The sequence below is a fragment of the Pontibacter toksunensis genome (genome assembly GCF_042686245.1).
Classification (GTDB): domain Bacteria; phylum Bacteroidota; class Bacteroidia; order Cytophagales; family Hymenobacteraceae; genus Pontibacter; species Pontibacter toksunensis.
This window is the reverse complement of the sequence record NZ_JBHUOX010000023.1, coordinates 1-57,671: the sequence shown is the minus strand read 5'-3', so window position 1 is coordinate 57,671 and position 57,671 is coordinate 1. Positions and strand designations below refer to the sequence as shown.

At 45.8% G+C, this 57,671-nt stretch carries 42 protein-coding genes; 28 read left to right on the top strand and 14 right to left on the bottom strand.

Going from position 1 to position 57,671, the window contains the following annotated elements; translation table 11 throughout:
- Positions 1-258 precede the first annotated feature (258 nt).
- The gene (locus ACFS7Z_RS22040; RefSeq protein WP_377489650.1) at positions 259-648 is read right to left on the bottom strand and encodes an STAS domain-containing protein; all 390 of its coding nucleotides are present in this window, start codon (positions 646-648) and stop codon (positions 259-261) included.
- 464 nt (positions 649-1,112) lie between these two features.
- Here ACFS7Z_RS22040 and ACFS7Z_RS22035 point away from each other — a divergent pair, with 464 nt between their 5' ends.
- Positions 1,113-1,940: a helix-turn-helix domain-containing protein gene (locus ACFS7Z_RS22035; RefSeq protein ID WP_377489647.1), complete on the top strand. Its 828-nt coding sequence runs from the start codon at positions 1,113-1,115 to the stop codon at positions 1,938-1,940.
- A 492-nt stretch (positions 1,941-2,432) separates the two neighbouring features.
- A complete protein-coding gene (locus tag ACFS7Z_RS22030) occupies positions 2,433-5,003 on the top strand; it encodes a BamA/TamA family outer membrane protein (RefSeq protein WP_377489644.1) in 2,571 nt (856 codons plus the stop codon).
- A 163-nt stretch (positions 5,004-5,166) separates the two neighbouring features.
- On the opposite strand, the gene ACFS7Z_RS22025 is transcribed toward ACFS7Z_RS22030, so the two are convergent.
- The 3 genes from ACFS7Z_RS22025 to ACFS7Z_RS22015 all read right to left on the bottom strand — a co-directional run bounded on the left by ACFS7Z_RS22025 (position 5,167) and on the right by ACFS7Z_RS22015 (position 11,955).
- On the bottom strand, positions 5,167-5,883 hold the full coding sequence (locus ACFS7Z_RS22025; protein ID WP_377489641.1) for a pseudouridine synthase: 717 nt from the start codon (positions 5,881-5,883) through the stop codon (positions 5,167-5,169).
- 191 nt (positions 5,884-6,074) lie between these two features.
- Complete coding sequence (locus ACFS7Z_RS22020; protein WP_377489638.1) at positions 6,075-7,922, bottom strand: T9SS type A sorting domain-containing protein; 1,848 nt, start codon at positions 7,920-7,922, stop codon at positions 6,075-6,077.
- Positions 7,923-8,196: 274 nt separating this feature from the next.
- Positions 8,197-11,955: an SBBP repeat-containing protein gene (locus tag ACFS7Z_RS22015; RefSeq protein ID WP_377489635.1), complete on the bottom strand. Its 3,759-nt coding sequence runs from the start codon at positions 11,953-11,955 to the stop codon at positions 8,197-8,199.
- A gap of 664 nt (positions 11,956-12,619) precedes the next feature.
- On the opposite strand from ACFS7Z_RS22015, the gene ACFS7Z_RS22010 reads away from it, so the two are divergent.
- Positions 12,620-12,868 (top strand): hypothetical protein, encoded by a 249-nt coding sequence (locus tag ACFS7Z_RS22010; RefSeq protein ID WP_377489632.1) that lies wholly within the window; start codon positions 12,620-12,622, stop codon positions 12,866-12,868.
- A 795-nt stretch (positions 12,869-13,663) separates the two neighbouring features.
- On the opposite strand, the gene ACFS7Z_RS22005 is transcribed toward ACFS7Z_RS22010, so the two are convergent.
- Positions 13,664-14,047, bottom strand: a complete 384-nt coding sequence (locus ACFS7Z_RS22005) for a response regulator (RefSeq protein ID WP_377489629.1) — start codon at positions 14,045-14,047, stop codon at positions 13,664-13,666.
- Between the two features lie 870 nt (positions 14,048-14,917).
- Here ACFS7Z_RS22005 and ACFS7Z_RS22000 point away from each other — a divergent pair.
- Positions 14,918-16,012, top strand: a complete 1,095-nt coding sequence (locus ACFS7Z_RS22000; RefSeq protein WP_377489626.1) for a class I SAM-dependent methyltransferase — start codon at positions 14,918-14,920, stop codon at positions 16,010-16,012.
- 202 nt (positions 16,013-16,214) lie between these two features.
- Here ACFS7Z_RS22000 and ACFS7Z_RS21995 read toward each other — a convergent pair whose 3' ends face one another.
- Both ACFS7Z_RS21995 and ACFS7Z_RS21990 read right to left on the bottom strand, forming a co-directional pair.
- Positions 16,215-19,604 carry a sensor histidine kinase gene (locus tag ACFS7Z_RS21995; RefSeq protein ID WP_377489623.1) on the bottom strand — a complete coding sequence of 1,130 codons (3,390 nt, stop codon included), beginning with the start codon at positions 19,602-19,604 and terminating at the stop codon, positions 16,215-16,217.
- Between the two features lie 825 nt (positions 19,605-20,429).
- A complete protein-coding gene (locus ACFS7Z_RS21990; RefSeq protein WP_377489620.1) occupies positions 20,430-20,807 on the bottom strand; it encodes a hypothetical protein in 378 nt (125 codons plus the stop codon).
- A gap of 119 nt (positions 20,808-20,926) precedes the next feature.
- Here ACFS7Z_RS21990 and ACFS7Z_RS21985 point away from each other — a divergent pair, with 119 nt between their 5' ends.
- The 11 genes from ACFS7Z_RS21985 (at position 20,927) to ACFS7Z_RS21935 (ending at position 28,596) form a co-directional block, all read left to right on the top strand.
- Positions 20,927-22,402: a tyrosine-type recombinase/integrase gene (locus ACFS7Z_RS21985; protein WP_377489617.1), complete on the top strand. Its 1,476-nt coding sequence runs from the start codon at positions 20,927-20,929 to the stop codon at positions 22,400-22,402.
- A gap of 156 nt (positions 22,403-22,558) precedes the next feature.
- A complete protein-coding gene (locus ACFS7Z_RS21980; RefSeq protein ID WP_377489614.1) occupies positions 22,559-22,921 on the top strand; it encodes a hypothetical protein in 363 nt (120 codons plus the stop codon).
- 83 nt (positions 22,922-23,004) lie between these two features.
- Positions 23,005-23,466 carry a tetratricopeptide repeat protein gene (locus tag ACFS7Z_RS21975; protein ID WP_377489611.1) on the top strand — a complete coding sequence of 154 codons (462 nt, stop codon included), beginning with the start codon at positions 23,005-23,007 and terminating at the stop codon, positions 23,464-23,466.
- Positions 23,467-23,520: 54 nt separating this feature from the next.
- Positions 23,521-24,009, top strand: coding sequence for a hypothetical protein (locus ACFS7Z_RS21970; protein WP_377489608.1), 489 nt, complete (start codon positions 23,521-23,523; stop codon positions 24,007-24,009).
- 41 nt (positions 24,010-24,050) lie between these two features.
- Complete coding sequence (locus tag ACFS7Z_RS21965; RefSeq protein WP_377489605.1) at positions 24,051-24,605, top strand: hypothetical protein; 555 nt, start codon at positions 24,051-24,053, stop codon at positions 24,603-24,605.
- Positions 24,606-24,689: 84 nt separating this feature from the next.
- On the top strand, positions 24,690-25,316 hold the full coding sequence (locus ACFS7Z_RS21960; RefSeq protein WP_377489602.1) for a WD40/YVTN/BNR-like repeat-containing protein: 627 nt from the start codon (positions 24,690-24,692) through the stop codon (positions 25,314-25,316).
- A gap of 72 nt (positions 25,317-25,388) precedes the next feature.
- The gene (locus ACFS7Z_RS21955; RefSeq protein WP_377489599.1) at positions 25,389-25,835 is read left to right on the top strand and encodes a WapI family immunity protein; all 447 of its coding nucleotides are present in this window, start codon (positions 25,389-25,391) and stop codon (positions 25,833-25,835) included.
- 79 nt (positions 25,836-25,914) lie between these two features.
- Entirely contained in the window at positions 25,915-26,445 is a 531-nt protein-coding gene (locus tag ACFS7Z_RS21950) for a hypothetical protein (protein WP_377489596.1), read from the top strand.
- A gap of 277 nt (positions 26,446-26,722) precedes the next feature.
- Entirely contained in the window at positions 26,723-27,874 is a 1,152-nt protein-coding gene (locus ACFS7Z_RS21945; protein WP_377489593.1) for a WD40/YVTN/BNR-like repeat-containing protein, read from the top strand.
- Between the two features lie 148 nt (positions 27,875-28,022).
- The gene (locus tag ACFS7Z_RS21940; RefSeq protein ID WP_377489590.1) at positions 28,023-28,334 is read left to right on the top strand and encodes a hypothetical protein; all 312 of its coding nucleotides are present in this window, start codon (positions 28,023-28,025) and stop codon (positions 28,332-28,334) included.
- A 73-nt stretch (positions 28,335-28,407) separates the two neighbouring features.
- Positions 28,408-28,596, top strand: coding sequence for a hypothetical protein (locus ACFS7Z_RS21935; protein ID WP_377489587.1), 189 nt, complete (start codon positions 28,408-28,410; stop codon positions 28,594-28,596).
- 633 nt (positions 28,597-29,229) lie between these two features.
- On the opposite strand, the gene ACFS7Z_RS21930 is transcribed toward ACFS7Z_RS21935, so the two are convergent.
- The 3 genes from ACFS7Z_RS21930 to ACFS7Z_RS21920 all read right to left on the bottom strand — a co-directional run bounded on the left by ACFS7Z_RS21930 (position 29,230) and on the right by ACFS7Z_RS21920 (position 34,954).
- Positions 29,230-29,832 carry a c-type cytochrome gene (locus ACFS7Z_RS21930; RefSeq protein ID WP_377489584.1) on the bottom strand — a complete coding sequence of 201 codons (603 nt, stop codon included), beginning with the start codon at positions 29,830-29,832 and terminating at the stop codon, positions 29,230-29,232.
- Positions 29,833-29,901: 69 nt separating this feature from the next.
- Positions 29,902-30,333, bottom strand: a complete 432-nt coding sequence (locus ACFS7Z_RS21925; RefSeq protein ID WP_377489581.1) for a hypothetical protein — start codon at positions 30,331-30,333, stop codon at positions 29,902-29,904.
- Between the two features lie 433 nt (positions 30,334-30,766).
- On the bottom strand, positions 30,767-34,954 hold the full coding sequence (locus tag ACFS7Z_RS21920) for an ATP-binding protein (protein WP_377489578.1): 4,188 nt from the start codon (positions 34,952-34,954) through the stop codon (positions 30,767-30,769).
- Positions 34,955-35,458: 504 nt separating this feature from the next.
- Between ACFS7Z_RS21920 and ACFS7Z_RS21915 the strand changes: the two genes are divergently transcribed.
- From ACFS7Z_RS21915 to ACFS7Z_RS21900, 4 genes are all read left to right on the top strand, one after another.
- Positions 35,459-35,584, top strand: a complete 126-nt coding sequence (locus ACFS7Z_RS21915; RefSeq protein WP_377489575.1) for a hypothetical protein — start codon at positions 35,459-35,461, stop codon at positions 35,582-35,584.
- 553 nt (positions 35,585-36,137) lie between these two features.
- Complete coding sequence (locus ACFS7Z_RS21910; RefSeq protein ID WP_377489572.1) at positions 36,138-36,299, top strand: hypothetical protein; 162 nt, start codon at positions 36,138-36,140, stop codon at positions 36,297-36,299.
- A 284-nt stretch (positions 36,300-36,583) separates the two neighbouring features.
- The gene (locus ACFS7Z_RS21905; RefSeq protein ID WP_377489569.1) at positions 36,584-37,939 is read left to right on the top strand and encodes a TrkH family potassium uptake protein; all 1,356 of its coding nucleotides are present in this window, start codon (positions 36,584-36,586) and stop codon (positions 37,937-37,939) included.
- A gap of 116 nt (positions 37,940-38,055) precedes the next feature.
- Complete coding sequence (locus ACFS7Z_RS21900) at positions 38,056-38,709, top strand: potassium channel family protein (RefSeq protein ID WP_377489566.1); 654 nt, start codon at positions 38,056-38,058, stop codon at positions 38,707-38,709.
- 114 nt (positions 38,710-38,823) lie between these two features.
- On the opposite strand, the gene ACFS7Z_RS21895 is transcribed toward ACFS7Z_RS21900, so the two are convergent.
- Positions 38,824-39,516, bottom strand: a complete 693-nt coding sequence (locus ACFS7Z_RS21895; RefSeq protein ID WP_377489727.1) for an outer membrane beta-barrel protein — start codon at positions 39,514-39,516, stop codon at positions 38,824-38,826.
- A 97-nt stretch (positions 39,517-39,613) separates the two neighbouring features.
- Positions 39,614-41,149: an IS1182 family transposase gene (locus ACFS7Z_RS21890; RefSeq protein ID WP_377489563.1), complete on the bottom strand. Its 1,536-nt coding sequence runs from the start codon at positions 41,147-41,149 to the stop codon at positions 39,614-39,616.
- 747 nt (positions 41,150-41,896) lie between these two features.
- Here ACFS7Z_RS21890 and ACFS7Z_RS21885 point away from each other — a divergent pair.
- The 7 genes from ACFS7Z_RS21885 to ACFS7Z_RS21855 all read left to right on the top strand — a co-directional run bounded on the left by ACFS7Z_RS21885 (position 41,897) and on the right by ACFS7Z_RS21855 (position 50,307).
- Positions 41,897-42,649 (top strand): hypothetical protein, encoded by a 753-nt coding sequence (locus ACFS7Z_RS21885; protein ID WP_377489560.1) that lies wholly within the window; start codon positions 41,897-41,899, stop codon positions 42,647-42,649.
- Positions 42,650-43,173: 524 nt separating this feature from the next.
- The gene (locus ACFS7Z_RS21880; protein WP_377489557.1) at positions 43,174-44,211 is read left to right on the top strand and encodes a GNAT family N-acetyltransferase; all 1,038 of its coding nucleotides are present in this window, start codon (positions 43,174-43,176) and stop codon (positions 44,209-44,211) included.
- A gap of 17 nt (positions 44,212-44,228) precedes the next feature.
- The gene (locus tag ACFS7Z_RS21875) at positions 44,229-44,969 is read left to right on the top strand and encodes a long-chain fatty aldehyde decarbonylase (RefSeq protein ID WP_377489554.1); all 741 of its coding nucleotides are present in this window, start codon (positions 44,229-44,231) and stop codon (positions 44,967-44,969) included.
- Positions 44,945-46,021: a hypothetical protein gene (locus ACFS7Z_RS21870; RefSeq protein ID WP_377489551.1), complete on the top strand. Its 1,077-nt coding sequence runs from the start codon at positions 44,945-44,947 to the stop codon at positions 46,019-46,021. Before ACFS7Z_RS21875 ends, ACFS7Z_RS21870 begins: the two co-directional genes overlap by 25 nt.
- Before the next feature lie 12 nt (positions 46,022-46,033).
- Positions 46,034-47,143: a DUF3419 family protein gene (locus ACFS7Z_RS21865; RefSeq protein ID WP_377489548.1), complete on the top strand. Its 1,110-nt coding sequence runs from the start codon at positions 46,034-46,036 to the stop codon at positions 47,141-47,143.
- A 10-nt stretch (positions 47,144-47,153) separates the two neighbouring features.
- Entirely contained in the window at positions 47,154-48,080 is a 927-nt protein-coding gene (locus ACFS7Z_RS21860) for a fatty acid desaturase (protein WP_377489545.1), read from the top strand.
- 919 nt (positions 48,081-48,999) lie between these two features.
- Positions 49,000-50,307, top strand: a complete 1,308-nt coding sequence (locus tag ACFS7Z_RS21855) for an L-lactate MFS transporter (protein WP_377489542.1) — start codon at positions 49,000-49,002, stop codon at positions 50,305-50,307.
- A 1,030-nt stretch (positions 50,308-51,337) separates the two neighbouring features.
- Here ACFS7Z_RS21855 and ACFS7Z_RS21850 read toward each other — a convergent pair.
- A complete protein-coding gene (locus ACFS7Z_RS21850) occupies positions 51,338-52,123 on the bottom strand; it encodes a hypothetical protein (protein WP_377489539.1) in 786 nt (261 codons plus the stop codon).
- Positions 52,124-52,711: 588 nt separating this feature from the next.
- The gene (locus ACFS7Z_RS21845; RefSeq protein WP_377489536.1) at positions 52,712-53,419 is read right to left on the bottom strand and encodes a hypothetical protein; all 708 of its coding nucleotides are present in this window, start codon (positions 53,417-53,419) and stop codon (positions 52,712-52,714) included.
- A gap of 776 nt (positions 53,420-54,195) precedes the next feature.
- Between ACFS7Z_RS21845 and ACFS7Z_RS21840 the strand changes: the two genes are divergently transcribed.
- Together ACFS7Z_RS21840 and ACFS7Z_RS21835 are read left to right on the top strand one after the other, a co-directional pair.
- Complete coding sequence (locus tag ACFS7Z_RS21840; protein ID WP_377489533.1) at positions 54,196-56,229, top strand: serine hydrolase; 2,034 nt, start codon at positions 54,196-54,198, stop codon at positions 56,227-56,229.
- A gap of 717 nt (positions 56,230-56,946) precedes the next feature.
- Positions 56,947-57,498: a hypothetical protein gene (locus tag ACFS7Z_RS21835; RefSeq protein WP_377489530.1), complete on the top strand. Its 552-nt coding sequence runs from the start codon at positions 56,947-56,949 to the stop codon at positions 57,496-57,498.
- Positions 57,499-57,671: the final 173 nt, after the last annotated feature.

The window sequence follows — 57,671 nt, the reverse complement described above, 5'->3', positions numbered from 1 at the left end:
ATGCAGGAAGATAGTTCCTGTCCCACAGGCTTTGTTTGAGCGGCTTATTCCGTTTGGCGTAGCGTTCTTCCCCTCTTTACTTGAAGGGAGCAACAAGTGCTGCTTCAGCAGGATAACGTGGCAGAAACAACTGCTTGTGAGTACACACTAGGCAGAACGATGGCTTCAACCTTAGACTTTAGGCAGGAAGAACTCAGGTAGCAGCAAAGCAAGAGAAACCTAGCTCCTATAGGATAGATTTTATGATGGTGATATGGGTTAAAATTTATCTTTTCTTGCTGAAAGGGGTGGAATAAACTCCGGGATGGTTTTTCCCTCACAATAATGAGACGCATCAGCAATGGAGGCTACAATGTGTAAACCAGCATCCGGCCCTGATTCTTTCAATGCCTTTTTTACAGATGGAGCCATCTCATAGAACAACAGGTGGACACCTTCTGACTTTGCCTTGCGTGAGAGGGAGAGCATTGCACGCAGCGCAGCAGTAGATACAGAAACAATATGCTCGCAGTCAACCCAAATACATTTAGTATTTGAAAATGAAGCTGCTTGCAGAACATCTTCTAAAAGTAAACAATCAGAAGCTTCAATCCGCCCTTCCATCAGAACAAGGCTAGATTCCTTTATTTGCTGTATTGCTATCGGCATTTCTACTTTCTCCTCCAGTTTTTAAACTATCTTGCTCCTGCAGCCTGCAATTCTAATTTTTAGAACTTAAATTTCTGTCACTAGCTAGATACAGGCCGAGTTTTTTAGTACATTGTATTAAAAGACTGTCTCTAAATAACTTGTCCCTGAAAATACCTGAAGCTCATCATTAGTTTCAGCCCAGGCGGAAGCCAGTTTATGCACCCTCTGATTCAGCCTTTCTTAGAAACATGCTAAAACTGTTATAGCAGGAGGATTTCAGGTGTTAGTATACCTGAATTATCCGCCTTTCAATTAGTTTATGCTGAAGGTAATTAATAGTATGTGCTGCTGCATTGTAAAAATCGGCCATTTTAATCTGTTTGTTACCAGTAAAACAGTTTGTTTAACACTGCAATGCTCTTCACTAACTGATAGAATAAGCATCACATGCTATAGAGATTAATTTTTAAAATGAATTTGCCATGATTCTACAAGCCTTCCCCGCACCTTCAGACTTATCTCCCTTTGTGAGCGGCTACCTGTATGGCCATAGTAATTTTAAGGATAGCCAACTCTTACCCACTATACCACGCGGGGTACCGGCTTTGATGATAATCATGAATGAAGATAACGAGGAGCATATACAATACTTCCAACTCAAGAAGTCCAGCCCACTCAAGAAGGGCGTGTACCTTTGCGGGCAGGCAACTCAAACGTGGTGGATAAAGTTAAACACCTGCCAGGCCTACATGGTTGTGCTAAAGCCGGCTGCACTACAACAGGTTATGGGTGAGTCGGGCGCTGTGTTCAACGATTCCTTCCTCCGCCTGGATGACTTGCTTCCGGCATGTAAATTTTTGCCTGAGCAGCTCAATGCTGAAAAAAGTCAGATGGGGCAACTGTCTGTGCTGGATAAGTATCTGCGGCGATTATTCCGGGATCAATCCCTTCGACTGAATGAGGTAGATGTGGCGGTGCATAGCATCATCCTGACGCAAGGACAGGTTAAGGTAAGAGAACTGGCAACACAGGAGCGCGTAAGCGTTCGGACACTGAACCGCAAGTTTACTGAGCAGGTAGGCCTGTCGCCGAAGCAGTATGCTCGTATTGTTCGCTTCCGTGCTATTATTAATTATTTAATCTCTTCTCCGGGTGCATCCTGGCTCGACGTCACCTACAAGTTTGGTTTTCATGACCAGGCCCATTTTATTAAAGACTTCCAACTGTTCACGTGCCTTACGCCAAACCAATATTTTGCAATTGATCAGAGCTTCGATGGACAGTTTGTGCAGGCCATATCTAAGCTTTAAATAAAGGAGTAAACTTTTGGCATGTTGGAGTATTTAGCTGCAATTGTGCACTCTATGCATCACTTGGTCAGTCAAGTTGAACACTAATCTAATTCGCATGAAGCTTCTTCCATAAATCCGAGTCTCTTCTTTTCTTTGGCACGAAGTGAAAGTGTTTCCAGTCTTTGGGTGGAGCGCCTACCCCCAAGACGAGGCCTCTCAGCCTGGAGAGCCAAGACTGACACAATGAAACAGTGGGTTTGATGCCATTAGATGAAATCTCATCACGGCAGCTTAGACAGGCTTTTATACTACTCAATACTATGGAACCTGGTTCATGAGGTTTGGTATCATTCCAACTATATTTTTCTTTCACCTGCATGTTCCCTGGCCACGCCTACACCATTCTTCGTTAACTGAGATTCAGTTTTAATGTGCACTTAATATATTTCTTATAAAGTTTTACTTTTTACAGAATTAATGATAATATTATTTGATTAACGAGAGGGTACTATGAAATTCATATTCTTTTGCTTCAGCCTGATTATTTTAAACAGTGCAGGCAGCTATGCGCAGACAGCGCCTGTGCCTGATAGCATTACCCTGGCAATTGCTCCTGATTATGAGAAGGTAAACAAAGCGCATATGCTCCTCCTGGGCAATAACTACCGCAACCTTTGGGCAACTCCTGTCAGCATGAGAGTGTTATGGCTGAGCCAGGAAAAAGGAGGCATGACCATTACACAGAAAGGGGGAGGGCAGCAGACCAAGTCGCTTCGTTTAAAGGATGCTGCAGGCAAGGAGTGGGTACTGAGAACAGTTCAGAAGGACCCTGGTCTGGCTTTGCCTGAGAGCCTGCGGGAAACAGTAGCCAAAGCCATTGTACAGGATCAGATATCTGCTTCTCACCCTTTTGGCGCCTTAGTTGTTCCGCCTTTGGCTGAGGCGCTGGGTGTGCCGCATGCAAACCCGGAGGTGGTGTTCCTGCCAGACGATCCTGCGCTGGGAGAATACCGTAGCGAGTTTGCCAACCAGGTTTATCTTTTTGAAGAGCGTGAACTGCTGGATGTGAAAGATTCAGACAACACGGAGACGGTACTGGAGAAACTGGAGGAAGATAGCGATAACCGTGTGAACCAACGGCTGGTACTGCGGGCACGGTTGCTCGATATGATTCTGGGAGACTGGGACCGCCACGAAGACCAGTGGAGGTGGGTTGAAACTAAAGATAAGATTGGGGATTACTACTTGCCAATTCCCCGCGACCGGGATCAGATTTTTTTCACAAACGAAGGCATCATACCTAAAATCGGATCACGCAAATGGATCATGCCCAAGTTCCAGGGCTTTGATGAAAATATCAGGGATATAAGGGGCTTCAACTTCAACGCCCGCTATTTCGACCGCAGGTTTCTCCTGAATTTAGGAGAAAATGATTGGCGGGAAGAGATAGCATTTGTGCAGCAAACACTCACAGATGATCTTATCCGGCAGGCGGTGCAGCGTATGCCGGATAAGATTTATGCGCTTTCGGGGGAAGATATCTATAGAAAAATTGTCTCGCGTCGGGACAACCTGGAGCAGCAAGCCTTAAAGTACTACCACTTCCTGGCAGAAGAAGTAGACATTCCCGGGACAGATAAGCGGGAACTGTTTGAGGTGCAGTATGAAGAAAACGGACGGGTTAAGGTAAGTCTACACAAACTGAACAAAGAAAGTACCCGGGGCAGGGTACTCTACCAGCGCACATTCAACCCCGAAGTTACAAAAGAGCTCAGGTTGTATGGCAGAGATGACAAAGATGTTTTTTCTGTCATTGGTAGCCATACTTCTCCAATAAAAGTAAGAATGATAGGCGGAGGAGAAGCTGATTTGTTTAGCGTACCTAACGAATTCAATAACAATAAAAAGCTATACATCTATGATCGGGCTGATAAAGACAATTCTTTTCCCAGGAAGTCGCTTGTCAAGCTCAAAACTTCCAGGGACAGCCTTGTGAATGACTATAATCACAAAGCCTTCAAGTATAATGTTCTCATGCCTTTGGTAACGGCAGGATATAATTTAGATGACGGCGTATTACTGGGGGCAGGCTTTCTGTATATTAAACATGGCTTCCGGAAAGAGCCTTTTGCTGCCAGGCACCGACTTCTGGTAGGGCATGCTTTGGCAACTAACGCTTTTTTTGCCCGCTATGAAGGCATCTTCTCAGAGTTTCTGGGCAACGATGATTTAAGTATAAAACTGGATGCACGGGCTCCCAACAACACAAGTAACTTTTTTGGGATAGGGAATGAAACCCAGTTTGTTGATGAAGGTAACCAGCCTATGCGCTATTACCGCACCCGCTACGACTTCATTAATGCGCAGGTTAAACTGCATCGTACTTTAGGAGAAAACTGGAAAGCAAATGCAGGCATTGCAGGGCAGTTTTACAGTAATAACCCTTCAGACAACAGCGGCAGGTTTATTATTTCTTATGATGAACAAAACCCGGGTGAGGAGATATTCTCCACTAAGATATATGCCGGACTTGTTGGCGAACTCGAACTGGATACCCGCGATGACACCTGGTTCACAACTAAAGGTGTATTCTGGAACACGGATGTTACTGTATCACAACAACTGAACGGCCAGGAAGACGCATACAGTCAAATTGCTTCTGATTTCATCTTGTACATTAGCCCTGGAAGCAGCTCGAATTTTACCATTATCAACCGTATTGGGGCTGGAACGACTGTTGGCGCACCAGCTTTTTTTCAGCAGCTGTACCTGGGAGGCAACAGGAACCTGCGCGGATACCGTAATTTCAGATTTGCAGGTGAAAGTATGGCCTATCATAACCTCGATCTCCGCCTGAAGCTTTTTGACTTTAACTCCTATTTGTTTCCTGGTTCAGTTGGGTTAATCGGGTTTAACGATGTGGGCAGGGTATGGGCTGAAGGTGAATCATCAAACGAGTGGCATAATGGGTATGGGGGCGGTTTTTATTTGATACCCGGCAAATCGATTCTGATACAGGGGCTTCTCGGTTTTTCTAAAGAAAGCACATTGCCTTATATTTCAGTGGGTTTCAATTTCTAATGGTTGCTTTGCAATTACGTTCTTCACCCAAAGGATATGAGGCTTTTCCTGCTACGTTTCCGGAACAGCAGCATGTATGCGTACGATTCAATTGGTTTTGGTATAAGGAATGTTTGACGAGGAAGATTACAGTAACGGTTTCAATTAAGAGGCATGTATGAATTCAGCCGGGGCAATCAGAAACTCTTTCAATCAAGTCATTGATTTCTGACGGGCTCAGGTAGCGCCATTCCCCGGGAGAAAGATTTCCGAGTTCGATGTTCACAATTCGGATTCGTACGAGTTTCTTTACCTGATAGCCTAGTTTGTAGCACATTCTCCTGATCTGCCGGTTGAGTCCCTGTGTCAGGATAATGTTAAAGGTTGTGTCATCCACCCACCTGACGGCAGCGGTACGGGTTTTTTGTCCCATAATCATTACACCAGCTGCAAGATTGTCTATTGCCTGCTGTGTTAGGGGGTGATCCACGGTTACCACGTACTCCTTTTCCTGGTGCCTCTCTGCGTGAAGAATTTTGTACAAAGTTTCGCCATCATTTGTGAGCAGCATAAGTCCCTCTGAGGCTTTGTCCAGCCTTCCGACAGGGAACACAGTTTGATTGAAATTCAGCGCTTCCAGAAGGTTACTTTCTATTTCACCATTCATCGTGGATTCTATACCGGGTGGTTTGTGGTAAGCCAGGTATACTTTTTTTTTCGGCTCATTTATAACCAGTTCATCCACCTGAACCTCATCTTCCGGAAGCAGTACCTGGGTTATTGTCCCTTTTTTTCCATTCACCAGCACCCTCCCCGAAAGAATATAATGGATAGCTGTCTTATTTGATAAGTTTAACTTCTGAACAACAAAAAACTTCAGGGAAGAACGGAGGGCTTTCATGTATAGCAGAAAGGCTGAATAAGAAATCAGTTGGTATTGGTTGTAGGCCAAAGCTAATCAATACGTAACGTTAATGAATGCCTCTCTTACTTAAATCGGTTTTGGATCGACCTTGAATGACTACAAAAGAATGCTCATCAACTCAATTGGACTTCCTTCTCTGAAGTTTTTTATTGTCAGTTATATGTCGCTTACTGGTTTTTGATCAGCCGGCCACTCATGCGGCTCTGGTTGTTTTGTATAAAGTATAAGTAAGTCCCCTTTGCCAGTTTCATATCACTTATTCGAACCTTATACTCCTCGCCTGCTTTAACATCACTGTTGAACAGCGTTCCTATTTTTGCGCCGATTATATTGTATAACTCAACAGTGGCTTTGCCGTTTTCTGTAGCCGTAAACCGAATGGTTGTTTGAGCAGAGAACGGGTTAGGGTAGGCACTGACTTCCTTAGAAATATTAGTTACTTCCTCTTCAGTAACTGCTGCCATGGACCCGGACGCAGTCATGCCATCGGGGTGTAGTTTCACTACCCACATATCAGCACGCAATCCCATTCTCGGACTGTAATGAAGTCCGGTGACATCCCCGTCTCTCGACTTGGTAGCCACAGCAAAATAATAACCGCCGTCGCTGGACTGCAGTTTCATATAGGGCAGGAGGGAAGAGAAGTAAATATATCCGCCTAAAGTAGTGGCTCCGCAGCAACCAGCCCAGTACCAGTCTTCGCCACTGCCGCCGTATACTCTGTCCCATTTTTTGTTCCCGTCAGCATCCAGCTTGAGCATCCAGTGACCAATATCGGATGATGTCTTTTTGCTGTTTGCTCCTGCCAGCACATACCCTGCATCAGCCGTTTGCTGCATAGTGTAGGGCTCATTATTGTAGTAGGCTCCCTCACTGCCGATGCCGAATTCTTTTCGCCAGGCCTCTGTGCCGTCAGCGTTGAGTTTCGACACGAGTATACCGCCTGAGGTTATGGTACTGTTGTCCTGGCCCATGCCGCTCACTATATAGCTGCCGTCTCTCGATTGTCTGACACTTTTATAACTTGAGCTCCCATTTTCGAAGTACTTCTTTTGCCAGCTTATAGCCCCTGCTGAAGTAAGTTTTACAATCCATATGCAGGAAGCAGTGGAAAAATCCCTTACATCTCCATCATTTGAATCAGTATTTGTTCCTACTATGCAGCCTCCGTCATTCGTTGGTTTCACCGCTGCAAAGTTCTCTAACCCGGAGCCTCCCAGGGTACGCTTCCATACTACGCCTCCTGAATTGTTCAGTTTCACAATCCATAGGTCCACACTTCCGTGCACTCCTGAAACATCTCCTCCATTCGTACTGGTCCGGCTGCCAACAATAAACCCGCCATCTGGTGTGAGCCCTAGCTCATTGAGTGTTTCTTCGCCACTGCTGCCCAGGGCACGCTGCCATTGTATGGCGCCTGTTTGTGACAGCCTGACAACCCAGGCATCTATGCCTCCATGATGGCCGGACACATCCCCATTTGTAGAGGAGGTGTTGCCCCCTACAATGAACCCCTGGGAAGCATTGTTTATGATTACTTCCTGCAGTGCCACAATCTCATCAGATGACCGGCCGCCCAAGCATTTCTGCCATTGGATAGCCCCTGAACCCGACAGTTTCACAACCCATATATCGCCTCCTCCTTTATATCCTACGACGTCTCCTTTTGATGATGCTGTAGTGCCACCAACGATGTAGCCCCCGTCTGATGTCGGCTGTATCAAAGCTCCCTTTTCCTGACCGGCACCACCAAGTGTCTTTTTCCATTGTATAGCGCCTGTACTATAAAGTTTGGCTATCCACAAGTCACCTCCACCGTGGTTGCCTGATACATCTCCGTCATTGGAGCCCGTTGCCCCTCCAACAATAAATCCCCCGTCTGCTGTTCCGTAAATGCTTTGTGGAACATCCTCAGCAGTGCCTCCAAGGGCCTTTTGCCACTGAATAGCCGGAGCCTGTGCCCAGGATGTAATTAGTAGGCTGCTGGCGATATACAATAAGAGGTAGAGCAGCAAAGCTTTCCGCTTTGAAATCGTAGCTAATTGTAATTTACTTAAAAAGGAAGTTCCCTTCCTGGATAAGTGTGAATGACAGGAACGTATAACGTGAAATACCATAAAAATGAAGAAAGGAAGATGGTTGGTTAATGTGTTACATCAGATGATGCTTTTGGAAGAGCATCGGGAGGGCTATCACAAATTGGTCGTAGCCAGGTTATGCGCAATAGCCACTCAAGCAGGAGAATTGTTACCCGACTATCCAAAACCTGAATAGCCGGGTGGGTATGTTTTACCTTTCCACGACCAGCTTCACAGTCTGCACCTTTTCTCCGGTATTCAAGCGAACCAGGTACATACCCTTAGACAGGCCATCAGCGCTTAACTCATATTCATAATGCTTTCCAGCCTCTGTCAGCCCGGCAGAAATGCGTTGTACCAGCGCCCCTTTCAGGTCATAGAGATCCAGTGCGTAATTGGTGTCGCTGTCGGTAGCGAAGGAAAGCGTGGTGCGGTCATGGAAAACGGTGGGGTAAGCTTGCAGGCCTTTCAGCTCAGGTTCTCCCATTGCGTTTTGCGAGAAGACACTGCTAAGACTTCTTCCTGCAGGCTTATGTATGATAACGTTGCCCTTGTCTATCGCATCACAGGGGCGTGCATTGTTATCCAGACTGGCAGAAGTACAGCTTACCTGGTTGTCGTACACTATACTGCCTTCGGTACCATCCTCATTTATTACCCAGATTTTGAGCCGAAGCCGGTCAGGGCCTGTATTGGTGCCAAGCTGGCCGTCGGTGGCGGCGATGAGGTATCCGAACCGGCGATTGTCTATGCGGACATCCAAACCCCGCTGATAAAGGAGCACTCCTTTGCCTTTAAAGAAGGCGCTGTTTCCGGAGATGACCAGCGATCCATCCTCCACGCTGGTGCTTCTAAAGATGGAGGGGCCAGTCTCAAGAATCACAAGGGCCGAACCGATAACCTGTTTCTCCTTCCTGTATTTTGCCACAAAGCCCCAGTATAATTCCCCACCCCGCTGCATGAGCTCGTAATCTGCGTGGGTGGGGGAATCGCTAGATCCTCCTCCGGATACGAAGCCGGCTTCAGGGTCATAGACGTGAACATAAAGAGCAGAGGTTTGGGAAGGGCAGCCCTCTTTGCCGCCATAGGTAACGCTCAGCTTGTAGGCATTAGGTTCGTCAGGCCAATCAACGGAAATGGAGCCAGTGCCCTGGCCGGTGAAGTCGGTGTAGGCCGAGCCATCAATGTCGGTAATAGTCCAGGTGTAGGAGGTGGCACCGGAGGAGGGAAGGGAGTAGACAGAGTTGCTGGTACCCACGGCTACATTCGTGCTTCCGGTAACGGCTACCTCTGTTATGGCCGGGCACTGGCTGTACTTGACGGTGAGGAAATCGTAGAGGGTCTCGGGGCTATAGCTGTATCCGGTGATGATGAGGTCTCCTTCATTACCCAATGCCATATCCACTGCCACATCCTCGTTGCTGTTTGCGCTGTTGTAGCGCTCTGCCCAAACCTCTTCACCGGTTGCTGCGTCATAACGCACGGTGGCAAAGTCGGCACTCTGGTCCTGGTTGTAGCTTACGCCTGTCACGTAAACACCTCCTGCGCTGTCTACTGCAATAGCAGCGGCAGTGTCGTTCCCGTGCGCGGGCCCGTTGTAGGTGCTGGCCCACGTTTGCACGCCGGTGGCGGCAGCATAGCGCACTGTGGCGTAATTACTGGTGCCATCTGCTGAACTGGTGCCGGTCACATAGACGCCTCCTGCAGTGTCCACTGCAATGGCCCGGGCTTTGTCATCGCTGCTGTCTCCCCTGCTGTAGCCACTAACCCAACTCTCAGCGCCAGTTGGGGCTTCGTAGCGGATGGTGGTGTAGTCATACCCGCCGGCAGCACTTCCGCTGTACCCGGTAACAAAGACACCTCCTTTACTATCAACGGAAATGTCAGTGGCAGCGTCAGTATTGTTATCTTCTCCTCCATAGCGGCTAGCCCAAGACTCTTCACCCGTGGCAGCTTCATAACGGACAGTGGCGAAGGCAGTATTGGTGCTGTCGACAGCGCTCACGCCTGTTACATATACCCCGCCCTTGTTATCTACGGTAAGAGCGGCGGCTGAATCCATGCTGGCACCTTCAGGTCCGCTGTAGCGACTAACCCAGGTTTCTTCACCAGTCGCGGCTTCATACCGCACTGTGGCGTAGTCGACGGTGAAATCCTCGTTATAGCTGTAGCCCGTGACATAGACGCCACCGGTATTATCTACGGCAATAGCACTAGGGAGATCCGTGAAGGAAGCAGGTCCATTATAGCTGCTGAACCAAGTCTGTTCTCCGGTGCCCGCGTCGTAACGAATAGTGAGGTAATCATAGGAAAATGAATTCCAGTTAAAATAATTACCGGTCACATAGACGCCGCCTGAGTTATCTACGGCGATGGCGTTGACCTTTGAATTAGATTGAAACTGCGCTACCCACAGCTGTTCTCCCCATGGAGAGTATTTGACTATCGTTATTCTCGTAGAACTTCTGTGGCTGGTACCGGTTACATAGCTGTTACCTTCAGAGTCCACAGCCACAGCTATAGAAAAGTCATTTACGTTTTCTGTCCTGTTATATCGCTGTACCCAGACCTCCTCACCTGAACTGGCGCTATAGCGAACAGTAGCAAAGTCTGCAAAACTTTCACCAGTGACAATCACTCCACCCTTGTTGTCAAGGGCGATGTCAAAAGCCAAATCAGGACTTTCATTGGGAGTGCGCACGGGGCTGTCATAGCGGCTGAGCCACTCTTCTTCACCTGTGGTGGCATTATAGCGCAAGGTAATGTAATCATCATCAAACACTTCATTGATGTAATCGCTGGTTTGGCTATAGCCAGTGATGAACACACCCCCCTGATTGTCTACGGTGATGGCAGTGGCTACATCAAAGCTTTCATTGTGGTCTTGGTAAGGCTTTACCCAAGTCTCCACACCTGTGGCAGCGTCATAGCGGACGGTGGTGTAACTGGCAGTAGGAAAATCCATGGTGAATTCCATGCTGGTACCTGTGACAAAAACACCACCCTGGTTGTCCAGGGCAATGGCAGTGGTATTGTTATCCGTACCAGGGTCTCCATCATAATTGCTGGCCCACAACTCTTCGCCCGTAGCCGCACTGTAGCGGATAGTTACAAAATCACTAGTAAAGTCTTCTTTAAAACTGTAGCCGGTAACGAAGGCACCACCCTGATGGTCAATAGCAATGGCAACGGCTTGGTCAGCTAAATCATTCCCACCATCGTAACGACTTGCCCAGATCCGATCTCCCGTGGCAGCATCATAGCGTACGGTGGAAATACCATTACCTGTGCTGGTGACATTACTGGTTCCGATGATGTAGATGCCTCCTTCATTATCTACAGCGATGTCACTCGCCACATCAGTCTGACCTCCATCATGAAGACTAGCCCAAATCTCGTTACCAGTAGCAGCATCATAGCGGAGAGTGGCAAAATCAGTGGTGTGGCAGGTTCCGTTCTCACATGCATAAGATGAGTCTTGAATAGAGCCTGTTACATAAACTCCGCCCTTGTCATCAACAACGATTGCAGAGGGGGAGTCATATTCTCCAGGTTCCCCATAGCGGCTAAACCAGGTTTGCTCTCCAGTGGCAGCATCATAACGTACAATGCCAAAATCTTGTCCGGTAGAGTCCTGAATGGCGCTCAAGATATAAACTCCTCCATGATTATCAACTGCGATGGAGACGGGGCTGAAGCTGTATAAATTCTTATTCAGGCTAACCCAAAGCTGTTCACCAGTGGGAGAGTATTTTATAGTTGTTACTCCAGAGGTGGAGGTAAGTGCTCTGGAAGAGCCGGTCACATAGCTGTTTCCTTCTGAATCCACGGCAAGAGCTACCGCAGATTCATATACGTTGGCCACGCCGTTCCAGCGCTGCGCCCATTCCAGTTTCGGCTGCTGGGCCATCGCCATTGTACTAACCAGGTACAGCAGCAAAAAGATTATAAATGGTAATTTTGTTTTCATAACCTAGATGTTTCAAGTTGTTTATCATCCCAAGTCATATGGTGGCTCCTGCCAGAGCGGCAGGCGAAAGACGTGCTCCGGGTAATGTAGACCCGGTGTTATAGAATGTCATGTTAGTAGACATTGATGATACTTACGACTACTTTCATACTAACTACGACTAGGTTTTATATTAAGATAATATTTAATTGGAACATTCTTATAATATTTAGTAAACCGATTCTGTAGCCAAGTTTAGGCTATGAAGTATAGAGAGAAGGGCAGATTGGAACTTTAATTTGTATAAGTGTTCTGATTATAAGTATGTTGTGATATTAATTTCACCTTTTGGGTTGCTGGTATATTTAATATGGCTGTCATTACTTGTACCGAGTTTATCATAAGCTTACTGAACAGCAGCATATGAACTAAATAATTAGGAAAATACGTATTAATTTTAGGATAAAATAGTAGTTATACGGTACATTTGATGTGTGAAATTTTGTAAAATTGTACAAGTGTATAATCTGTGATGCTATCTGCTGATTTGAGATAAGGTGACTAGATTGATTCGGAGCAGGCTGCTCTACCCGTATTACCTGTCTGAACACAACGACACTAATGGCAGAGTTCACCGCTAAAGTGTAGCTGCAGGAAGTATAAGTTAATTAATTATTTCTACCTGATGGATTTGTATTCTTTTCACCGCCAGACTACCAGGCGAAGAGCCTTGCTCCTCGTTCAGCAGGGTATGTTTTTAGCAACACGCCGGAAAGAGGACTTTATCTTTTCTCTCTATTACATGCGCACGTTCTTCGCAGAGGTATGGTACCTGCCGGGTGAGGACCGCCTGGGCATGGTTCGCGGCTTCAAAAGCGTAAAGCAGCTGGACCCTTTCCTGGATGACATAAACCTCGAAGAGCTGCTGAAGTAGGTGCTTAGGAACACTTTGCTGCAGTGAATATACATGAACAGGTTGCGTTACAGTTAACCCATGCTTATTAAACTAATCAACACCAAATTACACTGAGCCTATTCCATCATACCTTTGTTTCACTGATGTACCGGGGCAAACCCCCACTATCCCTCGGCGCTACGCTCGTTAGCTCAAAACTCCCGTTTTGGCAAATCCAAGGAGGGAAGCCCGCTGCTTCATAGGCGAAGGGCCTCTTCCATAGTCAATGTTTCACTACAAAAAATTGCCAGCACGAAGTGAAGGTGTTTCCAGTCTTTGGGTTGAGCGCCTGGGGTAAGGGGCCCTCTATTTGAAGATTTTTAGGTGCCGCGGGAGCGGCAGCGCCCTGGCGCAGAAAAAATCCCAGCGCGATGCCTGTAAGAGGGCCCCAACCCCACGATGAGGCCTCTCTCTTAAATAGGGCCCCTACCCCAGCTGGAGAGCACATACTTTTACAATGGAACTTTAGGTTTGTTGCCGCTGGATAAACTGATGCTACGGCAGCTTAGGCAAGGATTCTCATTTAACAAGTCTATACTATAGAAGGAGCTTCGGGAAAAAGCTATGATACAACCACTTTCAGTTGGAATTATCTAAGCCCCATCTTCAACAATTTTCTTTCTGCTCATGGGCAGGCGCCGTTTTGGAAGAAAGGTAACGCAGTTTTGAGTTACAGAAACGATTTACTCCCTTCTGAACTTGGATATAAAGGCATTCAACTAGCTACATATTTTCCAGTATCAGGACGGGCAGGTATCAACAGCGGAAAAAATATTACAGGAACTTAGAGAGCTTCTCCGCTGTAAGGGGCTTTTCGAGGTAATCGATGACGGGATACTGCTTTGCCCTAGCTATATCAAGGTAATGCGTGGAGGAGCTAACCAACACAACCCGAAGCAAGGCACAGCTTAAATCATCGGAGTGTTTCAGTTCCTCTAACAACTCAAAGCCATCCATCACAGGCATATTGATGTCCAGCAGAATCAGTTCCAGGTGTTGATCCCCTTGGCAGATCTCTCTTATAATATCCAGCGCTTCTTTGCCATGGCGGGCCGTCAGCAGGTCAACATCTAGTTTCAACTTTTTGATTATTCTTTGCGATGTCAGAATGGCGACAATATCATCATCCACCACTAATATACTTTTTAGTTGCTTCATTCTACAAACCCCGCATTAGGAAAAAAGGCCAGGTGCTCCGGCAGATAGGCCATTTATCTATACGGGGTTACTTTAAGTGGTACTTGGGGAACAGGAATAATTACAGTTTTTTTCAGTAGTTATTTTCAATTGACTGCGTGTTAATACTTATAGCTAAGTAATTTGCGATAGATAGTAAAGCGAGTTCATCCATTTACTATTCTCAAACATAATGTGGAGCTGATACATTATAAAGAGATAGGTTAAGCTGGTATTCTTATCTTAAAGTCCTGCCATTTGTATAAAAGTATGGAAGCCCGGCCTGTAATGCAGCCACTTTTTCGGAAAGCAGATGACATGAGCAACTTTCATTGCAGCCATCTTCTGTGCTCCTAACCGCCTGCGTAATCACAATCTGTTAGCGCGGTTTTAAAAAAGTTGCAACACTGATAGTGGTGAAATTGCATTTTGCTTTTGATCCTCCGGCTCCTTGTATAGCTTTTCACCCGCTCATGATAGCAACTTGCCAACTATTAAGCAGCATTGTTGCATAAACTCGATAAATAAATAATATCATACGTATAAATTATAGTATAATTAAATGTTTCAGCTGGCTTTTGGCTGTTATGCTTTTGCAAAACAGCAAGCTGCCTGTTCTGCGTTGTTTGAAATGCTATGTGTCCTCTGACACAACTGTGGTTTTACTTCAGCCACTTCTGATAGTGTGACTTCTATCGTATAAAAGTCTGCTTCCCCTCTCAAGTGGAGTGTTTAGCACTCAAATGAATCTCTGATAGCTTCTGATGACTGTCTGCTGGGTAGTTAAGTGAGCCAGGATTCATTTCTCCCTGCCCGTATAGTCCTGATTTTCCATTTCTAAATTTTACTGCTATGAAAGACCAAACACACACTACAAGCCAAGTGGCTACTCCTGCCATCAATCCCCAGAAGCTGGAGAGTTTTCTGGGCAAAGTTATCAACGATCTAGGTGCTACTTTAGGTACTTCCCTGGCGCTTCTCGGCGACCAACTGGGCCTGTACAAAGCTATGGCATTTGCCGGCCCCATGACATACCAGGAACTGGCTCAGAAGACCAAGACTGATGAACGCTATGTGCGGGAATGGCTTATCAACCAGGCTGCGGGCGGATATTTGGAGTACGATGCTACGCAACAGAAGTATGTGCTGCCTGATGAACATGCGGTTGCCTTAACCAGCGAGGACAGTCCTTATTATGTTGCCGGTGGTTTCCAGTCCATGAATGCCCTGACACGGGCAGTTGAGCGTATTGCAGAAGGCTTCCGCACTGGCAAAGGCATGCTGTGGGGAGAACACCACCACAACCTGTTTCAAGGCACAGAGCGCTTTTTTAAGCCCAGCTATCATGGAAATCTGCTGCAAAACTGGCTGCCGGCAGTAGAAGGAGCAGTTGAAAAACTTCAAAAAGGAGCGAAGGTAGCCGACATAGGGGCAGGGCACGGCATTTCAACACTTATCATGGCCCAAGGATTTCCAGGTTCCCGCTTCTATGGCTTTGATAATCATAAACCATCCGTTGAAAGAGCCAATGAAATTGCCCGGCAGGAAGGAGTAGGAGACAGGGTAGAGTTTAAAGTGGCGAGCGCACAGGAATTTCCTGGGGAAGACTATGACCTCATTACCTATTTCGACTGCCTGCACGACATGGGAGATCCTGTTGGTGCCCTGAAGCGGGCGTATCAGGCCCTGGCCCCGGATGGAGTTGTAATGGTAGTGGAGCCAATGGCGGGCAGAAAGACGGAGGAAAACTTTAATCCCGTTGGCCGGGTGTACTCAGGAGCTTCTGTATTGTGCTGTACACCTAATGCTATTGCTTCCGGTCCCTATGCGCTCGGAACTGTAGCGTCAGATGATGCTTTAGCGGAGGTAGCCACGAAAGCAGGCTTTACCAGCTTTAAAAGAGTGACAGAGACACCATTTAACCGCGTATTTCAGGGTAAGAAATAGCTGAAAAAGCAGTGCTGGAATTTTTTGCTGTTGTGCAGGACAACCTCCTGTTGATTAAGAAGAGACCTTTCTTCCTTGATACTGAATTGATAATAAAAATTAATTTTTTCTGTGCATTCTTATAGTAAAAGCCCCTCAGTTGCTGCTGAGGGGCTTTTACTATACCGAAAGAGAGAACTGTTGAATTTTATCCCTATAGATTTTATGGCTGTGGAAAAGCACCTGCAGGTAGGAGAGGAGCAGTAGAAGTAGCGAACTGTTCTTCTGCTACAGGCACATACGGAAGCGAAACGGTAAAATCACACCATTCACCTTCCTTAGAAGTTACCCTCATTTCTCCACCATGACCCTTCGTGATGATATCATAGGAAAGGGAGAGGCCAAGCCCCGTTCCTTGCCCTGTAGGTTTGGTGGTGAAGAAAGGCTGGAAAACCTTGCTCTTCAAATTATCAGCTACACCGGTTCCATTATCCCATACCCTAATCTCCACTTTGTTGCCTAGCCTTCTGGTGTTTACCACCACCTTCGGCTCATATCCTGAATCTACCAATTTCTTTTTCTGCTGCACAGCATAAAAGGCGTTGTTGAATAGGTTGAGCAGCACCTGTCCCAGTTCTTGCGGCACGACCTTTACCTTTTCCAGTTCCTGGTCATAGGTAGTGTCGAGGGTGCAGGTAAAGTCCTTGTATTTGGCTCGTATGCCACAGTAAGATAGGCGTAGGTACTCCTCGGTAAGGGTATTGAGGTTTACCAGTTGCTTTTCGCCGGTGCTGGGGCGGGAGTGCTGCAGCATGTTCTTGACAATGGCGTCGGCACGGCTTCCATGGTGGTGGATCTTGTGCAGGTTCTGTTGTATGTCTACTGAGATGGCTTTGGCCTCTTTTATAGCTCCTGTTTCCAGTTCTTGCTGCAGTTCTGTTAGCATCTCCTTGCTTAGCTCAGAGAAATTGTTGACAAAGTTGAGCGGGTTCTGTATTTCGTGGGCAATGCCGGCAGTTAACTCTCCAAGGGAGGCCATCTTTTCTTTCTGCACGAGTTGGGCCTGGGTGGCTTTTAAATCTTCCAGTGCAACTTGAAGTTCTTCTTTCTGATGTTCAACTTCTGCTGTACGTGTGGCAACCTGGCTTTCCAGTTGCCTTTTTTGCCGGAGCAGATTGCGGGAGCGGTAATAGACAAAGGCCCATATACTGCCAATTATCAAAATGGTATAAAGAATATAAGCCAACCCCGTACGCCACCAGGGGGGATGAATAATGATGGGTACAGACTTGCCTTCCTCATTCCATACTCCGTCATTGTTTGACCCTTTTATCAGGAAGGTATAAGTGCCGGGGGGAACGTTAGTGTAGTTGGCAATTCTTCTCGTACCGCTGTATACCCAATCTTTATCTATACCTTCTAATTTATACCTGTACTGATTTTTTGCTGATGACAAGAAGCTCAGTGCCGCAAACTCAAACCTAAAAAAGTTTTGGTCATGTTGCAGTACGATACCTTCTTCCCTGACTGGAACCGTCTTATCAAAGACTTTAAACTGGCAGATAGCAATCGGCGGCTTGGCTTGATTGACATAAATGTCTTCCGGATGAAACACAGTTAACCCATTTTTGCCGCCCAGGTATATCGTTCCGTCTTCATCCTGGAAGGTTGGGATCTTCGACTCTGGATATGCCTGCCAAAGACCTGGCAGTGAACCTGTCAGGCCATCATTTAAATCGAACCAATCCATCTTTAAAGTAACAGGATTGAAAAAGGTGATTCCTTTATTAGACGAAATCCAAATGTTGCCCTCCATATCACCTGCCAGGCCATCAATTTTATTTGACTGCAGCCCGTCTTCTTTCGTGTAAAAAGTAGCCTTTCCTGTGTTTGGCTCTAACCTGTTGAGACCTCCACCTGATGTTCCGATCCAGAAAACACCTTTTGTATCTTCATACAGGCAGGTAACGGCATCATGGCTTAAACTATTTGGCTTATTTTCCTCAAGCCGGTAGTGAATCGTCTTTCCGTCTTTTCGGTTTATTTGGAACAAACCGCCTCCTCCAGTACCCATGAATCCTGCTTTTGTGGCCACCCAAAGGTGGCCCTGCTTGTCTTCGTAGATGAACCGTACACCTTCTCCATCAAGTCGTTTTCGGTGCTTGTCTGTATAGATAGGGTGAAGGATAAATTTCCTGTTGGCTGCATCTAACCATTGCAACTGACCACCTTCTGTGCCTACCCATATAACCCCATTCCTGTCTTTGTACAAAGCATTTACGTTATTATGTGCAAGGCTACCGGTTTGGTTCGGGTCATGCTTGAACCATGTTTCTTGGTTTGTATGTGTATCCAGCCGAATAATTCCCCTATCGGGTGTGGCTAGCCAGAAAACGCCTGGCTTTTCTTCACAGGCACTATATATTGATGTACGACTGTTTGAACTTTTATCTTTTGGTGTTTCATAGATGACTGAGAAACTCTTTTCCAGTGGGTTGAAGCGAAGCAGGCTCCAGGTAGTGGCAACATAAACCTGCTTATCACTGCCTTTGAAAAGATGATATATCTGATTCACTCCCGGACCCAGTGCATTTTCCAAATCGTGCAGATAACGGTGGAACTTGCGGGGCTTAGGCGAAAAGAACAAAGCCCCTTTGCTTGTGCTTAACCAAACCAGCCCGCTTTGGTCTTTTAGAACCATGTGGGCAGCTTCCTGTGAACCAGGAAGATACTGCTCATGCTCATATACCGAGAGCTGCCCCGTCGCCAGGTCCAGTCTGTTTAAACCGCTTGCCGTAGATATCCAGCAACTGCCTTCATTATCATGCACAAGAGAAAGAACATAGTTGTCGCTCAGACTATTGGCTTGCTTCGGGTTGTGTTCATAGTGCGCCAGAAACCTGTTTTTAATTGGATCAAGCACAAACACACCTTTTGAGAGGGTGCTTAACCATAACAGGCCCTTATTGTCCTGGTAAATGTGGTGTACTTCTGTGTTGTAAAGAAAGGTAGTATCAGAGCCGTTTCCCCGGATATGTTGAAACTGATTGGTTTTTGGGTTGAACAAGTCTAGTCCCGTGCTTGTGCCCACCCAAAGCTGCCCGTCTTTGTCTACAAATAAAGCGGGCACCCGGTTACTGCTTATACTGCCGGGGTCACCTGGCGCATGGTTATAATGCGTGTACAAGTTCTTGCTGGAATTATAGCGGGAAAGGCCACCTGATAAGCTGCCAAACCACATATTCCCGCTGTGGTCCTGCTGAATGGTATGGATGGGGCCATTTGTAATAGTATTTGTGTTTAGAGGAGTGTGGTTATACAGTTTCCATTGGCCGGTTTGGGGGTTAAGTGAATTGACTCCACCACCAGCCCCAAGGCCAATCCAGATTAACCCATTGTTATCTGCATACAGACCATTTACGCTATTATCAGCCAGGCTATTCTTATTTCGTGGATCATGCTGGAAGTGGGTAAAGGTATAGCCATCGTATCTATAAAGTCCATCCAAAGAAGAAAACCACATGTATCCTTTACGGTCCTGCATGAGGTTAAAAAGCTCACCGTTCAGACCCTGCTCCATACCCAGCATTTCAAACTTTATTTCATTGTTCAAATAAAGGTCGTACTGTGGGACCTGGCACCACCCAACGGCCACTTGCAACAAAGTAAGGAAGGTTAGTAAAACCCTCTTCTGTATAATTTGCAGGCTATATTTACTTTTAACGGAAGTATTCATAAAAGCAGACTTTTTGACGAATACAATAGATTTTAACTATTCTGGAATGACAGATTTGGCAGAAGCGGGTTAAGTTGTAAATGAGGCCTTCTCTGGCAATCCCTGTGGTTCGATAGGCAATACAACAGGTAAAGGAAATAAGACATACTTCATTCTTCTGTTCATTTAAGAATGATGTACAAGTGCTATTGGGGCCGAACCACTTCTAAGTTGGTCGCGGGGTTAAACTGGCAAAGCAGGTTCATTGGACACTTGGGCTGGTCCTGCAAGGGCAGGAGTTGCAACAGGAAGCAAAACAATAAAGGAGAACACTCTCCCACCTACGACTCAATGAAGAGCCTGTAACAGGCTTAAAATCAGTACTAATATACGTTTTTTTACTATGGTTAAAATATAAAAAGGAATAATTTCGATATAGTGCCCTTCATTATTTCCTGAATGATGCGAAAAAAAGGTAGTAGAGATAAGGAAGGTTCCTTCAGAAGTAGACTTGTACATTACATTGTATACCTCCTATAGGGAGCAGCCAATGTTTTGATTGGGAATTAAGCAGATTAGCTGTATTAGTGTCCGGAGGTTATGCAAAAAGACCTCCAGCGTTAACTGAAAGCCTTTTTGTAGACCGAAGGAGTAAAAAATCGAACCTTATCCAGACTGATCTAATTGCTTTAAGAGATTATTTAGAGAAAGGGGAGGTATAGCTTACTTCTCCATGTACTGCTGCCAGTTCACGATCAGCACTTTCTCACCTTCCAGCAGCAGATAGCCATAGTCGTAGCAGAAGTGATAGGTGTTGCCCCCTTTGGTTCGGTAGAGGTGGGTGTGGTAGCGGAAGTCAAAACCCGCCAGTTCGAGCACCTGCCTGCGTAAGGTAGTTTTACCCACGGGGCTTGCCTTCTGCAGCACCTGCCGGTTGTGGCGCAGCGACGCGTTGACGCTGCGTATCAGCTTTTCCCCCTGGTCCGACAGCTTCCGGCTATGACCAGCCCTGGCGCGGCATTGATCCGAGCAGAATTTCTTGTCTGTTCTGCCCAAGATGGCAGTGCCGCAGTGCCCGCATGCCTTGTTGTTTTCTTCCATAGTTGCTTTGCTGCCTGTACACAACCGTAAATATCCGGATATATCCGCTTATATCCGGATACTTACGGACATATACGGATAGTTTACGGCTAAGGCTTGTGAAGGCCGTAGTTTAGGTGATGACAGACAACAAAGTAGGAGCCGCCTCCGCCACTGCGCAGGCCACCGTTTTTCTAAACTCCCTGGAGCACGAGGGGAAGAGATATATTCGCCTCTGGCACAAGCCAAATGCTTTTATCAGCAAGCGACTGAGGGAGGCGGCAACTTGGATAAAGTACAGCAAGACCTATAAATGCTTTGTAATGCACCACACCCCGCAGGCAATCGAGATGACGTACGCGCATTTCCAGGGTTTGGCACAGGTGAACACCAAATATCTTTACCGCCCTAAAAGGCTCAGGCCTGCAGAGGGGACCGTGGTGGTGGCTGGTGGTCATTGCTCAGAACCGATGGAGAAGGTGCCGGAGCGGCCGGTGGTGCGCCTGCAGCCCCTGGAGCATGATGGAAAGCCCCTGATTCAAATCACCCATGCTTACAGCAGGGACATCTACGAATGTCTGCGACTCAGCAAAAGCTGCAACTGGATTTCGGCGCTGAAGTGCTTTGCCCTGGATACTGACAGCCGCAATCTGCACCTGCTGCTGGACGAACTGGAGGGCATAGCGCAGGTGTGGCTGGCACAAACGCTGAAAGTAAGGGACCTGACAATTCAAAAGAGGCTCTGGGAGCAGACCTATGCCAAAGGCTCCTGCTATATCCCTTGCCCTATCGCTTACCTGGAAAAGCTTTTTCTGCTCAACTACTCCCTGAGTACCATCCGCACCTACCACAGTCTGCTGCTGCGGTTCCTGAACGGACACAGGGAGCAGGGGCTTGAGAAGATAAACGCCTTCTCGGCAGAGGAAATCAACCTTTACCACCGGGGCATGATACAAAGCCAGAAGTACTCCCACTCTACCATCAGTCAGAGCATTAATGCCGTTAAGTTCTATTTTCAGCGGGTGCTGGGAAGGCACAGCGTGAGGCCGGAGGACGTGGAGCGGCCAGAGAAACCGCACCGGCTTCCCAGCGTGCTGAGCAAACAGGAGGTGACACGTGTGCTCTCGGTGACGGAGAACCTAAAGCACCGCTGCCTTTTGCAGCTGCTCTATGCGGGGGGGCTGCGCATCAGCGAAGTCATTCACCTGCGCATCAGTGACGTAAAGTCAGAGCGGAACCTGCTCTTCATTCGCGGCGGGAAGGGAAAGAAAGACAGGACAACGCTGCTCTCCCAAAAGCTGCTGCATAGCCTCAGGGCATACTACAGGGCCTATAGGCCGAAGGTGTGGCTCTTCGAGGGGCAGACTGGCGGTCAGTACACGGTGGAGAGCATCCGCAGTGTGTTCAGGGCCAGCCTGGAGAAGGCTGGTGTGAAAACAAAGGCCACGCCGCACACGCTGCGACACTCCTTTGCCACGCACCTTCTGGAACAGGGAACGGATTTACGCTATATCCAGGTGCTGCTGGGGCACCGATCGAGCAGGACAACGGAGATTTACACGCACGTGATGAGCCACTCGCTGGAAAAAATCACAAGCCCACTGGACAATCTTTAGAATTATGTTATATTAGCTAAACTATATTTTACTATGAGTACTAGAATGAAGCCAGAAGGAAGAAAAAGAGAAAGTAGAGTAGGCGTAGGCACCTTCGCACATAGGCCCAATAACCGTATGTTTCCGCATATCCGGTAGTTACCTGTAACTGAAAGTATGAAACTTAACTTTGCTTCAATTATCGTTTTCAGTTGCATCCTCTGTTCATGCTCAGATGAACCAGAAGAAAGAAGTGGCTTAATTGACACTGACCCTCTTTATGCTTTTGGTGTTCTTTTAAAAGAAAGAATAGATAGCTCAACTGTATACACAGATTCCTTACTTAAAGAAAAAATTATGAGTGTGGAAGATGAAGTAGGCTCTAAGTATAACATGTTTAAAGTATTAAGAGTGGACAGCAACTCATATAAAATAGTAGCCAGCCCACTCAACTTCTCAAAGAATAGAGAGCCGTTTTACCTGATAACTGAGGATAGTGTGTATATACTTACAGCAAAGTCAATAAAAAAGAAAGAATAGCTTCAGGTAACAATGTACATAAGCCAAACTTCGGCTACGCCTCGTTCGCTTTATGTACTAACCGTTAGCAAACACTCTAAAGAATGAAATATATTTTATCAGCAGTGGTATTCTTGCTGCTAAGCTGTAACAAGCAGAGTATATCAGGCTCAAAAACCGATGAAACATATACAACTGCACTTTCTCAAGCAGACAAAGCTTATGAGAGTGACAACTTCAAACTTGCAGCTGAAAAATACACTACAGTTTTAGAAATTGATTCACTAAATGCTGAAGCATTGTACAGAAGGGCATTTTCAAAGGCAAAATTGGATGATTTTGAAAGTGCAGCAAAAGATTACCATAGGGTAGCAAAGCTTGGGTATAGACTTGCCGACTGCTATCATAACTTGGGACTCATTTACATGATTGCATTTCAGAACCACGAGAAAGCTCTCTACTATCTCAAAAAGGGTTATGAACTGAATCCGACAGTAGACAATAAGGGACTTATGGAGCTAGCAGAGGAAGAACTTTTGAAGGCTAAAAAAAAGAGTGATAGCTAACAACGCCTATAGTGCATAAACGCACCATAGCCCAGCCGTTGGGCCAAACTTATAATGATAAAGTTAAAAGTCTATATTGCTTTCTTACTCGCTGTATATGTTTTATATAGTTGCTCAGAGCCGAAGACTGAATTTCAGGTAGTTCAAGAGCAGTTAGTAGGGACATGGGAACTGGATAGCATTTTAACTGTAAGACATGGACTTCAGAAGAGAGGTACTTCTATTACCTTAACCTTTTTCAATAATGAAGACTTCCTTTACGAATGGTGGCAAACAGATGTAGGTGGCAAGTACAAGGGTAAATACTTCATCTCAAGCAACCCAAACAGAGGCTTAACGACTGTAACGCTTGTTCCTGATACAGTCAATTTAAGTAGCGGTACCTTCAGAAGACCTTATATTAATTTTGACATCATGAAACTGCAAGCAGATAGGTTAGTTACGTTAGACCAGTCCGAATTTATTGAAAGACAAAGTCAACCTTCTCTTCTGTTCACAGAGAAGAAAATCTATAAGAAAAGCTTAGCCCAACCAAACCTATAGTGCATAAACGCACCATAGCCAAGCCGTTGGTGGTAAAAAGAATGAATAAATTGTTCACTATCATATTGCTCTTTTGTACCAGTGTTTGTTTAGCACAAGCCTTACCTGGCGATTCTCTTAAAATAGAAATTGCTGAAGAGTTTCTAAAGAAAAGGCTTGGAGAGAAGGTGGTAAGAGATAAACTCGCCTTTGCTGGAATTTATGAAGGTCCACTTGATTTAGTAACCTTTGAGCTCAAAGGAAGAACAGAAAATAATAAGAACTTGGTTGTTATATTTTTAGATGGTGATAAAGTGGAGAGCAAGTTCAATACAAAGATTACCAAAGAAGATATTAGCAACTACTATAAAGGCCAACAAACAAAGAACTTGTTCTGGAATAAAGATTATGCTACTAATCTTGCCCAGAATTTATCCTTCGAAAAAGGAATAAAAGGGTGGGAAGTCAAATTAGAAGATATGATTTACGATATTTCTTGGAACATCTACTCTTATGCAAATGAAACATGGGACCCATACGAAGCAGGTGGAAAGGCATTAAAAATAAATGCTAAGACAGGAAAGTATGAAATTCAAGAGTGGTCAGAAATAGAATAAAAATTTCTTCCACCAACAAAACCTATAGTGCATAAACGCACCATAGCCCAGCACGTTGACAGTAATAAAATAAAATTTAGATCTATGAAAAGAATAGCAAAGCTTTACTCACTCCTCTTACTGTTGCTAGCCCTCCAGTCATGTGAGTCTGATGACGATATTACTCCTCAGGTTCAATGGGAGAAGATTGAATTCGCAGACCAAGGCCCCATTTACAGCATTCATGGGTCTTTAGAAGATGGTTTGCTTTTGGGCACGCTCAGGGGTGTTATAAAGGTTACTGATAATGGAAAAACCAGTAAGGAGGTTTTGAGAGTTGATACCCCAATAACTAATTTGATAAAAGATGGTGATGTGATTACTGCAGTAACAAATATCAAGAACTACTCTTCAAGGGATGGAGGAGAAACCTGGCACGATTCGGACAAAACTTACTCCCCATTTCATAACAGGGAAGTATACGATTCAAAAGGTATTATCTACCATCATGTGGCCTTGAATAACGGAGAGTTGGGCACCCCTAGTTTAATTATGAGGTCCTCCGATAGGGGCACGAATTGGGAAAATATTTTTCCTCATAAACGCAATGTATATTCCATGTATTTGGACAACACCGACAGGTTATACTTAGGTACTAGTGGCTCAGAGTGGGATGGACAAAGCTTTACCGCAATCTCAAATGCGGCTGTACTTTATTATATGAAAAAGTAAATTACCTCTGTCAACAAGCGCTAAAAATTACTAAAGCATTTTTTAGCAAAACCGTTGTACTTCATTAAAAGCATGGAAGAATTCTCAATCAGAGGAGATAACAGGAACTACATAAAAATCTCCTTTCAAGAAGTCTATGGCTTTCCTGAATCCACCTGTCATTGGGGTGGATATGAGTTTAGAGCTACTTTTGAAATAAAGTCTGGAAGCTTTACAGTTAAGTCAATCTTCTGGACATCAACTGGAGAGATGTATGAGTTCTACAAAAAGCTGAAAGCCTGTAACAGTGAGCTGAAAGGCAATGTGAATTTTGTCAACTATGAAGATAATTTAGATTTCACTGCTAAGTATGATGACTTGGGGCATGTGAAAGTTCAAGGAAGATTTAATGAGTTAGATGAGTTTAATAATGAGCTAATATTCGAATTTAACTCTGACCAATCTTTCATAAGCTCTACTCTTGAAGAACTAAAGCCGCTTGTTTTGAAGTACGGTGACATGAAAGGAATAAAAAAATAACGAAGTACAACACAATGTTTAAGTTACCTTGCTAACGCGTCGGCATCTTAAGCACGCGGCCGTTGTGAGAAAAAAACATATGAAATTTTTAAAAAACTTACTTGTCTTATTAGTATTAGTTATCGGCTTGACTTTTACTACTCATCCTGCTTTTTCACAAGAAACATTCTATATCAAGCCTTGGAAAGGGAAACATCAGATACCAACTAAAAACGTTGTCTTTGTTATCGATAGTTTAGGAAACGAGGAGAGCTATCGGGCTTTTGAGACCATTATCGAGGAGCTATCCCGTCACCTGAAGACAAGTGGAATCCACTGTAATACAGTGCGTTTGGAAGATTTTAAAACAACTGAAGAGGAAAGTAGCAGTTTAATGTTATTCATGTCGTTGGCAAAGCCTGCGTATGTCTATTTAGGCGGTAAAGAAAATGATATACCGCTTTGCAATAGAATTATATTTAAACAGGTTAACTTTTTAGCACCTAAGGTAAAGCATAATATTGCAACAGTTATCTCTATTTCAATAGATAAAAATGATGAAGCAATAAAGCCATTAGCAGAAGAACTGTCAAACAAATTATCGCAACATTTTGCTGCAGTTAAAAATTAACATTTCTCCTCACAACACGGCACAGGCTCTATTCTCGGCTGCGCCTCGTTCATAGCCTGTACAAAACGTTATAATGAATTCTCCACAACAGGCAAGCGAGATTAAATTCTCTTGCTAACGTCAAAGTGAAAGCGACGGAGTGGATCGGAAATAATGATTTTTAATAAACTGCAAATAGCTGAGATTCAATAATAAAATTTGACGTTAGTCAAGATTATAAACCCGACATTATAAAACAGATTGCTTAAATAATAATTTTGATAAAAAATTATAGAAAATGAAAAAAATAATTCTAATTCTCACGTTGATGATTTTTATTCAAAGTTGTGAGAAAGATAATGCCGATATAAAAGTTCATTTAAATGAAAACTGGAAACAATTAAATATTGGAACTGACGCCAACTTGACAAAAGCTTTTTTTATTGATGATCAAACTGGTTTCGTAGCAAGTGTGCCTTCGATTGATTCTTTAAAAGAAAGTATAAAACAAAACCTGAATTATATGGACCTTCTCGGTTCACCAACAATTATAATTGATACAAATCAATATTATTCATACCAGGCAAAAATTGTTTTATCAAGAAATCATAAACCTTCTTTTTTTAAAACAACCAATGCAGGAAATACCTGGACCAGTATATCTACCCCTTTTGCTTCACAAATTACTGACATTTTCTTTCTTGATGAAAATTATGGATTTGTAACTACAGAATACGAAGGAATATTTAGAACTACTGATGGTGGTAAGGTTTGGACGAAAGTTCTGGCAAGCTTTATTTTCCCTGGCAATGGTAGGGTAGTTCTTAATCCCGATTACAAAATTCGGTTTTTTAATAAAATGGAAGGTTTTGTTCAAATTAAAGATAATAGTAATCATTATATGCTTATCCAAACGCAGGATGGAGGTTTAAGCTGGAACTTTATTTCTAACAACGCCGATAATTCAAAACCTAACTTTTTTTCTCATAGAGTAAGAATATTGGCAGACAATAAAACAGGTTTTCTCATCAGCAGACAAGGGAAAATCTATAAAACAACAGATAGAGGAGCAAACTGGAACCTGATAAGGCAAATGAACGAATTTTCAATCGATGCCTCTTTTCTTAATGAAGATATGGGATATTATCTCACTACACAGGACATTCTTAAAACTGGCGATGGCGGAAAGAACTGGGAACAAATACAACCACAAATGCCTAATACACCTGACATTGGTCCTGATAGCCAAATATTTGGATTTAGTACTGGTGAAATTATTACAACTAATTTCTATTATGGTAGAATTTACTTATCAAAAAATGGAGGTGTAAATTTTGACTTAATATTAGATAAAGGTGAAAAACAATTGAATGACGTTTGTTTTCCAACCCCCAACACAGGGTTTGCCTTAGGGAATCGTGGTCAAATTTATAGATATTCAAAGAAATAACGCATTATAACAGTGCATATAAGTAATGGCGGGGTTTATAGGTTTTCCAAGCGCATTAATTCTATTGTAGTTTTTACCTCTTGGGAGAATGACTTGCTTCGGAAATCCTCCACTACTCATATGCGTATCGTTACCTGTATTTAAAAGTATGAAATTCAACTATGTTTCGAGTCTCTTTCACAGTTTCATCATCTGTTCTTGCTCAAATGAACCTGAAGAAAGAGTTGGCTTGGTTGATCCTGACCCTCTTTATGCTTTTAGTGTTCAATTAAAAGAAAGAGTCGACAGCTCAACTCTATACACAGATCCTTTACTTAAAGGCAAAATCAAGAGTATAGAAGATGAGGTAGGCTCGAAGTACAACATGTTTAAAGTATTAGGAGTGGACAGCAGTTCATATGAGGTAGTAGCCAGTCCATTCAACTTCTCAAAGTATAAAGAGCCATTTTACCTGAACTGAGGATAGTGTGTTCATCCTCACAGCAAAGTCAAAAAAGAGAAAGAATAACTTCAGGTAACAATGTATATAAGCCATGTTCGGCTACGCCTACGGTGAATTTGACAGAGCAAGATTCTCTAAATTCAGCGCAGAGCTGAAAGCAGAGATGCGGGAAATACAGGTGAACCTGGAAAAGCTCTCTGGTCCTTTATCGAACCACAGAATGCTGCTTAAGAATGGGCTTAAAGTGATGCTAAACTTCTCATCCACATGGAGTAGCTGATGCCTCGAAACGGAAAAGACTTCAGGCACCGGTGTTCCCGGAAGGGGTAGCTTATAGCTGGGAAAACGAGGCTTATCAAATCCTAAGGGTGAACTCCTTTTTCGGCCTTGCCAGCGAGTTTTCTCAGAAAATGGGGCATAAAGAAAGAGGGAAAAGCAGCTGTGAAACTGACTTTTCCCTCTTGGTAGACCTCAGTATCGAACCTTATCAACAAAGATTTTATGGCTATGGAAAAGTATCTGCAAGAGGGGGAGGGGCGGTAGAGGTAGCAGTTCTTAGAGTATAGGTATGTACGGAAGCGAAACGGTAAACTCAGACCATTCTCCCTCATTTGAGGCTACTGTTAGCTTTGAAATCCATCCATTCCCCCTTCCTCAGGGGCCCCGCTTAGCTCTCCGCCATGCACCTTTGTGATGATGTCATAGCTGAGCGAGAGGCCTGATTCCGTCCCTAGATTGGAGAAAATCTTACATTTAAGTAGCCAATTAGGCGGCTCTTGCGCATGATAGCTACAAAGAGGTAAAGCGGTACAGGCAATCTTACACTGCTTTACAGCATTAGACTAGGGCTTGCATCCTGCTAAACCCTTTCTGTTAATCAATTCAACTCTGAGTTGAGCTGTCTTTATTCTTGCTAATTCAGCTTTGCCTTTTCATTCTTTGCAACACTTACAGGGTTCTCTGGAACAGAGGGCTTTAGCACAAAGGCTTTTGCAAACATGCCAACAAAGTTGAACTCATTTTCAGGTACTTTGTTTTCCACAGGTTTCAAAGAACGCAGGTAGGAGATAACTGCCGTCATGTCTTCGTCACTCATGTCTTGTCCCTGCATAAATGGCAGCACGGCTTCTCCGTTACTTTTAATGCCATAGCGAAGCACACGTGCAAGTTCAGCATCTGTCAAACTACCAATACCTGTTTTTGCATCTGGCGTAATGTTGGGGGTATAGAAAGTTCCGAAGGGCGTCTCAACCCTTTTGGCTCCAGCTAAAGAGGGCTCTTCCCCTTTCTGAAGCAGCAGACTTACGTTGTTGTTCGGGCTGTGACAGTGAACACATCCCTTTGTGACCAGCGTGATGTGTTTTCCCTTCTCAATAACAGCCGGATCGGTTGACGCTCTAATGTCTGGATAAGGAGCATCGTAGGTTAAGTGTTGGCGAGACAAAGTGCCGAAGGTTACCCCAACGATGAGGAGTAATAAGATAAGACCTGTCCATTTCAATATGGTACGAAGCATGTTAATTGGTTTTAGTGATGGAAAAAAGTTGATGTTGATGGAATATTCTCTTATTGCTGATGAAAAGGCTTATGTCGTAATGGGCTTGTAGCTTCTGAACAGCAGACAGCCGATAGAAAGGTAAAATACAACTGCAAGTGCAATGGGAGCCTCCTGCTGTGCATACCACACATTACTGTTACTCAATAGAGTATTGAACAAAGGACCTATGATCTTAGCAAGCAGAAGAAATGAGGCAAACACAACAACAGGCGATAGCATAATAGCGGCTGTGCGTAGCAAAAGGCTTCGATGAAGACTCAGGCGGTAACCGATGCCTGTAGAGCCAATCCCCAGCATCAGCAGACCTATTTTCATAAACAATGCTGCTGCACCGGTATTTATAACTTGCCCATTGGTGGCAACAATGACACTAAATTTGATTATCCAGGCGATAGCGCCTCCAATCAAGAGTAAACCTGCTATCTGTGTCCATTTTGAATAAGGCGATTTTAACTGCATGGTTATTGAATTTAGATGTAAAAATTAAATGTGGTTTTGTATAGCTAAAAGCATTCTAGTTGGGGAGGCCAAAGGGCTACTTACCAGCAACCAATACTGAGATTGATGATCTCTGTAAAGGAGGCATGGCAAAAGTACAGCAGCAAGCCCCGCTGTGTCTAACACTCTCGTTACAACTTATGACACGGAGGTAACACAGCTAAAAATGCTGTGTTAAACGATTTTAAGCATTATTAACCCCATTACATTTTGTGACACGATGGTAACAGCAGGAACTGTATGTGCTCTGTAGGGGGAGCATTTTCAGGGAAAGCAAAAATAGTCGGCTTACTGTAGAGACAGGAAAAGTAGATCAGCCTAAGGTGCCGCTTCAGGCGGAGGTACAGAAAAAGAGGAGTTGTACTATAAGAAATCAAACCGAACGCTAAAGCTGTCAGCCTGTGAGAGGTGCTGACTGCTGCGAGGCATACTCATTTGGAAGTACACCAAACTGAGCCCGGAAACACTTAGAGAAATAGGATAGGTTATTGAAACCTACCTGGTAGGCTATTTCGGCAACGTTCCCGGCACGAGCATCCAGCAGGTTTGCAGCTTGCTTTAAGCGCATCACCCGAATAAAATCGCTTGGCGACTGCCCCGTAAGGGCCTTAAGCTTACGGTGCAGGTGCACTCTGCTCAAGCCAATTTCCCGGCTAAACTCGTCTACACTGAAGTCAGCGTCACCCAAGTGTTCCTCCACCACTTGCATTACCTGGCGCAGAAACTTCTCGTCTACAGAGGCAACTATAATTTTGGTTGGCTCCAGGTGTATTTGCTTGCTAAAGTGCTCGCGAAGCCTGCGCCGGTTTTCAAGGAGATTCTGAATGCGACGCTGCAGTTCCGTTGAATCGAATGGCTTTGTCAAATACTCATCGGCCCCTGTTTCCAAACCAGTTAGTTTTGCATCAGTAGAGGCCAGTGCTGTCAGTAGGATGATGGGGATATGGCTGGTGCGAACGTCATTTTTTAGCTGCCCGCACAGTATAAGCCCATCCATCTCGGGCATCATCCAGTCAGAGATGATGAGGTCAGGCATCACTTCCCTCGCTGTTGCCAGTCCCTCAGCTCCATTTATGCTTTCCAGTACGCGGTAACTTCCTTCCAGAGACCTGCGCATGTAGCTGCGTAAGTCACTGTTATCTTCCACAATAAGTAAAAGGGGCGCTTCTTCCTGATGCGGGGCAGCTACAGAAACACTATCAATCGGAAGCTGTGTGAGCTCCGGCGGCAGAACATCATCCGGAATAACATCTAAGCTTTGTTTTGCAGTTACGTTACCTGAAGCAGGTATATGATCAACTGATACAGGGATAAAAGGTAGTTGCAGGATAAAGGCTGCGCCTTTACCAGGATGACTTTCAGCCCACAGCTGGCCCTGGTGTAAAGCTACCAGTTCTTTAGCGAGTGCTAAACCGATACCCGTTCCCTGGGCATCAGGGTAATGTTGCTCTCCCTGGTAAAACCGGTCAAACACTTTACTCAATTGTTCCGGGGCTAATCCATGACCAGAGTCCTGCACTACAACCTGCACCATGGATGGTGTAGGTTGTAGTGCAGCATCTGTAAGTAGCGTTACCTTCAGCTGTACTGTTCCATGGGCAGGTGTAAATTTGAAGGCATTGGACAACAGGTTGTACAGGATTTTCTCCACCTTGTCCCCGTCGAAGCGGCACAGCAGGGCATCATCGGGAAGCACTAAGCTGAACTCGATGTGTTGGTGGTCTGCCAGGGAAGAAAAGGAGGCGTGTACGAGGCGCAGCAATTGCTTTAGGTCCCCATCCTGTGGCTCGAGCAGCATGCGGCAGGATTCAACCTTAGACAAGTCGAGGAGCTGGTTGATGAGCTGTAAAAGCCGCTTTGCATTACGTGACATCACCTTCAGGTCCGAAACAGGTATAGGTACATCCGTTTGCTCTGAAGCAGAAGCTTTATAGGATAGCCTATCAAGCAGGTTGTTGAGGATAATGGTAAGGGGTGTCCTGAATTCGTGGGAAATGTTGGCAAAGAAGCGTGACTTTACCTGGTCCAGCTCCCGAAGTTTCTCCGTCTGGGCTGCAAGGGCATCGGCTTGCTGGCTCAACTGCTCATTTTTTGTAGCTACTTCTTTCGTACGCAGTTCTATAAGTTTCTCCAGCTGTTCTTTTTCAGACTTTAGCCTGGCGGAGCGCCAACGGACAAGTGCAAACACTGCACCGCCTGCACTTAAGAAGTAAAACAGGTACATGATGGTAGTGCGGTACCATGGGGGCTGTATGGTAAAGGTATAGATTGCTTCTTCCCCTACCTGCCCCTTTGCGTTCAGACTTCTTGCATGTAAGTTATAGGTGCCCTCTGGTACGTGAGCGTATGCTTTAGAAGATTCTTTTGCCCAGGCAGACCAGTCCTCGTCATATCCCTGAAGCCAAAACTGAAACCTGTTTTCTTCGGAGCCATTGTAACTTGGAGCGGCCACCTCAAAGCGAAGAGAGTTATACTGATAGGGCAAGTGCGCAGGAGCAGTTGCACCAGCGTAAAGAACGGAATCAGTTGGTAAGATAATGCGCTCCAGTAGGGTAGGAAAGGGCTCTGCGGTATCTGTTGCTTTTTGTCGGTCCAGGCGAACCAAGCCATCGAGCCCGCCAAACCATACAGCCTCTTGCTCCTGTTCATAAGCAAATTGCCTGAGCGGTGTAGTCGTTCCGCTCAGGTCAAACGCCTGTGCCTTATAGGTACCTCCAGGTTGCTTTCGGACAAGCTTTAACTGCCAGCTTTGCTCCTGGTCTTTTTTTGTCCACAGCCAGACCTCCTCCTCCTTACTATACTCCATTGCCGGAAGCACCACCTCATCTAACAATCCAAACCTGGAAGCCAAATCCTGTACAGGCTCAAACTTGTCAAGGGCTTCTGAGTAGGCATATAATCTTAAATCAGTTTCACCAACCTGGGCAATCAGCTGCTCGCCAACCATGTAAAGCTTTGTTGCTCCTGCCGGAACACCTGCTGCACCTCCATAGTGGCTCGTGGTGGCGCCTTGTATATAAGCTCCTGAAGCAGTACCTGCTTGTTTTTTCGGGAACCGAACGCGGGTGATTCCAGACTTAAGAGGTAACCAAATGTCTCCATTTGGAGATTCAGTTACCTGAAACAGGTTCTCTTCTATGTCGGGAAGTAGCTTCGTTTTCTTCCACTCCTGGCCCACACGCTGAAAGGCATACAGTCCTTTGGAGGCAACATAGATGACAGATGAGTCGATATTACTCCGCTCGATGTCCTGGCAATAATTATCCCATGGATCAGAAGAAATGGGAATGGAGGTGATTTTTCCCTGGTGCTGCTCAAGTAGACCTTGTTCACTCGCTATCAGCAAGGATTTGTTATAAGATTGAAGGGCCCATACACTAAAACTGGGTCCAGCTACTTTGCTGAAGTTTGCAGTGGTGCTAAGGGAGCTTTTTTCATTCAGAACGAACAAGCCGTCTGTCGTGCCTGCATATAGCATTCCCTTGTGTTGTAGCAAGGTGTTGGTCTGGCGGATTAGCCCATTGCGCTCGTTGAAATAAGAAAGCGCAGACTTATAATGTACCCGGCTAAATCCTTTCTCCATGCTGATCCACAACCCACCCTGTCTGTCTGTGCTCAACAGGTAAGCTGTGTTGGTCGCCAAACCACTTTCCTTATTCAGAATAGTTTCGATATGGCCCTTCTGATTAACAACGATCACGCCTCCTTTAAGCGTTGCTAAGGCTATGTTCCCGTCAGATAATAACTTACTGTTAAAAAGGGTATTTTTTTTTAAGTAATCCTGTGCAGGACTCTTAACAAGGGTTACAGACTGACCGTCGAAAAGGTAAAGTACGCTGTTGTTGATGCCCATCAGCCAGTTGTTGCTCTTGAGCGGGTGTATAAAATTAATACGGTTATGAACAAAGAAGGTATCTGCGGAAAACTCCCTTAGTTTGTCATTATGTAGTTCAAACAGCCCTTTGTTATGCAACTGTATATATAGTTTGCCATTTAGCCAGTTTATAAAGCCTAATGCAGTTTCTGCCTTCCATACCTTAAAACGGTTCTTGTGCCAGCGCATCAGGTACTGGTTAGTTTTAAAGAACACACCCTCAGGTGTCACGATAGAAGACCAGACCTCTCCTAAAGGCGGCATATTTTTGGGGAGGTACGGAAGGAGGGACACGAAGCGCGACTGGCCTTTGTCATCGGTCGCTAAGTACCCCAGGTTATCTGTTGCCCCTACGAAGATTCTGCCGGTAGCATCTTTATCCAAAGACCATACAATGCTTTTGCCAGGCACTTTTTTGAATTGCCAATCACTGCCATTGTAAACCAGTATGCCTCCGTGACTCCCGATCAGGATTCTTCCGCTGTTGTCCTGGATAATGGCTGTATGCTCGTAACTGGAGGTTAGGTGAAGGTATTCCTTTGGGTTAAAGTTTTTGATGAAGGGTAGTCCGCTATGGTTGTCTGTTAAAGCTTTGTGCTGAGGGAATACAGCTTGCGCGAAAGTGGATACTGAATTTAGACATTGGAAGAAGACGAGCAACAGACATAGTCTCCACACATTTTCTAACAATAGTTTCTTTGGCTGCATACTTCCACAATCTTTTGAGCCAATAATTTAAAGGAAATCTTCTAAATGTAAATAAGGTAAGTATTTCTTTTTTTGAAGGGTCACGCACCCCCCATTCATTGGCGTTGAAAAAAGGAGGCTGCTCTCTCCTGAAATGTTAGTTGAAGTGAAAAAGTCATGGATAGCCCAAAATTTTTGTTTATATCCATTTTCAGAGTAAGCGGATTGAGGAGTGATGAATTCTCTAGCGTTTCCTTAGCCTCTTTGTTTGAAAAGGACACGGGCAACAGCAAATTGTTTGATTTGTGTCAAGTGATGAGTAGGTGACAAGTTCTTAGTATTATGAATAGAGTCTTCATAGGCTGATTGATAGGTTTACCTAAAGAAATATAGCAAGTGAGGGGCAACATGTGATGGAGACGAAACAGCTGCTGCTGTAGCTCCTTCTGATGGGCAGCTAAAAGGCAAATCTTCTGAGTAAATGGAATAGCAGTAACATTAGTTTCCGAATAGTGTCCGAAGCAAATGAAAAAAGGCCCTCAGCAGCTGCTGAGGGCCTTTATTGTAGACCGAAGGAGTGAATTATCGAACCATATCCACAAAGATTTAGTGGCTGTGGATAAGTATCTGCAGGTAGGAGAGTGGCAATAAATACCCTTTTTTACAATACCAACTGGCTGCCTGTTTATCATAAAAGCTGTTACAAGGCTTATAAGCTTATTTATGTTAAACCGGAAGGGCAGCGGGCATGGCGATGCGGGCAAAGTGTTTCACATGCCTTTGGGGAGGCGTTCGACCGGTAGACAAGCTACAAATGAGCCCAGCAGGTGAGCCAGCGCCGGCAGGATATCAGCAGGTGGAGAAGACGCAGCAGCATCAGCAGGCTCCGGAGCGGGAGCAACAGCGCCGGGGTATCAGGAGGTAGGGAAGAAAGGTGCCAAGTTGTAATACGGCCGTGTTGGTACTGCCGGTTTATGATTATGCCAATTCGGCCGGAATCGGCCGGTTCATCACGGGAGGGTACGTGTACCGGGGGAGTAGCCTTCCGGCCCTGCAGGGTAAATACATTTAAGCCGACTACGTCTCGGGCAATATTTGGGCCCTGAGGCTGCGCCAGGACGGTACCGTAGCCGAAAATGCCCTTTTTTTCTCAACGCCGGTTTTCTGGTTTCTGGCTTCGGGGAAGACCAAAACCAGAAAATCGGTGCTTAGCCACGGGGAGGGCCGCAAAATACACCGTCTGTCCGACATCTTGACGAGTGTGGCGGAGGCAGAGCAGCTAAGCTGGGAGGTTTTTCCTAATCCCGCCCAGAGCAGGCTGACGGTTCGGTGGGGAGAGCTGTCTGCCCGAGGCCCGGCCTCCTAGAAGGTGATAATAGCCTGAGCCAGCCTATGCTTTTCCCCCTTATCCTGCTGTCGCTGGGTTCGAAAGAAGCCACTTTGGATATTTCGGGCTGGCCGAAAGGGTTGTATGTTATTTGCTTGGAGTCGGGAGAAAAACGGCTATGGAAAAGGGTGCTGATCCAGTAACGCCCAAGGAGTTGGGGAGAAAAGAAATGAGCGGCAAAATGTACTAAAGTAGTTTCCTTTAGTATATTTGCTCCCTATAGGCTGAAAAACAGCCTTGCCCTCTGGGCCTTTCGTTGCGGCATGGCTTATTTAAAAAGACTTTCCTCTTTTTTTGCAGAGAAATTTTCTTCGGCGCAGGTTCTCCTCACCGGGTACATCGTGTTTATCATGCTTGGCAGCGGTTTGTTTATGCTGCCCATTTCGAGTGCCGAAGGAGTGGGGCTCTCTTTAGTCGACGCCATATTCACGGCGACTTCCTCCATTTCCGGCACCGGCCTGATTGTGGTGGACACCGGGAGCTATTTTTCCGGGTTCGGCCAGGCCGTCGTCGCCCTTCTAATTCAGATCGGCAACATCGGGTACATGCTCTTTTTTGCGCTGGCGGTGGTGTTTCTGGGCAAGAAGCTGTCCATGGTGAACAAGATCATCATCAAAGAGTCCATCAGCACGGCCCAACTGAACTTGGATCTTTTTATTATAAAGGTTTTTAAGTACACCCTTATCATAGAAGGAGTGGCGGCGGTGCTGCTGACCCTCATTTTCCTGCAGGATTTCCCTTTCCCGGAAGCCCTATGGTTGGGGGTTTTCCATTCCATATCCTCTTTCTGTACGGCTGGTTTTTCACTTTTCCCGGACAGTCTGATTCGGTATAACGACAATGTCCCTTTCGTCTTCATCATCATCATTACCTCCTACCTGGGCTGCTGTGGCTTTTATGTGCTGCACGACGTGTCTTTGCGCCTCAAGTATTTTTTCCGGCTAAAAGACCGGTACCGGCTTTCCGTTCATAGCAAGGTGGTGCTTGTTATCTCGTTTTCGATGATTGCCATCGGGACGGTTGTTCTCTTCCTGGTCGAGAATATCAAGCAAGGGCCTGGGAAAGAGACCCTGCTCACAGCTTTTTTTCAAGCCGCCGCCGCTGCCACTACAGTTGGTTATAACAACATGGACATAGCCGGCTACAGCGATCCCTCCCTGCACGCGATCATTGTGCTGATGTTCATTGGGGCGGCTCCCAGCGGTACGGGAGGCGGTATCAAAATGACCGTGTTTGCCATTATGCTCATTGCGCTCTACACTTTCCTGAACGATAGAAAGCACGTCCACCTGTTCAAGCGCTCGATTCATCCCCGGCGGGTGGCGCGGGCCTTCTCCATCATGCTCATGGCCATTGTCTGGAATTTCTTCGCCATTTTTGCCCTGAGTATCACCGAAGACCTGCCGGCCCTGTTTATTTTGTTTGAATCCGTTTCCGCCTTGGGCAACGGGGGAATGTCGGCAGGAATCACTGACGATCTGTCCTGGGCCGGGAAGGTGGTGCTGACGGCCTCCATGCTGATCGGCCGTGTAGGCCCGCTCATCGTCGGGTACACGCTGCTGCGCAACCGAAACAAAGCCGACTTCCAATATCCGGTAGGGGATGTGCTGATTGTATAATTAGAAATTAGATATTAGAAATGATGGGTTTTGGAAAGGGGAATAATAGTCCGGGAAAAGCCGCTTTTTGATTAACTCTTATTCACTCATTCATCCACTTATTAACTCATTGAATAATGAAGCAGTTTGTTGTCATTGGCATGGGAAGATTTGGCTCTAACTTGGCTAAATCCTTGTATCGGCTCGGAAACCAGGTACTGGCGATCGACTACGATAAGCGCAATATCGAATATATAAAGGACCAAGTGACGGAGGCCATTGTGGCCGATGCCAAAGACCTGAAGTTGTTGTCGCAGGTCATTGACAAAGACGTGGACTCCGTCATCATCGCCACCGGCAACGACATCGAGATGAGCGTTCTGACGACGCTCCACCTTCGCAACATTGGAGTGAAGCACCTGGTGGCGAAAGCAAAAAGCGAGGATCACGGGGAAATCCTAAAAGCCCTGGGCGTGGACGAGGTGATTTTCCCGGAAAAGGATATCGCCAAACGTCTGGCGGAGAAGCTGGACATGACGAACATGATCTTCAACATCCCAATTGCCCACGACTATAGCATCATAGAGGTGAAAACTCCCGCGAATTTTGTGGGGAAGAGCCTAATCGAACTGGACTTGCGGAATAAATACGGGATTAACATCATCGGGATCCGGCCCTTGATCTCAGAAGAACTGCAGGTGGTGCCGAATGGCCAAACCATTATTCCTCCCGATTCCGCGATGACCCTAATTTGCAAAACGGATGAAATCTCCAAATTGCAGCTCCGGTAGGTAATCCCCCGAGTTAACTTAGCCTTTCCGGCTCAGCCCCCTGCCGGGTTCCCTATTTCTGCCTTTGACCTGCCGCCCCCCGACGGCCCTCCCTCCCGGCCATGCCATGTCTGTTCATGGCCCCACCTTCACGGCGATGGAACCGACGATGAAAAAATTGTCCCCTACCGGTCTGGCCCGCCGACCGAAGATGGGATCCGGGCTGGTAAAGCGCCTGGCCTCCAACCGTACCATCACGCCTTCCTGGAGGGTGTAATCCACGTTGGCCGAGACGCCGGTGGTCTTGAACCCGTAAGGAGATTCAGTCGAGATGATCACCCCCTTTTTGTCCTGGTAGTACTCTCCCCTGCAGGCCACCGCCCTCCGCCTTGAGAGGGCCAACCGCCCAATTGCCACCGGACTCAGCCAAAGGTCAAGATCCGGACTCCATTTCGCTTGCTGCTGCACCCCGACATCAAACCCGGTGATCAGGGAAACCTTCGGGGAGAGTTGGAACTGCCCGTAGAGATTGTTGAAATACCGCATTCGCCGGGTCGGGTCCGGATCATCCGTCCCGATGAAGGTGCTCCAGTTGAGGGTGGTGGCAGGGCTGGGGGAATAGGTGACTTGGGTGCCCCGGCTGGGCAGGGAACTGCCGGGTACCCGTTGGTTCCTTTGCCAACTGTTGAGCACCAGAGCCGCCAGCTCCCACTTTTCGCTAGGGCCCCACGAAAGCTTGGCGCCAGCCAGGTGGTAAGGGGAGTTTTCGGCTAAAATGGAACGGGTAAGGGTGGGGTTGTCGGCGGAGACGACACTTTCAAATCCGATGTGGGAGGGGAATATGCCCGCGTCCAGCCAAAGGGAGTATCAAAGATGATCTGTTAGTGTTCCAAAATACGTGGGTGGCTGTTGCACAACTCAGCTTTTAGCATAACTTCCAAGCAGCCTTTATTGGGAATAAGCATACAATGCTCTTTTCTTTCATTGTGGGCGTAAGCCAATAGCTGAAGATAGGAGCATGTCGCTGCTCCCTTTCCATTGCTGTTGCCATGCTGACAGACTTCTTTGGTCTGTTCCTCATGTACTTTCTTATGTTGAAGGCAACGGCAGCCATGAGCATGACCTTATGAGCACCTGATTTTCCCAGCACATTGATGTTGCGCAGGCCATAGTGCTGCACCAGGCTCCCGAAGACCGGCTCCACCGTGCTCTGGCGAAGCTTTTTCATGCGCTTGCCCCGCCTGCTTTGCTGCCGGGCATATGCCCTCAGGTACTGCTCGTCATAGGCGGTCCGGGTGATTTTCCTACACCGAGCCTTTGGTGCACACGTAGGTTTGGACGCGCACTGCCTGCAGTCACCAGGCGCTGCCCAGTAGTTCCTCAGCAGCCTGCCGTCCGCGGTGCGGTCAAAGCCCTTGAACGGGAGCGGCTTTCCCTTGGGGCAGATGTAGCGGTCCTTCCCTTTGTCATAGGGAAAGCCCTCTATCTCGGGCTTGTACATCCCGAACACAGGTATCCAGCCTGTGATGCCCTGCTGCTCGAGCATGAAATAGTTGGATCCGTTGGAGTAGCCGGTATCAGCCAGCAACTCCTGCATGAGCAGCCCATTCTCCCTCAGCCTTCTTTGTACCTGCATCACGAGGGAAGGCAGGTGCTGGCTGTCCCTGCCGTCGGCAAAGTCTGCCCGGATATGGGAGATAACACCTTTGGCCGTATCGACCACCAAGCTGCAGTGATAGTTGAGCTTCCTGGCCTTCCCCGGCTTTACTGATATGCGGGCATCGGGGTCATGTGGGGCGTAGTGTGTCTTGTTGCTGACCAGCTGTGCCTTTTCATGGGTTGAACCCAATGAGGTGAATGTGCCCCTGATATTCTCCTGATGCTTCTCCAGCTTCCTAAGCTGATGGGCGGGAGCTGTGATAAGCTGTGCCGGTTTGCTGTGGCGCTTGCCTGCCTCCTGCTGTTGCACGGACTCCTGGGGCTGCTTTAGCAGCAGGCTGTCCATGGAGGCGTTGGCCTTCACGGGCGCTGAGTCTACGGCCTGTGTGTCGCCCCTGACCATACCCTTCTCCACGCAAAGGCTGAAGACCCTGTCAAAGAGCGACTCGAACAGGGCCTCGGGGTAAAGCTGGCGGGTGCGGGATACGGTGGAGTGCCAGGGCAGGGGCTCGTCAAGCTGGTAATCCAAAAAGTACAAAAGGTCCAGGCGGAGGCTGCAGTGCTCGATAAGCCGGCGATCAGAGGTGATGTTCTCCAGGTAGCCCACCAGGCAGAGCTTGAAGAACACCACCGGGTCAATGCTCTGCTGGCCACACTTACCGTAGTAGCCCCGCGTCAGCTCGGTGAGGAAGCTCAGGTCCAGCTGCTGTTTGAGCCGACGGTAAAAGTTGTGCTCCGGAACGTGCGCCGAGAGCGAGAAGAGCAGCTCCTTCTCATCCCTGAAATTCTTCCTTCCCTGCATAACTACAAGCAATAGGTCATTATCCTTTAACGGCTATCTTCAGCCGGTTGTGCAACAGCCACGTGGGAATGGTGGGATCGTGGAACCTGCAGCGATACCTGCCACTGCAGCCTGTATGGCGTCTCATTTTGCCGTCTTACAAATCAAACTAATGATTTGTTTTAAGAGATGAGTAGCTGAGAGACCTTTCATGATATGATGAACAGTGTGTCTAAGGCTAACAGATAGATTCACCTAAAGGCAAATAGTAGGGGAGGGCACCAAAGAGAATAAGGCAAATAACAGAAGCTTTACCTCCTCAAAAGAAGTAATATTTGGCTAAATCGAGAGGTGTAAAATCTACAGGTGGCGGTTTTAGTGTCCGAATAGTGTCCGAAGCAAATGAAAAAAGGCCCTTAGCTGCTGCTGAGGGCCTTTCGTGTAGACCTCAGTATCGAACCTTATCAACAAAGATTTTATGGCTGTGGATAAGTATCTAGCTGTAGGAGAGGGGCAATAAACACCCTCTTCAACAATAGCAAATGACTATCTGCTTTACATAAGAAGTGTTATAAGCGAAACAGCCATTTTAGCCAACTGGAGGGGGTAGGGTTTTTGGTTCTTTCACGGGGTGCGGGAATTGTCTGCGGGGTGGTTTATATTGACTGGGATATAAAGTATATTCGGCAGTCCGGTTCCGGTTACCGGTCGATTTCGACAAATAAGCCGAATAGACTTCCGTTTATCTCCTAGTTAGGGGCAATAGAAATGGATAAAAAACAACTTATATTAGTCTTGACTTTTTTGATGGTGGGCTGTGAGCAGAAGGTATCTGAAAAGGCAATAGCGTCCTTGGATAACGAGGAACAACCTATATTTTCTCATGGCGGAGATGGGCTCCCAGATGATTTACCAGAAAGAAGATATGAAAAGTACACTGGCTTCAAAGTGAAACGGATATTTAGCAACATGGCTTTATTTCCTGACCACATTTCTTTAGAAAATGATACTGTAATAATTCATGAACCAAAGAAAGATAGCTCTCTTACAAGCGTAAAAATCATTTCTACAGGTGCCTTACCAGAAAAAAATTACACTGAATTGAGAAGTGTTCAGACGAGAAATCATTTTGAAGCCTTTCTGTTTCGGGACACGCTGCAATTGAAATTCTTTGAAAGAATGAAATTCAGAGAAGAGGGCGTGAGAGTCAGAGTTATAAATAATCAGTTTACAGTTTCTCCTTACGTTGTTGATGATGGCAATGCCATTTACACACCAAATAATTTAAGACCTCTGCCTTATACAGAGTCAGAGAATTTTGTTCATTGGTGGTATGTGCCACAGGAACTGAACCTTTATCTGTTCCTAAACCAAGAATCATATGAGATTGGTGATACTGTTTTCGGAGAAATAAATTACGTAGGTAGCTACCGTAATTCTACAGTATATACCAAGGGAGGGTTCAAGGGAATAGTAAGAGAAGGAAAACAACTTACCCTAGCCACACCTAAAAAGCACTAAAGCGCTTTTTAGCCAAGACGTTAGTGGCAATTAAATCAATTAAGTGATTATAATATCGATTTAAATTTATTATCTGATATTACTTATTGTAGTTTAGTAAAGATTAGTAAGCCTTTAAGTTATGCAGTTGTTGCTAACCCTTTGTTAAAGCATTCATGGTGAGCAAAGTCTTACTAACAAAATGTTTCATCTTAGACTACATTCCCTGTCCTTCTAATTTGACAAAGGCTAGCGTAAAATGAAACAAGTGTGAGGGAGCCCATGTTCAACCTGTTTTTGAATTTTTGTTAAATATTTGCTTTATTTTAATTAATCTACCCTTCTTTGCATAATTTAATTTTATACTATGCATATATAAACATTTTTATAAAAAATTAAAATAAATATTATAGAATAATACAAAAATATCAGTTAAAATGCATAATGAAAATAAGTAATCGTCGTAAAAGTAAATATCTTAAAGAAAACAAAGTGTATTGCATTAAATAATGTAAAAAGGGTATTTTTCTTTAAACAACCACCAAATGCTAATACGGGAAGCTACCAAAGAAGACAATGTAGCTTTGCTTGCCTTGACACGTACCTGCCCCATGGATGGGATTATCGGGTTACTGATAGATAGGCAACCTGACTTTTTTTCGTTGTTGCATCTGAAAGGCAGGCATAAAGTGCTGGTCGCGGAAGTGGATAACCAAGTGGTAGGGTGCTTTGCCTTGGTGCTTAAACAGGCTTACATCAACGAGGCGGAGGAGCAAACGGGGTATCTGTGCGATTTAAAAATTGCACCTGCATACCGCAACATGCTGGTGGCGTACAGGCTCCTCAGGGCCATGTACCAGTATATGCGCACTCTGCCCATCGACTTCTACCTGTGCGTTACCGCGAAAGGAAATAACCTGGTGGAGACGCTGGTGGCAGGAAGGGCCGGTATTCCGGCTCCTTTTAAAGCTGCTGATTTTAATGTGTACCAGTTTCTACCATTACGCAAATACAAGAAATCACCCTATGCGGTGGTACCTTATGAGCAGCAGCACGAAGCGCAGGTACTGGAAATATTAAATACCTACTACCGGTCGTACCAATTTGCTTCTGTTTTTGATGCGACAGACAACGTAGCGGGCGACAAGGCCTGGTTGATTTATGAGCAGGAACAACTCGTAGCGTTCCTGAGTGTAGCCGATATGGACCAGCACAAGCAGAATGTGGTGCTGCGCATTCCGGTTTACCTGAAAGCTTTACTTTCCGTTATCCGGGTTTTCTGGCCTTACATCCGGACTACTCGGGAGAAGGAGCCACTCAAAATGCTTTATGTGAAGTACCTGGCTTTTACGCCGCAGCACACCAAACAGGCATTGGCACTGCTACAGCAAGCCCGGCACGATGCTTACGTCACGGGGTATTCTTTTCTGAGTTACGGAATAGATAGCCGAAATTCTTTAGCGACGCAACTTAGCCGGGTTCCTAACATAGCCTTTAAATCAAAAGCATATGTTTTTGATCTCAGGTCGTCGGGCAGGTGGCCTGCGGGCAGTGTATGTCACGATAATTTTTACAAGGTTTAACCAATAGATTTATACCTATGGACTCACCTCTTCTAAACCCAATCCAAACACTGGAGCACCGGGGCATTATCACCGATATTATCTCGCAAGCCATAACCGGTGAGCTCATTGGCATGTCTAACTTCGCTTCGCTGGCAGGTGCTATCGACGATGTGCATGAAAAGATGGAGGCTGTGGAGCATGCCAACTGCGAGCGTAAGCATGCCGAGGGATTTATAGCTTTAAGTAAAAAATTCGGGCTGGATCCCATTATCAACCTGGAAGGCTATTACTGGAAAAACGTGCGCGAATGTTTTTTGAAATATGCTGCCAAAGGCGATTTCATAGGCTGTATCATTATTCAGGAAGTAATGCTGGAGTGTTTTGCCGTGAGCATGTACCACGATGTGGGTCAGGCACTGGATAATGAAATCGGGGCGCTGTTTACGGCCATCTCACAGGAAGAAGAAGAGCACATTGAACATTCTATTGAGCTATTGCAGGCGGAGCTGACTAAAGATTCCGAAGCATTCTACAGCAAAATGGAAAACATACACAAAGACTGCATGACCATATTGGCGGAATGGACAGCTAAAACTGATCTGAAAGGACATTGCGGTGTGTGCAAAGGCAGCTGCATGAAGGAGGCCATGCCCGAAATTGCGCTTGATGTAACCCGCATGCGCGGCAATGCCCTGAACCTGTATCTCAGCACCCTAGACCGGATTGGCTTACCAAATGAAAAAACACTCCGATGGGTAATAAATCTGCCGGCTTAACCTTTGCCGCCATTGGCCACCAGGACAGCTGGGGCAAAATAACACAGTTCGTGAACATGATCCGGCAGGAAGAAGCAAACCCTGCGCTCTTAGAAGATAAGGTAAAAGAAGTGTATACCTACATCCCGCCCCAAAAGCTTTTTGATGTGGAGATTAACTCGCCTGTAACCGATGCAGTCAATGGGTTTTACATCGAAACCTTTATTTCGCCGGATGAACTGGGGCCTTCGCACCTTTGGCAAAACGTAAAAAAAGTAAAAGCAGCCTGCCAGAAAGCGGTACAAATGGGTGCAGATGTGGTTGCCCTGGGTGGATTTACTTCTATTATTCTGGAATCAGGAGCAGCCAACATTTCTTACCTGGATAAGACGGCTTTTACTACAGGCAATACCTTAACAACAGCCTTTATTACCGATGGAGTCGAAAAAGCGGTGCGTGTCCGGAACAAACGCCTGGGGGAGTTAACACTGCTTATAATTGGTTCAACCGGTGATATTGGCTCAGCTTGTGCGGCTTATTTTTCTGGAAAAGCAAAGCAAATGCTGCTGACGGCCCGGCAGCCTGGCCCGCTTAAAAAGCAGGAAGTGGAACTGGTGCAGGCAGGCATTTCCTGCAGCAGCTCCACCGACACCCAGAGTTTGTTACCGCTTGCGGATATTGTCATATGCGTGGCAAGTTCCCTGCTTCCGGGCACATACCTGGATTTGCTAAGGGACGATGCCATTGTTTGCGATGCTGGCTATCCTAAAAATCTGCAGGTGCCTGTAAATTTAAAGAATCAGTTCTTTTTTTCGGGTGGGATGGGAAGAGTCAGCGAAGGCTATAGCATTGTGCAGGACGAGTACAGGCGCATTTTTTATGATTTCCCACTACCCAATATTTCGCATGGCTGCCTGCTAGAAGCTATTGTGCTGGCCTTAGCCGGCAATGCAACTTCTTACTCTTCCGGAAAAGGAAACATCACCACTAATAGTATGCATCAGATGCTGGAACTGGCAGGGAAGCACGCGGTGTTTACTGCCCCTTTTTATAATTCGAATGGTGTGCTTTAATAACCAAACTATATGAAAAAAGAACTAAAGGGACAGGTAGCGCTCAGCAAACTTATATTTACCCACAACTGGGAAGACCCCGCCATGGATGAGAAAGCCCTGCAGCTAAAGCCCGGAGCTACCGTGTTTACCATCACATCGGGGGGCTGTAATACCCTTGGTTTCCTGCGCTTCGATCTGGCAGAAATTTTTTGTGTTGATATAAATCCGTCGCAGACCTACCTGATGGAGCTGAAGCAGGCCGCTTTCCGCCACCTGGGGTATGAGGAAATGCTCGGATTCTTTGGGATACGCGAACATCATGACAGGCTTCATGTATTTAACAGCCTTTCGAAAGATCTGTCGGAAGAAGCGCGTACTTTCTGGCAGGGGCAAACCAGTATCCTGAAAAAAGGAATTATAATGAATGGCCGGTACGAACGGTTTGTGAAGTTGGCTTCCCGGATTTTACGACTCATCCAGGGCAGCAGGAAAACACATAACTTGTTTACACTAGACTCGCTTACGGAACAAAAACAATTTTATGAGCAGCAATGGAATAATGCCCGCTGGCGTTTTATTTTCAGGGCGATGTTCAATAAGAAAAGTCTAGCTAAAAAAGGACTGAATGCAGATTATTTCCATTTCGACGATGGTTCCACCTCCTTTTCCGAAAGTTTCCAGAACAGGGCGGGCCATGCCATCAGCGATTTGCCGGTGCAGGACAATTATTTTCTGTCGCTTTACCTGCTGGGCCACTACCAGAACGAAACCAGCCTGCCCGCTTATTTAATGCCTGAAAACTTCTCTCTTATCAAAGCCAACATCGATCGCATCATACCTGTCACAGCCGACAGTAAATACTGGCTTGATAGTCAGTCTGAAAACAAATTCGATGCTATGGCCCTCTCGAACATCTGCGAACTGATGGATGCCACCGACACCGACAAGCTGTTTTCGGAAGTGCTGCGCACGTCCAAGCCAAGCGCAAAACTTGTTTTCCGCAACCTGATGATACCACGCGAAGTGCCCGAGCGGCTCCGGGAACAAATTGTTAAAAACGAAGCGCTCAGCAAAGAAATTCAGTTTCAGGACCGTTCGTTTGTGTATGGAAAAGTGGCAGCTTATGAGGTAGTTAAATAATCATTTCCGGATGGCACCTGACGCATATAAAATTCCTTATAAACTAAACCTGGCAGTCACAATAGTCTGCAGTGTTGGTTACTTTCTTTTGTTGTACCTCGCATCCCACGCCAGCCACTACATTTGGATGCTGGGTTGTGCCGTCGTTTTTGCTTTTATGATGGTACCTGTTTATTCGCTCATACACGAAGCAGAACACCAGTTGCTGCACCCACATGATAAAACAAATACGTTGCTGGGCAGGTGGCTCTGCATGCTTTTTATTGTGCCTTACACCTTTATGAAGCACTGCCACCTGAAGCATCACAAGAAAAACCGTACCGACGAAGAAATGTGGGATTTGTACTACGAGCATCAAAACAAATGGAAAAGGTACGGCAACATGTATGGCATGATGGTAGGCATTGGCTACTTTGCCTTATGGCTGTCGGTGCTGCTGTTTGCCACCTGGCCTAGGTTGCTTTATACCCGCTTCTTCAGATCGAAACCAGAGATTGCAGGATTTATCCGGGGCAGCGACACGAAAGAAAAAATCAGGAAATCGACTTACGAAAGCTGGGCCATCATCGTGTTTCAGGTAGCTGTATTTATGCTGCTCGACCTGCACTGGCAGGGATACCTGCTGTTATTTACAGCACATGGTTTTCTATGGTCTTCGCAGAACTACGTGAACCACGCTTTCAGTCCGCGCGACATCATAAACGGAGCACACAACCTCCGTATGCCGGCCTGGGGCAAGTGGGTATACTTGAACTTTAACCTGCACCAGGCACACCACCAGCACCCGCAGATTCCGTGGGTACACCTGCCTGCATTCGTTAACAGGGGCTCCCAACGGATGAGCTTTTTCCGAAACTACCTGGAGCTCTGGAAAGGTCCCAAATTGACTAACGTACCGGAACCTGTAAAACAACAGGTGCAGGAAAACGACTCCTAGACTCCCGCTACTCCTTGAGTTCGCTAGTACGCCTGTGCACCAATTGAGCAGTAGCGGTTTGGTGCAGTAGTTCTTTTATGTTTCTAGTGACCTCCTCCAAAAAAACCGGACCGTTGTAAAGTAGAGAAACTAGGCACTCGTCGTATTGAATCAAAAGCGAGGAGCCATCATGAATTTAAATTTCACAGAGTCACAAATCATTTTCACCACCAGGCAAGCTGAGCAATTGGTGCTGATTCATTAATTGTCAGTTTCTGCTCAGGCTTCATGCTTTGTGTTTTTTCTGGAGAAATAGCCTGTAAAACTTAGGGAGCGGGAACCTAAGGGGAAATTTATCGAACTAAAAAAGTCGCTCCACTTTATGTGGAGCGACTTTTTTACTGTAGTAGACCTCAGTATTGAATTATAGAACAATATCCACAAGGATTTTGAGGCTGTGGATAAGTATCTGCAGGTGGGAGAGGAGGGTTAGTAAGATTATTACTGAAGGTGAATTTTCTTCAAACTACAATATTCTTAAGTTTGGGAGGAACTCACTGATAGATGCCATTTTCTACATTACCACTGTCCCATTTATGGAGGAGGTCATTATTTAAAATCTGCTACACTAGGGAAGTTGAACAACAGAGGAGCTGACATACATAGTTCGGCTCAAAAATAGAGTGCTCCCAAGTATGAAAAAAATATTGTTAACTTTCCAGGTGCACAGCTATCCTGTAGGTAAGCTGTCAATTTAACTTTGGGTTTAAAAAATAGCCATTAAACAAAAGGATTATGGTGTTATTTACAATCTTAATATTCTATAATAATGCCAATCAAAGAACTAGAAATTAAAAAAGAGAAAAAAAGCAGAAGACAGTTTCTTTTGTGGCTATGATTCATCCTTTAGTTAATATTCACTTTTGGTGGAAGCCGAACAATGGAGCAAAAATTAATTATGAAAAAATATGAAGGGAATCCTATGAGTACTAGTAAAAATAGATGGCTAATAGCATTATCCGCAATTTGTATCCACCTTTCCATTGGTGCCGCTTATGCATACAGTGTTTACACGAACCCACTAGTCAATTCACTCGGTTGGTCGGTTTCATCTGTAACCATAGCTTTTACAGTAATGATGGTTTTGGGAGGGGCTTCAGCTGCCATATTCGGGAGATTTGTTGAAAGAAGCGGACCAAGAAAATCGGCAATGATTGCTGCGCTTTTATTTGGTCTGGGACAAGCAGGATCTGGCTTTGCCGTTTCCATCGATTCACTTATTTTATTCATACTTACCTATGGACTTTTAAGTGGTGTGGGGCTGGGTATTGGTTACATTGCGCCAGTGTCTACTTTGGTAAAATGGTTTCCTGATCGACGGGGATTAGCTACAGGTATGGCGGTTTTGGGTTTTGGTACCGGAGCCCTTATTACAGCTCCGCTTGCGGCTGCCTTTATGGAAACCCTGGGTATCTCCACAACTTTCTACATTTTAGGAACAAGTTACTTTGTCCTAATGATTCTTGGCGCTTTATATATTGCACCACCTCCAAAAGGGTGGCTGCCCCGCGGTATGACACACAGTGAGACTGCGCCTACAGAAAAGAAGATCAACGATCTGTCCTCTCTCACTGCAAAGAAAGCAGTAAAAACAAAGCATTTTTGGATGTTGTGGACGATCATGCTAATTAATACAAGTGCGGGAATTATGATGATATCAGTCGCTTCCCCAATGGCTCAAAAGATAGGAGGGCTATCAATCGCAAGTGCAGCTGTAATGGTAGGACTCATGGGTATCTTTAATGGTGCTGGCCGAATAGGGTGGGCAGCAGCCTCCGATTATCTTTCCCGGCCCGTGGTGTTCATCATCTTCTTTGTTATACAACTCGTCGCGTTCATTACACTTCCTAATATTTCAAGTGCTTTAGTTTTTCAGGCACTGATTTTCCTGGTGGTCAGCTGTTATGGTGGTGGATTTTCAAACCTTCCTGCGTTTATAGCCGATCTTTTCGGAACAAAAGAGCTTGGTGCCATTCATGGTTATCTTTTAACAACTTGGTCTTTAGGTGGGTTATTAGGACCAACTTTAGTGTCTCAAATTTACGCAGCTACTGAAAGCTATATTCCTGTATTCTATGTATTCACCTTTTTAATTATAATAGCTTTAGTCATTGCTGTGCTATTGAAAGCAGATGTTCGGCGTATTCAGAAACAACAGAGAACGTCTACAGCTGCAGGTTTGCAGTAAGGACATTGTAATGATTTACTGAAACTATTGCTGATAAAACTATTAATAAGTAGAGTGCCAGCAACATATAAAGTGCAGCAAATGTTAGGCATTCACAAAGCGGGGCAACTTATGAGTCTGGTAGTGGGGCCTTTGCCGAGTGACTGAAGAGATCAGATATCAACGAGAAGCATATTTTTGGCGATATAGTAGGCATTGAAGGAGGGAAAATTAGTAAGGCCGCTTCCTCTGCAGATATTACTTCATGGTTGTTACCATGAGCCTGTCAAGGTTATTGGTAATGTTTCTATTGGCGATTACATCGTGCCGTCTGGTAACAATGACGGCTATGGGGTAGCCATCAAACCCTCTGAAGTGACTTTAGAGAATTATCCTCCACCTGAAGCACACTTAGAGAGTACTTGGGCTCTAGAGCCAAGATGCCGGAACGCGTCATATCCGAACCTAGCGGAAGACCGTAACCTAATGCAAAATCCAGCTTGAACGGGCGAAAAGTCCTTGTTGCGTTTTGCGCCTTTGCACTTGTAAGCACGATCGTTAACAGGAGAAATAAGGTCGTCTTTTTCATATTGACTTTAAGGTTTAGGGTTCCGTTGTTAGGTATCTGTCAATACTACAGCCAATATTAGCTATATTGTTTAGCCCGGCTGTTTAGTTGATGTAGTACCGGATAAAGGCTTTTGAATATAACTTATATCCGCAGACTTGCCACTCGTTTTTTCAAGGTTCTTTCACAACAAAGGTTACGCTGTCTTTTGTCTGTATTTTATCGTACTCTCAAAATAAGGGATCATGTCAAACAAAATTCTCGGCGGGTAATTTTCTCAATTTTACGGCAGCGATCATTGCTGAGATTGTTGCCGGCGTTGCGTCACCGTTTGCCTTCGCCGTATTCCAATTCATTTTTTTACCACCAGCATTTTCAAAGTCACGCACAAGTGCATATAACCGTATGTTTACGCATATCCGCGAGTTGACGTGCATTGGAATCATGGATAGACAACAAGAGATAGAGTATCTCTGTGCAAAATTACTTGCACTTATAGGTATACGTTCTAATTTCACTACCCCCACTGTTGAACGGCATGAATTTTATAGGATAACCTGCTTCATTGTATTCATATGTTCCTGTGGGCTCTTCTTCTACTCTTCCATCTAAATGGGTAATAGTCTGCTTTTTTATATTGTGCTGGTAGGGAAAACCTGCTGTTCCGATACCTAATACTACATGAAGGGAATAGGGTGCTCCAGATAGGAAACCTTTCTTATCATCATACTCATATGCAACTGTGGTTTCGACTTCTCCTGAACTATGATAATAGAATACCTTTTTCATTATACCATTCTGGTACTCATACACAACCTCAGACTGAGGAAAGCCTGGTTGATGATGGGAAACCTTTTTAAGCTCTTTATTTGAGTTATATTCATAAGTCGTAAAATATTGAAGATCAGGAGATCCATTGAATATAACATAATGATTGCTTTTAATAAGTTGTCCGGAGGTATTGTATTCATAGGTCTTACGATCCATCTCCTTTCCATCTGGAGCTAGATGCTTCATTTTGATAACATTGCCCTGATTATCATATTCCATCAAAATAAGTCTACTTATTTTTGAATCTTGCTTGTATTCTATTTTTTCAATTCTACCTTTTCCGTCATAATGATAAGTCTCAACAGTGTTGCCCCAATTATTGCTGTAACTAGCAGGCAAGTAAGTGTCACAATCTAAGACAGGAGGGTTATCTTCACTTTCATTTGATTTACAACCAATGAGTAGCAAAAGTAGGCAGTAGAGTAAAGTCTTTTTCATAGCTGCTTTCATTTAGAAGGTAAGAACAAAAAATAGAGACACACAACAATCTATGCCTAATATAATATTTTTTATGATTATTTCCTTTTGTAATTTTATTTAAGTGCCTGAGAACAGACTAGCACATAACAGTAAGTTGGGCGGGGGGCAGGGTGCTGAGCAGCCACACCCCCAAGGGCAGCACCCGCTTGAAGATTGCCCTTAGGCAGGCGGCCAATGCCATCGGCAATCTGAAGGAGACGCACCTGTCGGACTTCTTCAAGCGGGTGGCCCTCCGAAAGGGAAGGCAGGCGGCAGTAAGCGCGACGGCCTGAAAGCTGGCGGTGATTATCTGGAACATGCTTAACATAAGAGGGCTTATAGGCCACAAGAAAAAAAGGTTCCTCATCACGAGAGCCTTCCTTTCTTGTTCTATAACGGCTTATATGTTGCAAGAGCTTGAAGCATGATTTTGCTTTATAAAACATACTATGAGCTAGACGAAGAGAAGATCGATAAACCTACTTCTTAGCGCTTTGACTACCTGTAAGTACTTAAAGTTCACAGACATGTTTATCCATTTGCCATGGAAGGAGCTGCTGCCCGCCACTAACCCCCCGCCGAAGCTATGACTACAGCTAAGACCATAAGAAGCGCAGCCAGCACTGCGGAAACAACCAGCACTGTGGAATTAATGATCAACCCAGCACGTGCTTTTCCTCTCCCAGCAAGCTTGCCAGGGTTTCTTTTAATTTCTGAGAGCGCTGCTATACTCGCTGTCAAGCCGAAGACAGCTGCTAACGCCGCCAGCAGGAAAGGAACGGGGGAGGATATCGCTATTCCAACGAGGATTAAAGCAGCTGCCAGCAGGCTAAGCATCAAACCAACTCCAGCCTTTTTACTTTTATCTGTTTCACCCTCAGGCGTAGCCTGTACTCCCTGTCGCAGTGTTGTCTGCAGTCTGCTACTTCCTTCTGGTCTTTTGGCCAGCCTGGCCGCCACTTTGCCTGGAGTTAAAGCAGGCTTGTAAACAAAAACAACAAGCTGCACTGGCCCTGGAGTAGATGATTCCGATAAGTTTGCTGTTGTGCTGGCATTAGCTTCTGGGGGTAGAGTATGGGCTTCAAAGCCTTTCTCCTGTACAGATTGTAAAGGGAGCGCAGCAGCATGAGTTGGAATCTCCTCCGCCTTCCGGGCTTCCTTGTAGAAACCATAGGGATCGGCACCTTTAGAGATGAAAAGCGCTTCTTTTTGGGAACAGCTTATTAAGAGCAGCAAGCCAGCTGGTAAAAGAAAGGCAGAGTAGGCGTGTTTCATATGATAGTCCCTCCACTTTTGGTTATCCTACCCTGGGGTAGCAGCTGACATTAAAGCCTCTGACATGCCTTTGATTACCTGTCTTCATACGGTAAAACTGGCTAATGGATGGTCTCCTTCCCCCGTGCTAAAACACTTAAATGAGGTAGATTCATTGGCGGAAGCCCAGTAGAGCGGATTTGTAAGTCTAAAGGTTAATTTCCTTGTTCCCAGCAATCTTAAACAAAGCGCTTTAGAGCTTAGAAAATAACAAAGCCCCTCTTTATATACTTTCTTTTACATTCCTGTTACTCCGAATGAGCAGTTGATATTTTTATCATTTAGGAGAGTGCCTGCATCGGATACAGCATTAAGCTTGAAATCCTTTTACAGCAGTCCAGTTTTTAGGAGGAACTCTCTTCTCTATAACTACTACCAAAATGGCTGAAAATATCGCGATGTGGGAGAGGAAGGTACATACTCCTGTATTTTGGCTGTAAACATGTTGGCTAATATGAAACAGTAGGTTAACTTCTGGTGTGGTTATACGTATTTGGAATTGGATTATGCTGAGTATAAGTTTCGCCTACACTTCCTGTTGTCCCATTAGCCATTCCTAAAGCGGTTGCTTTAGGAGCATGTGTTTTGCACCCTTTCTTCTAGACCCTGGTATTTTGCCAGTTTCTTCATTTGACTTCCTGCCCGGGGTGCCCCAGATGCACCTGGCCCTGCTCCATGTCTGCTCCTGGCAGTTACCTGTTGCCTCTATCTCATCTCCTTTCTTACATCCACAAATTATGAAACACCATCTATACTCCTTTATCCGGCGCATCGGCTCGCTGGTAATGCTTTTATCCATTAGTCTTGCTTCACACGGGCAAGGGCTCGGTCCTGAGACGGAGGCCCGGCTGCAGGAGGTGATTGACAGTATCCATAACGATACCGCCGAACCCTTTGTGGGGGGTATGTCAGTTGCCGTAAAGGTAGGCGACAACTTCCTATGGGCGGGAGCCACCGGCTACGCTGCCCGCAATGTAGACGCAGAGAACAACCTGCTACCTGGCGGCACTCCTTTCACCACTGGTACACTGTCTCACATCTACAGCATCACCAAAACCTTCACAGCCGCGCTTGTGCTGGAACTGGCGCAGGAAGGGGTGTTCAACCTGGATGACCCTGTCAGCGCCTACCTCCCGCTCAGCCAGATTAACCCGCGGCTCAACAGCGCAGTCACCATTCGCCAGCTGCTCGCCCACGAGAGCGGGTTCTCTGACTATGTCGTGGAGCCGCAGCTCCAGATTGCGGTGGCGGCTCAGCCGGCAAGGGTTTGGACACCTTTTGAAGCCATATCCTTTACCAACCAAATCTTCCCAACCGGCACAGAGCGCCGCTACTCCAGCACCAACTATATCCTGCTGGGTGCATTAGTGGAGGCTGCTACCGGTAAGCCAATAGAGCAGCACTACCGGGAGCGGTTCTTCGAGCCGCTTGACCTTGAGTCGATGTACCTGGCGGGAAGAGAGCCCCGGGGAAACCGCGGCATACTGGCTGCGCCACACGATAACCTTAGCCCCTTTAACCCGGTTTTTGCCCAGACCGGCCAACCCCTTTTCCCGAATGCCTACACCAACATCTCACGTTTCCCTATGGATGCGATTGTGTCGTTGGCTTATGCGGGCGGGGGCATCGTTTCCAATGCGACTGACGTTGCGGAGTGGGGGGATGCGCTGTTCAGAGGCCAGGCGACTAGCCAGGCAACATTGGATATGATGCTGGAGTCTATTTCTGCTTCTCCAGACAAGAACGGCGATTTTCTTGGTTACGGTATAGAGCGGATTCCGCACATAAGCGACAGCGAAGTCTTCCTGGGGCATAATGGGGATGCTGTTGGATATCGCGCGGTTCTGGCGCATCAGCCGGAGAGAGACGTGACGATAGCTGTGCTTACAAACTTCGCCGGAGCCGATCCATACGCCATTGCCAGGGCACTTTACCGGGCTTTAGCCCCGCAAATAAGTTCTTTTTCACCTATGCAGGGGCTGCCAGGCACCACTGTCACCATTGACGGCAAGAGACTGGCCACTACTACTTCCGTACGCTTCAATGGAGTGGAGGCAGACTTTACGGTTGTCAGCGAGGACAGGGTAACGGCTGTTGTACCCGCCACGGCTTCCAGTGGTCTTGTTACCTTAGAAGCGGCGGGCGGCACTGTAGAAACTAACCTTTCCTTCACGGTGCTCCAGCCTAGCATTCAAGCCTTTTACCCGAACAAGGGTTGGCCCGGATCAAAGGTGCTACTGGTGGGCAGGCATTTAGGTACTACGCGGGAGGTATATTTTAATGGTGTGAAAGCCGAAAAGTTCAAGGCCTACTTTGATTTCCTTATACTAGCTGAGGTACCTCAGGGGGCCACTACAGGCAAGATTAGCGTCCTGCTGTCTGGCGGCGGCCGGGCATATACCAGCTCAGACTTCACCATTTACAGGATTCCATTTTTAGCAGCCAAAGTTGAAGAGGCTGAATCACAAAGCGACGATAAAGCCGCCATGGCAGAAGCTCTTATCCAGGAGCAGGAGCTAATGGCTTATCCGAATCCTTTCACAGAGCAGGTGACCCTTGTCTTCACCTTAGCACACACGCAACCAGTGGACGTGAAAGTACATGATATCAAGGGGCGGGAAGTTGGGGTATTGTACCGAGGGGAAGCCCAAGGCAACAGCAGGTACCAGTTGACGTGGAAGCCAGGGAAAGAGCTATCTCCTGGGCTTTACATTCTCAGGCTGCAAACTCCTGGCGAGGTCAGGCAGCAGAAAATAATGCTGACAAAGTAGAATAAGTGCATTCCTGTGATACGTCCTAAAGTAGGCTGACATTTTCAGGTACACCATCAAAAGGCCCTAATCATTGAAAGGTTAGGGTCTTTTGATGGTGTACCTTAGCAGTAAGGTCACACTTACATCACCTAAAGGCAAACCTGCTAAACATCGTTTAGCTTATACGCTATATTTAAACAAAATGCTCCTCATCATCAGGAGCATTTTCTTGTTCTATAACGAAGGTTATGTTAAATCTATTGCTGCATAACTACGATGGCCTGTGCTGTAACAAGAGTTGGTCGAGAGGCAAGGTTAAGGAAGCCTCACAAGCAGAAAAAGGCTTTCAAGTCTTTGGCAGCTTAAAACGGCTACTAAATATTTTTTATTATCTACCTCAATATTTTAGCTCATAATCCTTCTTTCTGATTTTATAGTCTAATTTAATCTTTACTTTTTTATATTTATACCGTAAATGAAGAGCGCAATCTCTTTACTTTTACCTTTATGAGCTTACATATAAACTCTGCGCGTTTCAGTGCTTATCATAGCACCCTAATAAAGAATACCGCTTGTGTTTTTTTAGATAGAGGACGCAAGACAGCTGCCTAAACCTGAAGAACACCTGGTGACAATAGATAAACCTAATAACAATGCTTATCTGCAAATTTAAATCATCCTAAACCAAAAGCGAAGTTAAAATGACAGAAAAGCCAACATCAAAAAAACTTTACCATGATAGTAATAATTCTTACCCATGCAGATGCAGAAAATGTGGAGCCTGGGCAATTTAGAGGTTTAAGCCATAAGGGAGGCGTTCAGGTGGATGAAGCAGCCAGCCGATTCCACTCAATCGTTGGTAAACTAGTGCCTGAATTAAATTCTAAGCAGATCCTAATTAGTCAGATTCTCAGTTCCCCTATGGCACGGTGTATCGAAACTGTTCTCCGTTTTTCGAATGGTGTTAGAGGATTCACTGCGACTTCGGAAATTCGAATAGCTCATCGCTTAAGAGAGCAGAGGTATGGGCAATTGTCAGCTGGCGACATTGTCTCAGTGCTTGATGACACGTCCTCAGAAGTTGTGCTCCTTTGCACACATGGAGACCTTGCAGGCGCGTTGCCGGTGAACGCAGAATTTAAGCCGGAAGTAGTTAAGGATGGATGGTTCAAGTCACGACCTGTCCTCACGATTATGGAGTATGACCCCAAAACCAAATGGGAATATGCAAAAATTTTAGGCTGTGAGGCAAAAGAGAACAATTGGGAGACACTTCTCCAAACGTAGTTTTATCACATGCCAACAACTTCAACAAAAATTATAACTGACACAGGTGCTGAGCTCCTCCCATTTTTAGGACATGTGAAAAGTAGAGAATTCGGGTTCTACTATATTACATTCCACCCACTCTTCCGGCGTCTTGTCGCCCAATGAGCTATGGGGCCGGAATTGGTTATACT

Coding starts and splice junctions, on each gene's coding strand:
- ACFS7Z_RS21855 (WP_377489542.1), top strand. CDS start 49,000: ATGGAGCAAAAATTAATTATGAAAAAATATGAAGGGAATCCTATGAGT.
- ACFS7Z_RS22005 (WP_377489629.1), bottom strand. CDS start 14,047: ATGAAGCAACTAAAAAGTATATTAGTGGTGGATGATGATATTGTCGCC.
- ACFS7Z_RS21865 (WP_377489548.1), top strand. CDS start 46,034: ATGAAAAAAGAACTAAAGGGACAGGTAGCGCTCAGCAAACTTATATTT.
- ACFS7Z_RS22040 (WP_377489650.1), bottom strand. CDS start 648: ATGCCGATAGCAATACAGCAAATAAAGGAATCTAGCCTTGTTCTGATG.
- ACFS7Z_RS21950 (WP_377489596.1), top strand. CDS start 25,915: ATGAAATTTTTAAAAAACTTACTTGTCTTATTAGTATTAGTTATCGGC.
- ACFS7Z_RS21960 (WP_377489602.1), top strand. CDS start 24,690: ATGAAAAGAATAGCAAAGCTTTACTCACTCCTCTTACTGTTGCTAGCC.
- ACFS7Z_RS21890 (WP_377489563.1), bottom strand. CDS start 41,149: ATGCAGGGAAGGAAGAATTTCAGGGATGAGAAGGAGCTGCTCTTCTCG.
- ACFS7Z_RS21900 (WP_377489566.1), top strand. CDS start 38,056: ATGAAGCAGTTTGTTGTCATTGGCATGGGAAGATTTGGCTCTAACTTG.
- ACFS7Z_RS21945 (WP_377489593.1), top strand. CDS start 26,723: ATGAAAAAAATAATTCTAATTCTCACGTTGATGATTTTTATTCAAAGT.
- ACFS7Z_RS21955 (WP_377489599.1), top strand. CDS start 25,389: ATGGAAGAATTCTCAATCAGAGGAGATAACAGGAACTACATAAAAATC.
- ACFS7Z_RS21980 (WP_377489614.1), top strand. CDS start 22,559: ATGAAACTTAACTTTGCTTCAATTATCGTTTTCAGTTGCATCCTCTGT.
- ACFS7Z_RS21835 (WP_377489530.1), top strand. CDS start 56,947: ATGATAGTAATAATTCTTACCCATGCAGATGCAGAAAATGTGGAGCCT.
- ACFS7Z_RS22035 (WP_377489647.1), top strand. CDS start 1,113: ATGATTCTACAAGCCTTCCCCGCACCTTCAGACTTATCTCCCTTTGTG.
- ACFS7Z_RS21930 (WP_377489584.1), bottom strand. CDS start 29,832: ATGCTTCGTACCATATTGAAATGGACAGGTCTTATCTTATTACTCCTC.
- ACFS7Z_RS21935 (WP_377489587.1), top strand. CDS start 28,408: ATGTTCGGCTACGCCTACGGTGAATTTGACAGAGCAAGATTCTCTAAA.
- ACFS7Z_RS21915 (WP_377489575.1), top strand. CDS start 35,459: ATGAAAAAAGGCCCTCAGCAGCTGCTGAGGGCCTTTATTGTAGACCGA.
- ACFS7Z_RS21885 (WP_377489560.1), top strand. CDS start 41,897: ATGGATAAAAAACAACTTATATTAGTCTTGACTTTTTTGATGGTGGGC.
- ACFS7Z_RS21905 (WP_377489569.1), top strand. CDS start 36,584: ATGGCTTATTTAAAAAGACTTTCCTCTTTTTTTGCAGAGAAATTTTCT.
- ACFS7Z_RS22025 (WP_377489641.1), bottom strand. CDS start 5,883: ATGAAAGCCCTCCGTTCTTCCCTGAAGTTTTTTGTTGTTCAGAAGTTA.
- ACFS7Z_RS21970 (WP_377489608.1), top strand. CDS start 23,521: ATGATAAAGTTAAAAGTCTATATTGCTTTCTTACTCGCTGTATATGTT.
- ACFS7Z_RS22015 (WP_377489635.1), bottom strand. CDS start 11,955: ATGAAAACAAAATTACCATTTATAATCTTTTTGCTGCTGTACCTGGTT.
- ACFS7Z_RS21870 (WP_377489551.1), top strand. CDS start 44,945: ATGGGTAATAAATCTGCCGGCTTAACCTTTGCCGCCATTGGCCACCAG.
- ACFS7Z_RS21875 (WP_377489554.1), top strand. CDS start 44,229: ATGGACTCACCTCTTCTAAACCCAATCCAAACACTGGAGCACCGGGGC.
- ACFS7Z_RS21975 (WP_377489611.1), top strand. CDS start 23,005: ATGAAATATATTTTATCAGCAGTGGTATTCTTGCTGCTAAGCTGTAAC.
- ACFS7Z_RS21990 (WP_377489620.1), bottom strand. CDS start 20,807: ATGGAAGAAAACAACAAGGCATGCGGGCACTGCGGCACTGCCATCTTG.
- ACFS7Z_RS21880 (WP_377489557.1), top strand. CDS start 43,174: ATGCTAATACGGGAAGCTACCAAAGAAGACAATGTAGCTTTGCTTGCC.
- ACFS7Z_RS22000 (WP_377489626.1), top strand. CDS start 14,918: ATGAAAGACCAAACACACACTACAAGCCAAGTGGCTACTCCTGCCATC.
- ACFS7Z_RS21940 (WP_377489590.1), top strand. CDS start 28,023: ATGAAATTCAACTATGTTTCGAGTCTCTTTCACAGTTTCATCATCTGT.
- ACFS7Z_RS21850 (WP_377489539.1), bottom strand. CDS start 52,123: ATGAAAAAGACTTTACTCTACTGCCTACTTTTGCTACTCATTGGTTGT.
- ACFS7Z_RS21920 (WP_377489578.1), bottom strand. CDS start 34,954: ATGCAGCCAAAGAAACTATTGTTAGAAAATGTGTGGAGACTATGTCTG.
- ACFS7Z_RS21925 (WP_377489581.1), bottom strand. CDS start 30,333: ATGCAGTTAAAATCGCCTTATTCAAAATGGACACAGATAGCAGGTTTA.
- ACFS7Z_RS22010 (WP_377489632.1), top strand. CDS start 12,620: ATGGATTTGTATTCTTTTCACCGCCAGACTACCAGGCGAAGAGCCTTG.
- ACFS7Z_RS21840 (WP_377489533.1), top strand. CDS start 54,196: ATGAAACACCATCTATACTCCTTTATCCGGCGCATCGGCTCGCTGGTA.
- ACFS7Z_RS21860 (WP_377489545.1), top strand. CDS start 47,154: ATGGCACCTGACGCATATAAAATTCCTTATAAACTAAACCTGGCAGTC.
- ACFS7Z_RS21845 (WP_377489536.1), bottom strand. CDS start 53,419: ATGAAACACGCCTACTCTGCCTTTCTTTTACCAGCTGGCTTGCTGCTC.
- ACFS7Z_RS22030 (WP_377489644.1), top strand. CDS start 2,433: ATGAAATTCATATTCTTTTGCTTCAGCCTGATTATTTTAAACAGTGCA.
- ACFS7Z_RS21985 (WP_377489617.1), top strand. CDS start 20,927: ATGACAGACAACAAAGTAGGAGCCGCCTCCGCCACTGCGCAGGCCACC.
- ACFS7Z_RS21965 (WP_377489605.1), top strand. CDS start 24,051: ATGAATAAATTGTTCACTATCATATTGCTCTTTTGTACCAGTGTTTGT.